Origin of the sequence: Campylobacter sp. BCW_6871, from assembly GCF_001762325.1 — a bacterium.
Taxonomy (GTDB): Bacteria; Campylobacterota; Campylobacteria; order Campylobacterales; family Campylobacteraceae; genus Campylobacter_D; species Campylobacter_D jejuni.
This window is the reverse complement of record NZ_MJWQ01000005.1, coordinates 1-57,671: the sequence shown is the minus strand read 5'-3', so window position 1 is coordinate 57,671 and position 57,671 is coordinate 1. Positions and strand designations below refer to the sequence as shown.

Annotated in this window: 47 protein-coding genes and 7 pseudogenes (1 of these 54 running past the window's edge); 22 read left to right on the top strand and 32 right to left on the bottom strand. The window is 30.2% G+C overall.

The window, feature by feature from the left end; genetic code table 11:
• From AJ930_RS00300 to nspC, 14 genes are all read right to left on the bottom strand, one after another.
• Nucleotides 1-720 carry the beginning of a type I restriction endonuclease subunit R gene (locus AJ930_RS00300; RefSeq protein ID WP_070274659.1) on the bottom strand. The gene continues 2,244 nt to the left of window position 1, outside the view, so the window shows 720 of its 2,964 coding nt (coding positions 1-720); its start codon is at nt 718-720; the stop codon falls past the left edge of the window.
• A 73-nt stretch (nt 721-793) separates the two neighbouring features.
• Nucleotides 794-2,263 (bottom strand): sodium/proline symporter PutP, encoded by a 1,470-nt coding sequence (putP, locus tag AJ930_RS00295; protein ID WP_070274658.1) that lies wholly within the window; start codon nt 2,261-2,263, stop codon nt 794-796.
• A 17-nt stretch (nt 2,264-2,280) separates the two neighbouring features.
• Nucleotides 2,281-5,769, bottom strand: coding sequence for a proline dehydrogenase family protein (locus AJ930_RS00290; protein ID WP_070274657.1), 3,489 nt, complete (start codon nt 5,767-5,769; stop codon nt 2,281-2,283).
• Between the two features lie 130 nt (nt 5,770-5,899).
• A complete protein-coding gene (gene selD / locus AJ930_RS00285; protein WP_083263141.1) occupies nt 5,900-6,922 on the bottom strand; it encodes a selenide, water dikinase SelD in 1,023 nt (340 codons plus the stop codon).
• A 10-nt stretch (nt 6,923-6,932) separates the two neighbouring features.
• On the bottom strand, nt 6,933-7,505 hold the full coding sequence (gene yedF / locus AJ930_RS00280) for a sulfurtransferase-like selenium metabolism protein YedF (RefSeq protein WP_002867054.1): 573 nt from the start codon (nt 7,503-7,505) through the stop codon (nt 6,933-6,935).
• A 111-nt stretch (nt 7,506-7,616) separates the two neighbouring features.
• Complete coding sequence (gene ccaA, locus AJ930_RS00275; protein ID WP_002862158.1) at nt 7,617-9,719, bottom strand: aspartate chemotaxis receptor CcaA; 2,103 nt, start codon at nt 9,717-9,719, stop codon at nt 7,617-7,619.
• Between the two features lie 112 nt (nt 9,720-9,831).
• A complete protein-coding gene (locus AJ930_RS00270) occupies nt 9,832-10,569 on the bottom strand; it encodes a winged helix-turn-helix domain-containing protein (RefSeq protein WP_002862159.1) in 738 nt (245 codons plus the stop codon).
• The gene (gene fdhD / locus AJ930_RS00265) at nt 10,562-11,344 is read right to left on the bottom strand and encodes a formate dehydrogenase accessory sulfurtransferase FdhD (RefSeq protein ID WP_070233864.1); all 783 of its coding nucleotides are present in this window, start codon (nt 11,342-11,344) and stop codon (nt 10,562-10,564) included. Before fdhD ends, AJ930_RS00270 begins: the two co-directional genes overlap by 8 nt.
• A 166-nt stretch (nt 11,345-11,510) precedes the next feature.
• Nucleotides 11,511-12,443, bottom strand: coding sequence for a formate dehydrogenase subunit gamma (locus AJ930_RS00260; protein ID WP_002867229.1), 933 nt, complete (start codon nt 12,441-12,443; stop codon nt 11,511-11,513).
• Nucleotides 12,440-13,081 (bottom strand): formate dehydrogenase FDH3 subunit beta, encoded by a 642-nt coding sequence (gene fdh3B, locus AJ930_RS00255; protein ID WP_002851264.1) that lies wholly within the window; start codon nt 13,079-13,081, stop codon nt 12,440-12,442. The genes AJ930_RS00260 and fdh3B overlap by 4 nt, the downstream gene beginning before the upstream one ends.
• Nucleotides 13,078-15,882: a formate dehydrogenase subunit alpha gene (locus AJ930_RS00250; RefSeq protein ID WP_261659454.1), complete on the bottom strand. Its 2,805-nt coding sequence runs from the start codon at nt 15,880-15,882 to the stop codon at nt 13,078-13,080. Before AJ930_RS00250 ends, fdh3B begins: the two co-directional genes overlap by 4 nt.
• The gene (locus tag AJ930_RS00240; RefSeq protein ID WP_002851537.1) at nt 15,882-16,073 is read right to left on the bottom strand and encodes a twin-arginine translocation signal domain-containing protein; all 192 of its coding nucleotides are present in this window, start codon (nt 16,071-16,073) and stop codon (nt 15,882-15,884) included. Before AJ930_RS00240 ends, AJ930_RS00250 begins: the two co-directional genes overlap by 1 nt.
• A complete protein-coding gene (locus AJ930_RS00235) occupies nt 16,048-16,761 on the bottom strand; it encodes a TorD/DmsD family molecular chaperone (protein WP_083263138.1) in 714 nt (237 codons plus the stop codon). The genes AJ930_RS00240 and AJ930_RS00235 overlap by 26 nt, the downstream gene beginning before the upstream one ends.
• Nucleotides 16,762-17,064: 303 nt before the next feature.
• A complete protein-coding gene (gene nspC, locus AJ930_RS00230) occupies nt 17,065-18,213 on the bottom strand; it encodes a carboxynorspermidine decarboxylase (RefSeq protein ID WP_070274654.1) in 1,149 nt (382 codons plus the stop codon).
• A 123-nt stretch (nt 18,214-18,336) separates the two neighbouring features.
• On the opposite strand from nspC, the gene cueO reads away from it, so the two are divergent.
• The 4 genes from cueO to AJ930_RS00210 are packed head-to-tail and all read left to right on the top strand — an operon-like array spanning nt 18,337 to nt 21,742.
• A complete protein-coding gene (gene cueO, locus AJ930_RS00225; protein WP_070274653.1) occupies nt 18,337-19,878 on the top strand; it encodes a multicopper oxidase CueO in 1,542 nt (513 codons plus the stop codon).
• Between the two features lies 1 nt (nt 19,879).
• The gene (locus AJ930_RS00220) at nt 19,880-20,101 is read left to right on the top strand and encodes a MoaD/ThiS family protein (protein ID WP_002932392.1); all 222 of its coding nucleotides are present in this window, start codon (nt 19,880-19,882) and stop codon (nt 20,099-20,101) included.
• Nucleotides 20,102-20,548, top strand: coding sequence for a molybdopterin synthase catalytic subunit (locus tag AJ930_RS00215; protein ID WP_002855371.1), 447 nt, complete (start codon nt 20,102-20,104; stop codon nt 20,546-20,548).
• 3 nt (nt 20,549-20,551) lie between these two features.
• On the top strand, nt 20,552-21,742 hold the full coding sequence (locus AJ930_RS00210) for a molybdopterin molybdotransferase MoeA (RefSeq protein WP_002819000.1): 1,191 nt from the start codon (nt 20,552-20,554) through the stop codon (nt 21,740-21,742).
• 296 nt (nt 21,743-22,038) lie between these two features.
• Here the strand turns inward: AJ930_RS00210 and AJ930_RS10150 are convergent, their stop codons facing one another.
• From AJ930_RS10150 to cas9, 3 genes and pseudogenes are all read right to left on the bottom strand, one after another.
• Complete coding sequence (locus tag AJ930_RS10150; RefSeq protein ID WP_173405586.1) at nt 22,039-22,185, bottom strand: hypothetical protein; 147 nt, start codon at nt 22,183-22,185, stop codon at nt 22,039-22,041.
• A gap of 23 nt (nt 22,186-22,208) precedes the next feature.
• Nucleotides 22,209-22,483: pseudogene (locus AJ930_RS09900) on the bottom strand (type II CRISPR-associated endonuclease Cas1); the annotation flags it as partial.
• Nucleotides 22,480-25,387: pseudogene (cas9, locus tag AJ930_RS00200) on the bottom strand (type II CRISPR RNA-guided endonuclease Cas9). The pseudogenes AJ930_RS09900 and cas9, both read right to left, overlap by 4 nt.
• Nucleotides 25,388-25,587: 200 nt before the next feature.
• Here cas9 and dcuC point away from each other — a divergent pair.
• Nucleotides 25,588-26,909: pseudogene (dcuC, locus tag AJ930_RS00185) on the top strand (C4-dicarboxylate transporter DcuC).
• A gap of 20 nt (nt 26,910-26,929) precedes the next feature.
• Here the strand turns inward: dcuC and purM are convergent.
• Nucleotides 26,930-27,919 carry a phosphoribosylformylglycinamidine cyclo-ligase gene (gene purM / locus AJ930_RS00180; RefSeq protein ID WP_070233880.1) on the bottom strand — a complete coding sequence of 330 codons (990 nt, stop codon included), beginning with the start codon at nt 27,917-27,919 and terminating at the stop codon, nt 26,930-26,932.
• 60 nt (nt 27,920-27,979) lie between these two features.
• Between purM and coaE the strand changes: the two genes are divergently transcribed.
• The 3 genes from coaE to AJ930_RS00165 are packed head-to-tail and all read left to right on the top strand — an operon-like array spanning nt 27,980 to nt 30,037.
• Nucleotides 27,980-28,585, top strand: a complete 606-nt coding sequence (coaE, locus tag AJ930_RS00175) for a dephospho-CoA kinase (protein ID WP_002826882.1) — start codon at nt 27,980-27,982, stop codon at nt 28,583-28,585.
• Entirely contained in the window at nt 28,582-29,331 is a 750-nt protein-coding gene (dapF, locus tag AJ930_RS00170; protein ID WP_070274652.1) for a diaminopimelate epimerase, read from the top strand. The genes coaE and dapF overlap by 4 nt, the downstream gene beginning before the upstream one ends.
• Nucleotides 29,306-30,037: a glucosaminidase domain-containing protein gene (locus AJ930_RS00165; protein WP_070240639.1), complete on the top strand. Its 732-nt coding sequence runs from the start codon at nt 29,306-29,308 to the stop codon at nt 30,035-30,037. Before dapF ends, AJ930_RS00165 begins: the two co-directional genes overlap by 26 nt.
• On the opposite strand, the gene AJ930_RS00160 is transcribed toward AJ930_RS00165, so the two are convergent.
• From AJ930_RS00160 to tupB, 7 genes are all read right to left on the bottom strand, one after another.
• Entirely contained in the window at nt 30,034-31,071 is a 1,038-nt protein-coding gene (locus tag AJ930_RS00160; RefSeq protein WP_070240640.1) for a DUF4143 domain-containing protein, read from the bottom strand. The genes AJ930_RS00165 and AJ930_RS00160 overlap by 4 nt on opposite strands.
• Before the next feature lie 65 nt (nt 31,072-31,136).
• Nucleotides 31,137-31,586 (bottom strand): Dps family protein, encoded by a 450-nt coding sequence (locus tag AJ930_RS00155; protein WP_002851546.1) that lies wholly within the window; start codon nt 31,584-31,586, stop codon nt 31,137-31,139.
• Between the two features lie 127 nt (nt 31,587-31,713).
• The gene (locus AJ930_RS00150) at nt 31,714-32,934 is read right to left on the bottom strand and encodes a glucose-6-phosphate isomerase (protein WP_070240641.1); all 1,221 of its coding nucleotides are present in this window, start codon (nt 32,932-32,934) and stop codon (nt 31,714-31,716) included.
• Nucleotides 32,928-33,752: a UTP--glucose-1-phosphate uridylyltransferase GalU gene (gene galU / locus AJ930_RS00145; RefSeq protein ID WP_070240642.1), complete on the bottom strand. Its 825-nt coding sequence runs from the start codon at nt 33,750-33,752 to the stop codon at nt 32,928-32,930. The genes AJ930_RS00150 and galU overlap by 7 nt, the downstream gene beginning before the upstream one ends.
• An 81-nt stretch (nt 33,753-33,833) precedes the next feature.
• Nucleotides 33,834-35,807 (bottom strand): acetate--CoA ligase, encoded by a 1,974-nt coding sequence (gene acs, locus AJ930_RS00140; protein WP_070274651.1) that lies wholly within the window; start codon nt 35,805-35,807, stop codon nt 33,834-33,836.
• 137 nt (nt 35,808-35,944) lie between these two features.
• A complete protein-coding gene (tupC, locus tag AJ930_RS00135) occupies nt 35,945-36,940 on the bottom strand; it encodes a tungstate ABC transporter ATP-binding protein TupC (protein WP_044780401.1) in 996 nt (331 codons plus the stop codon).
• Nucleotide 36,941: 1 nt separating this feature from the next.
• Complete coding sequence (gene tupB, locus AJ930_RS00130; RefSeq protein ID WP_070274650.1) at nt 36,942-37,628, bottom strand: tungstate ABC transporter permease TupB; 687 nt, start codon at nt 37,626-37,628, stop codon at nt 36,942-36,944.
• 78 nt (nt 37,629-37,706) lie between these two features.
• Between tupB and tupA the strand changes: the two genes are divergently transcribed.
• The 4 genes and pseudogenes from tupA to AJ930_RS00110 form a co-directional block, all read left to right on the top strand.
• On the top strand, nt 37,707-38,516 hold the full coding sequence (tupA, locus tag AJ930_RS00125) for a tungstate ABC transporter substrate-binding protein TupA (RefSeq protein ID WP_070274649.1): 810 nt from the start codon (nt 37,707-37,709) through the stop codon (nt 38,514-38,516).
• A gap of 139 nt (nt 38,517-38,655) precedes the next feature.
• Nucleotides 38,656-39,217 (top strand): annotated as a pseudogene (locus tag AJ930_RS00120) (LamB/YcsF family protein).
• Between the two features lie 9 nt (nt 39,218-39,226).
• Nucleotides 39,227-39,792, top strand: a pseudogene (locus tag AJ930_RS00115) (carboxyltransferase domain-containing protein).
• A pseudogene (locus AJ930_RS00110) lies at nt 39,773-40,594 on the top strand (biotin-dependent carboxyltransferase family protein); the annotation flags it as partial. The pseudogenes AJ930_RS00115 and AJ930_RS00110, both read left to right, overlap by 20 nt.
• Here the strand turns inward: AJ930_RS00110 and AJ930_RS00105 are convergent.
• Both AJ930_RS00105 and AJ930_RS00100 read right to left on the bottom strand, forming a co-directional pair.
• Nucleotides 40,589-41,443: a DMT family transporter gene (locus AJ930_RS00105; protein WP_070274675.1), complete on the bottom strand. Its 855-nt coding sequence runs from the start codon at nt 41,441-41,443 to the stop codon at nt 40,589-40,591. The pseudogene AJ930_RS00110 and the gene AJ930_RS00105 sit on opposite strands and share 6 nt — an antisense overlap.
• 47 nt (nt 41,444-41,490) lie before the next feature.
• Nucleotides 41,491-42,078, bottom strand: a complete 588-nt coding sequence (locus AJ930_RS00100) for an NAD(P)H-dependent oxidoreductase (protein ID WP_070274647.1) — start codon at nt 42,076-42,078, stop codon at nt 41,491-41,493.
• A gap of 99 nt (nt 42,079-42,177) precedes the next feature.
• Between AJ930_RS00100 and rrpA the strand changes: the two are divergent.
• Together rrpA and AJ930_RS00090 are read left to right on the top strand one after the other, a co-directional pair.
• Nucleotides 42,178-42,524: pseudogene (gene rrpA, locus AJ930_RS00095) on the top strand (MarR family transcription factor RrpA).
• The gene (locus AJ930_RS00090) at nt 42,512-42,961 is read left to right on the top strand and encodes a lipocalin family protein (RefSeq protein ID WP_052858443.1); all 450 of its coding nucleotides are present in this window, start codon (nt 42,512-42,514) and stop codon (nt 42,959-42,961) included. The pseudogene rrpA and the gene AJ930_RS00090 overlap by 13 nt, the downstream one beginning before the upstream one ends.
• A gap of 1 nt (nt 42,962) precedes the next feature.
• Here AJ930_RS00090 and AJ930_RS00085 read toward each other — a convergent pair whose 3' ends face one another.
• Nucleotides 42,963-44,039, bottom strand: a complete 1,077-nt coding sequence (locus AJ930_RS00085) for an NAD(P)-dependent alcohol dehydrogenase (RefSeq protein WP_070274646.1) — start codon at nt 44,037-44,039, stop codon at nt 42,963-42,965.
• 274 nt (nt 44,040-44,313) lie between these two features.
• Between AJ930_RS00085 and AJ930_RS00080 the strand changes: the two genes are divergently transcribed.
• The 7 genes from AJ930_RS00080 to AJ930_RS00050 all read left to right on the top strand — a co-directional run bounded on the left by AJ930_RS00080 (nt 44,314) and on the right by AJ930_RS00050 (nt 53,459).
• Complete coding sequence (locus tag AJ930_RS00080) at nt 44,314-45,192, top strand: aminoglycoside 6-adenylyltransferase (protein ID WP_044780632.1); 879 nt, start codon at nt 44,314-44,316, stop codon at nt 45,190-45,192.
• A gap of 61 nt (nt 45,193-45,253) precedes the next feature.
• Nucleotides 45,254-47,557, top strand: a complete 2,304-nt coding sequence (hsdR, locus tag AJ930_RS00075) for an EcoAI/FtnUII family type I restriction enzme subunit R (protein ID WP_070274645.1) — start codon at nt 45,254-45,256, stop codon at nt 47,555-47,557.
• Between the two features lie 78 nt (nt 47,558-47,635).
• The gene (locus AJ930_RS00070; RefSeq protein ID WP_070274644.1) at nt 47,636-48,925 is read left to right on the top strand and encodes an AAA family ATPase; all 1,290 of its coding nucleotides are present in this window, start codon (nt 47,636-47,638) and stop codon (nt 48,923-48,925) included.
• Nucleotides 48,915-49,571, top strand: coding sequence for an RloB family protein (locus AJ930_RS00065; RefSeq protein WP_070274643.1), 657 nt, complete (start codon nt 48,915-48,917; stop codon nt 49,569-49,571). Before AJ930_RS00070 ends, AJ930_RS00065 begins: the two co-directional genes overlap by 11 nt.
• Nucleotides 49,561-50,784, top strand: a complete 1,224-nt coding sequence (locus AJ930_RS00060) for a restriction endonuclease subunit S (RefSeq protein ID WP_251822601.1) — start codon at nt 49,561-49,563, stop codon at nt 50,782-50,784. The genes AJ930_RS00065 and AJ930_RS00060 overlap by 11 nt, the downstream gene beginning before the upstream one ends.
• A 120-nt stretch (nt 50,785-50,904) precedes the next feature.
• Complete coding sequence (locus AJ930_RS00055; protein ID WP_070274642.1) at nt 50,905-51,975, top strand: Fic family protein; 1,071 nt, start codon at nt 50,905-50,907, stop codon at nt 51,973-51,975.
• On the top strand, nt 51,975-53,459 hold the full coding sequence (locus AJ930_RS00050) for a type I restriction-modification system subunit M (protein WP_070274641.1): 1,485 nt from the start codon (nt 51,975-51,977) through the stop codon (nt 53,457-53,459). Before AJ930_RS00055 ends, AJ930_RS00050 begins: the two co-directional genes overlap by 1 nt.
• Before the next feature lie 77 nt (nt 53,460-53,536).
• Here AJ930_RS00050 and AJ930_RS00045 read toward each other — a convergent pair whose 3' ends face one another.
• From AJ930_RS00045 to AJ930_RS00030, 4 genes are all read right to left on the bottom strand, one after another.
• Complete coding sequence (locus AJ930_RS00045) at nt 53,537-54,292, bottom strand: carboxymuconolactone decarboxylase family protein (protein ID WP_044260267.1); 756 nt, start codon at nt 54,290-54,292, stop codon at nt 53,537-53,539.
• Nucleotides 54,293-54,399: 107 nt separating this feature from the next.
• Nucleotides 54,400-54,819, bottom strand: a complete 420-nt coding sequence (locus AJ930_RS00040) for a cupin domain-containing protein (RefSeq protein ID WP_070247970.1) — start codon at nt 54,817-54,819, stop codon at nt 54,400-54,402.
• 58 nt (nt 54,820-54,877) lie between these two features.
• Nucleotides 54,878-55,855 (bottom strand): aldo/keto reductase, encoded by a 978-nt coding sequence (locus tag AJ930_RS00035; protein ID WP_070274640.1) that lies wholly within the window; start codon nt 55,853-55,855, stop codon nt 54,878-54,880.
• A gap of 126 nt (nt 55,856-55,981) precedes the next feature.
• On the bottom strand, nt 55,982-56,407 hold the full coding sequence (locus AJ930_RS00030; protein ID WP_044794524.1) for a MerR family transcriptional regulator: 426 nt from the start codon (nt 56,405-56,407) through the stop codon (nt 55,982-55,984).
• 223 nt (nt 56,408-56,630) lie between these two features.
• Between AJ930_RS00030 and AJ930_RS00025 the strand changes: the two genes are divergently transcribed.
• On the top strand, nt 56,631-57,671 hold a 1,041-nt coding region (locus tag AJ930_RS00025), incomplete at its 3' end, for a cache domain-containing protein (protein WP_222545633.1).

Here is a 57,671-nt window from a genome sequence, read left to right as displayed (position 1 = left end):
AATATTGTTTTTAGCATCTGAAAAACTCATACAAAAAGCATAATTATCGTTTTGTGATTTTTTAGCTTTGTGCTGGTTTGTGTTGCTATAGTATTTAGTAAGTGTGCCATTTGAAATAATAAAAATTTGCACAAATTCATAAAGTGCATTGCCCTCTAAAAAGCTTTCTTTTTGATAACGCCTGATTTGATTGAAAGCTTCTTTTAGATTCACCCCACGCCTTTTTAGCTCAATATGCACTAAAGGCAGTCCATTTACTAAAATGCTAACATCATAGCGATTTTTAAATTCTCCATTTTCATTTTTTAACTGCGAGATAACTTGAAGGTGATTATTAATAGGATTAACTCTATCTATCAAAATAATATTTTTCTTGCTTCCATCTTCTTTTTCAAGTGTAAGTGTAAAACCATCACTTTGAAGCATTTTAGTTTTATCTTCAAAAGTTAGCTTAAGATTAGTGATATTTTGCTTATAAAAACTTTCCCATTCTGTCGGTGAAAAAGAGATATTATTAAGCCTTTGAAGTTGTAATTTAAAATTAGATTCAAGATCGTTTATATGGCTTAAATTTAATCGCTCATAGCCTTGAAGTGTAAGTTCTTTAATAAGAAATCTTTCTAAATCCTCTTCGCTTTGATAAGCTTTTGGCTCTTTTGGTGTGAATTTATATTCTGTAATAATAGTAGTGTTGTCATTTTGCGTCATTAAATCATTCATAAAAAAACCTAAAAATATAATTTAGGAAATTATACACAATTATCCCTACAAAAGTAGGGATTTTTAGAGATTTTCAAAGCTCTTTTAACATCCTTTCATAAGCAGCTTTAGTTCCTGAGCGGACATTAGTAAGTAAACTTGCAATAATAATCACCACCGAAGCTGCTAAAAATCCTGGAACTATTTCATAAAGACCCGAATTTGCAAAATTCTTCCAAAGTACCACAGTAGCAGCTCCTGTTATCATACCTAAAATCGCTCCTACTCTTGTCATCCTACTCCAAAATAAAGAAAAAAGCATTACAGAACCAAAAGAAGCTCCAAATCCAGCCCATGCATAAGAAACTATACTCAAAACACTTGAATTTTTATCAGTAGAAATCAAAAACGCTATTACAGCTACTAGTAAAACACCTAATTTACCTAAATTTAATACAACATGACTTGGCGCATCTTCTCTAAAAATCTTTTTATAAAAATCTTCTGCTATAGTAGAACTTGAAACCAGCAATTGTGAACTTGCCGTACTCATAATAGCCGCTAAAATAGCACTGAGTAAAATACCTGCTATCCAAGGATTAAATAAAAGTTGCGACATCACGATGAAAATCTTTTCAGGATCTTGCAAACTTAATTCAAATTTATACACATAAGCTATACCCAAAATACCTATCATACAAGCACTTAAAAGACAAACCGCCATCCAAGCAATACCTATAAAAGTGGCCATAGGAATATCTTTAGTAGAACGAATCGACATAAAACGCACTAAAATATGTGGTTGACCAAAATAACCCAAACCCCAAGCAAGTGCAGATATAATGCTTATAACTCCTACTCCTTCGCCCATAGATAAAGCTTGTGGCTTTATTTCTCTTACTATATTCATCGCTTCACCAAAGCCACCTAAATGATAAAGCATAACCAAAGGCACAATGATTAAAGCCATCATCATTAAAAGCCCTTGTATCATATCCGTCCAACAAACTGCCTTATATCCACCTAAAAAAGTATAAGCAACAATAATAATCGTTCCAGTAGTTAAAGCATAATCATATCTGATACCAAAAGTACTTTCAAAAAGTTTTGCTCCACTTACAAGCCCTGATGAAACATAAAAGGTAAAAAATATCAAAATTACCACCGCACATACGATGCGCAGTATATGTTTATCATCATCAAAACGAGTTTCAAAATAATCAGGAATAGTCAAAGAATTTGCAATCACGCTGGTATAAATTCTAAGTCTTTTTGCCACAAAAATCCAATTTAAACTAGCTCCTATAGTAAGTCCAATTGCAATATAAGAATCTATAAAACCACTTACATATAAAGCTCCTGGTAAACCCATTAAAAGCCAACCACTCATATCAGAAGCCCCTGCGCTAAGTGCAGATATCACAGGCCCCATAGTACGCCCACCTAAAAAATAATCTTCTGAATTTTTATTTTGTTTATAAAAATAAAAACCTATATAAAGCATCAATAAGGCATAAACTACAAACATCACTGCTATTGGGGTATTAATTTGAACTACTTCCATCAATCTCTCCTTAATTATTAAGATATTGCTCTAATGCCTAAATTTCCATAGCGATGAAAAGATATACTTAAAGCTTTTTCATTAAAATAATTTAAAAGTTCAAAACGACCATTTAACAATGGCTTTTCTCTTATGATGATTTTAGCAAGCTTTGCAGCCTCTTTATAAATCTCATCATTTACATCTGGCTTTGCCAAATAACGCACTCTTTCATATTCTTTAATACTCTTGATAAAATTTTCTTTATTTTCTTTTAAAAATAGTACTTTTGCTCCTATACTTTGAACAATTTGTTCCATCATACTAATATCTTGTTCATCATAACTAATACTTAGATCAATATTTGCAATATTTGCACCTAAAATCACCCCTAAAACATCTTTTAAGCTTTCATTTCCACAAAGTCTTAAAACCATATTCTTTATTTTAGTATAAGAAAAAAGATTATCTTCTCCACGAATATTGACATAATCTTTTGAAACACTAAACTCATTTTTATAATGATAAGCATAAGATTGAGACATTTTAATTAAATCGTTCATAAAATCTTGTGATTCTTTTAAATCTATTTGTGCTAATTTTTTTGAAAATTTATCTTCAATTAAATGATCATCAAAATCTTCTTGCTTAATCTCTAAAAATTGAGTGATATAATTATAAATTCCTACTTTTCTACCCAAACCTATAGCTGATTTTTTAATTCCACCAAAAGGTTGGCGAAGCACTATAGCCCCTGTGGTTGGTTTGTTGATATAAATATTTCCTGCTTCTATGTGAGTGTGAAAATACTCCCATTCTCTTTCATCTAAGCTTTCAAAACCTGCAGTTAAACCATAACCTGTGGAATTTACTATATCAATAGCTTCTTTTAAGTCTTTAGCCTTCATCACACTTAAAATCGGCACAAAAAGTTCATTCATATGGGTAAAATCACCCTTTTTAGTGCCGTATTTTATGCCTGGAGTCATTAAATAAGGATTATCCTTTAAAAACTTAGGTTTTAATGCCCATTCTTCATAAGGTTGTAATTCATCCAAAGCCTTTTGAACTTTAGAACTTGGCTTATCAGCTAAAGCACCTAATTTATTTTTAAATTCAAAAGGACTGCCCACTGCCATAGAACTTGCAGCATCCACTAAAGTCTTTTTAAATTCTTCATCATGATAAACCTCTTCTTCTAAGACTAGCAAAGAAGTAGCTGAACATTTTTGACCGCTATTGCTAAACGCAGAATGAATGATATTTTTAATCGCACTATCACGATCAGCAAATTTAGAAACTATAGTCGCATTCTTTCCTCCCGTTTCAGCACTTAAAAGCAAGGTTGGATTAGCTTTTAACATAGCATAAGCGGTATCCTCTCCTCCTGTAAGAATTGAAAATTTAATCGCTTCATCAACAAGTAAATATTTTGAAATATCGCTTCCTTTTGAAGGTAAGAAAATCAAAGCATCTTTTGGAATACCTGCATCCCAAAAACACTTACAAAGCATATAACCTGTTAGGGTTGAAAGTGAAGAAGGTTTATAAATCACCACATTACCTGCAGCTAGTGGTGCAGCTATAGTACCTACTGAAATCCCTATAGGAAAATTCCAAGGAGCTATGGTAACCCCTATGCCTTTAGGTGTGAATGTAACTTTTGGATTTTGCTTTTTAAGCTCTTCTAAAGAATGCGGATAAAACTCTATAAAATCAATAGCCTCACTCACTTCTGGATCGATCTCTAAAAAGGTTTTGCCCACTTCTAAAGCTGCCAAACCTATCAAATCCCCTCTTCTTTCTCTCATAAGTTTTGCACTTTTGGCTAAAATTTGATAAATTTCATCATGACTTTTTTGTATAAATTTGGAATTTTTAGCTACTTCTAAAGCTTGTTTGATTTCTTTTTCTCCGGCTAAATAAGCCTTTCCTATCACCCTATCTTCAATCTTATCTTTAACTTCTAAAACATTTAAATTTTCTGCTTTAAAATCAAGCTCACCTATGACAGGATAAACATCATAATCTTTTAAATTTTCATATTTAGCTTTAATTTCTTTAGCCCATACTCTATTTTGCGCTAAAATAAAATCCGTATCACTTTCGTTGCTAAATTTTTTACTTTCATAAGAACTTATGATATTTGATTCTTTATTTCTATCTTGCTTGCGATGTGTAATATTATCAAGAGTTTTTATGCCTTCTAAAGATTTTAAAAAAAGTTCTTTTTGAGCCTTCCAATTTTCATCTCCTACTTTAAGATTGAAAAAATAACGCATAAAATTATCTTCACTTGTATTTTCATCAAGGCGTCTTACAAGATAAGCAATGGCATTGTTAAAATGTGCTTCATCACAAACTGGGGCATAAAGGATTAAATCATGCATTTTAGATAATTCATAAGAACATTGCAAACTCATACCTTCAAGCATTTCAAAAGTAAAAGAATCTAAAGCACCCGCTTCACTTATGCGTGTATAAGCATAAGCAATCTCAAAGATATTATGACTTGCAATTCCTATGTTGATGTATTTATAATTATCTCCTTCAAGAATAAAATCAAGCATTTTATTATAATTGCTATCAGTATCTATTTTTTTGTAAAAAGTAGGAAGCTCCCAGCCTTTTTGAGATGCAATAGTTTCTTCACTTTCCATATTAGCACCCTTAACAAAACGGATCTTAATAGGCTTCATACCTTTTAAAACCCTCTCTTTTGAAAAAGCAAAAAGTTTTTTAAGATACTCATAAGAATCAGGAATATAAGCTTGCAAAACAATCCCCGCTTTAATATCAAATTTAGCCACACTTTCCATAAAAGCTGCGACAGTAAGTTCTAAATCTCTAAATTCTTCCATATCCAGATTGATAAATTTAGATACACCTTGTTTTTTCTCTTCTTCTAAGGCTAAAGCATAAAGATAATTTAGTCTTTTTACTACCTCTTCTTTGGAATAATCAAAATCTATAATATTAATTTGTGAAAAAATAGTAGTAATTTTTATGGAAATATAAGTGATATAACTTGATTTTAAAGCCTCTTCATATTTTTGCATACGATATTTACTCTCAGCTTCACCTAAAACCTCTTCGCCGATTAAATTCACATTTAAGGTAATTTTATCTTGCTCTTTTCTTTTCTTAATATGTGGTTCTAAAACACTAGGGTTTGCATCTAGAACCATAGCTTTAGTATCTTCTCTTAAATGTTTGACAAAAAAAGGTACACTTAAATTAGGAGCAAATTTGCCAAAATTTAAAAAGCTAAAAAGTAGGAATTTTTCAAAAGTGCTAAAAAAATCCGCTATGCCATATTTACTCAAAGTATATTCTATAAGCTCAAAACTTGCATTTTTATCTTTACATCTAAAAGAACGATCTAAAAGTTCTATAAGCATAACTTTATTTTTGGGATTATTAAGAAGTTTTTGCATTTTAGCATGAAATTCTTTTTCAGAATTTGAAATATTGGCTTCTATTTGTCCTTGCAATTCTTCAGCTAAGGTTAAAGCTTTTTGTATCATTTCGTATCTCCTAAGATAAAATAAATTTTAATAAATAATATATAAATAAGATAAAAAATAATATTTTGAATCATAGAAAATGTATAAAAAATGATAAAAAAAATTTTAATGGGTATATAAGTAACAAAAATTAAGAAATGATAATATCATTTTCTTGCTTATTTGCAACCTTAGCAATAATTTTAGCTTGAATATTTTCATCTTCTAGTTTTTTTAAACATTCTAAGGATTCTTTTTCACTTATAGAAATTAAAAGTCCTCCTGAAGTTTGCGGATCACAAAGTAATAATTTTTCTTCATTTAAATCAGGGATAAATTCTTTTATAAATTCTAAATTTTTATAAGCTCCAGCAGGAATTAAACCCATATTAAAATACTCTTTTACTCCATCTAAAAAAGGAAGTTCACTTTCAAAAATTTCAAAAGAAATATTTTTATTTAGCATTTCTTTTAAATGTCCTAAAAGCCCAAAACCTGTGACATCACTCATGGCACTTGGGTGAAATTTAAGAGCAATTTGACTGGCTTTATAATTTAACTCCATCATACTTTTAAGCATTATATCTAAATGTTTTTGATTTAGCATTTGTGCCTTTAAAGCTGTACTTAAAATTCCTATTCCTAAAGGCTTGGTTAAAATGATACAATCTCCAACTTTAGCCGTATTATTAGCAATAAATTTACTAGGATGTACTTTTCCTGTAACACTAAGTCCAAAAAAAATCTCAGTGCTTTCTATAGTATGGCCACCCACAACTAAAGCATTGCATTCTCGAACCTTATCATTTGCACCTTCTAAAAGCTCTTTTAAGATATTTAAATCATGATTACAAGTATCAAAACCTACTATATTTAAGGCATTAATCACCTCTGCACCCATAGCAAAAACATCGCTTAAAGCATTTGCTGCGGCAATAGCACCAAAATGATAAGCACTATCTACTATAGGAGTGATAAAATCAAGCGTTTGCACCAAAGCTAAATCGCGGCTGATTTGATATACGCTTGCATCTTCATTATTTCCGATATCACTAAGTAAGGCAGGAGTTTTTTGCATGAAATTTAAAATTGTTTTAAGACCACCCGGGCTTAATTTCGCTGCTCAACCTGCTGCTTTAACAAAATGGGTTAAATTTTGATTTTTATATTGCAGTGTTTTTCCTTTACAAAGTAATAATTTTTGCTTTACCAAAAAGCTCGTTTAAAATTTCATAAGCATTGCCTATATTTCCTATTTTAAGTTCTTTGCTTTTATTAAAAAATTCCAAACAAGCTCCGCAACTTATGATCTCAATACCTAAATTTTCAAGTTCTTTCATAGCTAAATGTGCTTTATGATTTTCATCAACATTGATTAAAACACTTTCATTTACGCAAAGAATTTTACTTGGAGCATGATCTAAATTTTTTAAGGTACTTAAAAATCCTACAAGTAAATTTTGTCCCAATTCGCCCTCACCCACTTTATCGGTTTTTAAAAATAAAACATTATAATCGTGAATATTTACTTCACTAGAATTAAAATTCTTTTTTTGCACTTTGATGCAAAACTCTTGTGCATTTTCATCTATAATAGGATTTAAATTTAAAGAGTTAAGAAATTTTACAACATTATTTTTTGAAATAATAGAATTTAAAACAATTTCTAAAATTTCATTTTCTTGAAGTTTTTCAAGAGCGTTTTTTGTTTCAACTATAGGCTGAGGACAAGAAAGATTGCGACAATCAATTTTCATTATTTTTCCTTGATATTAGCTTTGAAAAATAATATTATTTTATCACTTGTTTTGTGTTTAAAAATTTTAAATAATATAGAAAAAATTCAAAAGCTCAAAAATGAGCTTTTTTTAAAATCTTTTTTTATTCACATCTTCAAGAATTGCCGCAGCAATTTGATTGACTTCATTTGTTATATTATTGGTAACATTTGCAACTTCGACATTTTCCTTAGTTACAGTTTCAAGTTGTGCTATAGCATCGTTAATCTGTGTGATTCCTGCTGTTTGTTCTTTTACAGATTCTGCTACTTCATTTACGCTTTGAACAAGTATATTAATATTTGCCTCGATTTCAGATAAGGATTTTCCTGTTCTTTCCGCAAGCTGTCTTACCTCATCTGCAACAACTGCAAAACCACGCCCATGTTCTCCAGCACGTGCAGCTTCAATAGCTGCATTTAAAGCAAGAAGATTCGTTTGCTCAGCGATATCTTTAATCACATTGACAATATTTTTTATATCATCAGCTTGCGAAGCAACCTCAACTGTTTTTCCACTTACATTTTGCATAGAAGAATTAATCTCCTCTACAGCTGCAGCCGATTGTTCTAAAGAACTCGCTTGTGCATTAGAGCCATCAGCAAGTTTTTGCATAGAATTTTTTAACTCTTCTGACTGATTGGCTAAATCTTTAGCAAAATTTGAAGAAGCTACAAGCATCTTTTTAATTTCTTTACCTAAAATATTAGTTGTAATCTCAACTTCGCCTTTAGCATCAAGCACCTCTGTGCTAAAATCAAGCGCTTTATAACTATCAAAAACTCTATTAATTTCATTCATATTAGAACCAATTTTACTTTGCAAAACATCAAGCATTCTATTAAGAACATTTTTAAGTTCTACTAATTGAGGGTTTATAGGATTTTTAGTAATTCTTGCAGTTAAATTACCTTTTTCGATTTCTTTAGCAGTTTGCACCGATTCATCTACAGCATTTTGATCTTGCTCTAAAGATATTTGAATCTTTTCAATATTTTCATTTATGATTCTACCCATTGCCCCTAATTCATCATTGGCTCGAATTTTAATTAATTTAAGCTCAATTTTTTCATGATTTAAGAAACGGAAAAAAGATTCTAAAGAGTTAAGAATAATTGGTAATCTTGTTGCAACAATTTTTCTTACGCAATAATAAACCACTCCCAAAACAACAAAAATAAAAATAAAAGATGCGCTAATAATAATTAATTGTAATTTTTTCAAAGGTTCAAAAACTGAATATTTAGGGGCAGTTACCAAAACCGTCCAAGAGCTATCTTGCACTTTAAAACTATTAATCGCGGCATAAGAATCATCACCATCAAAAGCTATATAGTTAAAAACTCCATTTTTTCCTTCGCTCATAGCCTTATAAGTCTCTTGTGCGCCTTTGTTAGGATTGACATCTTTTAAATTTTTTAAAACCAAATTTTTATTAGGGTGAATTGCAACAAGACCATCTGAATTTAAAAGAACTCTTAATTCTCCATCATATTTTTGACTCTTGGGATCTAAAAGATAAGTAGCAATAGCCGAAAAATTCAAAGTCATACCGATAACACCTACAACTTGATTCTTTCGGTCAAATATAGGCATAGCAATATTTACAGCATCAAAATCTTGACCTTCTAAATTCATCCTAATAGGACGTCCTATATATACTTTATTTTCCCCATATTTTGCTTTTTTTAATATATCTTGCACAACTTGTAAATTAGCTATTTCATCACTAGCTTGTATTGCTTTTATCCCGCCTTTACTATCTTTTTCTTCATCAACATAAAGCATAACAAATTTTCCACTTTGAGTATTGAAAAATTTACTCTCCTCTTTAAAATATTCTGGCGGATCGATAAGATACAAATAAGTAAAATTAGAATAAGCACTATTATCAAAAGTATTGGTTATAATATTTGTTATACTGTCTATATCTAAATTTTCTTTTGAAGTTGATCTAAACATTTCTGTTAAAGTACCTGAAATACTTTTATTTAAAGCAATCATTTCCCCAAAAATTCCTTGAGTTTGGGTAGCATATTCTTTCGTGATAGAAGCTAGAATATCTTCTGTATTTTTGGTAATATTTTGACTTACTTGTTTTGTGATTAATGAAATTAGAATAATAAGCCCAATAACAACAACAGTTGCTACAGAAAAAATAAGTTTTAAACCTATATTTAAAGATTTAAACATCTTAATAACTCCTAAAATAAAATTTTGGATTTTATATTTTAACATATTTTTTAAAAAAATACTATTAATTAATTATAAAAATATTATGTATTAGTATTTTTTGATAGAAGATTTATTTTTTTCCTTTTAAGAACAATTCTTTAAAGCGTTTATTAGCGTATTCTTCTATGTCCTTTTGTAAAATAGAGTAATTTTCCATTAATTCCAAAGCTCTAGGAGTAAGTTTTGTTCCTGATTCTTTAGAGCGTCCTTGTCGTGTGCTAACTAAAATTTCTTGAGAATTTTTTTGTAAGGTTTGTAAATGCATCCAAGCTTTTTTATAATTAATCCCCATAAGTTTAGAAGCATGCAATAAACTACCTGTTTGTCCGATAAGCTCTAAAAGTTCTGTTTTTCCTCGTCCAAAAAGCAAATCTCCATCCGCATTTTCAATCCAAGTTTTTGTTCTTACTATAAATTGCTTACCTTTTTTTTCTTTAAAACAACCAAGTTGACAATACTTTACATCAACCTTATAAGCTTTTAAAGCTGAACGCATACTTTTAAGTCCACAACCTTCTTTAGCAATATCTCTTGCATCTTTACAAAAAATTCTACGCTTTTCATCTAAACTAGGTTCTATTTTTTTAAGCACTTCAATCTTTGCTTTTTCAAAATCTAAATGTCCAAATTGCCCCAACTCGCAATTATCAATTCTCATGTGATTTTCATCGGCTAATTGTCCGATTTTTTCTATATTTATATTAAATTTCTTTGCAATTTTAAAAGCCGTACCACAATCTAATTTTTCATTACTATTTAACAATTCTCTCATGTATGAGATGATTTCTTTTTCTTGATTTTTATCCATGAATTCTAAATTCTCCACTATAAATATTGATCTTATTTTCTCTAGCAAAACCACAAAGCGTTAAATCAAATTTTCTTGCTATCATAACCCCTAAACAAGTAGGAGCCGTGCGTGAAACAAGCACTGGAATTTTATGCATAACTGCTTTAGCTACCATTTCAGAACTTAGCCTTCCACTAACCATTAAAAAACATTGACTTAAATCAACCCCAGCTAAACGTACTTTTCCTAAAGCTTTATCTATGGTATTATGTTGAGCTATATCTTCACCTATAAAAAAAGTTTTCTCATCTACAAAAAGCTTAGCCGTATGCACACAGCCTGTTTTCTCATAAAGCTCACATTGAGTATAAAAAGTGCTCATTTGTTTTAAAATTTCATCTTTGCTAAATTTTACATCAGAACTAATTTTACTCGCTTCAATAGCTTCTAAATCGATATTTGCAGTATGTGCTCTACCACAACCACTTATAACTACGCCTTCAGCATTAAGCTTTACTAAATTTTCTTTATCAATCTTTGCTTTGATATGCACACTCATACCATCATCTTTTGTTTCTATGTTCTCAATATCGCTTACTTTTGCAATGATATTTTCGCTCATTAAATACCCTATTGCTAATGCCTGTTCATCTACAGGAGTTGCCATTAAAGCACCTACTTTTTCATCATTAATAAAAATTTCAAGCTTAATTTCACGTACTAAAGTATCATCGCATGTAAAAGATTCATCACCTTTATATTTTAAAATCTGAGTTGTAAATAATGGATCCATACCTTATCCTTTAAATATCTTTAAATAATATTATATCAAAAAAACATAAATAACAAATTTATATATGGAAAAATAGATTTTAGATTCAACTTATAAAATAAAATTCGTTCTATTTATTTCAAAAAAGCTTAAAACTACCGCTATGCAATAACATAGCGGTTAAAGATTAAATTTTTACATTAGGATCATAAGAAAAACTAGGTTCAATTTGCTTTTTATTGCTTAATTCTTTATACCAATAAGAATGTAAAATATAAACCTCTTCTTCTTCTTTATAACCACTAATCATAGAATGGATGCTACCTTTGATTGCAAATACTGCCATATAAATATGCACACCAAAAAATACTGCACACACTATACCCAAGAAATTATGCACTATAGCTGAAATTCTTAAAAGTTCAATTTGAGTTAAACCAAAAAGACCTTGAATTGCCGTGGAATTAAAATCAAGAAAATACATAAATCCACCTGTAATTATCATCAAAAATCCACCAAAAACAGCAATATAATACCAAGATTTTTGACCAAAATTAAACTTACCTGCAGGTACAGGACGTTTTACTTTGCTTAAATAACCACCTACTATCATCATCCATCTGATATCATAACTTGCAGGAAGCATTCTTTTAATCCACCATAAAAACATAGGGATTATAGAGATGATAAATAAAACCGTTGCAAAAGCATGTAAATTTTTACAAACCCTTACAAAAAGTCCGCCTCCAAAAGTCGCCCCAAACATCATCACAAAACCAGTTGGCACTAAAATCACCCAAGAAATTGCCGCGATAAAATGAAAAAGTCTTTCAAATAATGTAAAAGCATAAATTTTCTTTCCATCGTGTGAAAATTGCTTAGGTCCTATAACCATATAATGCAAAGCAAATGCAGACAACACTGCAATAACAGCAATTAAAGCTATAGTAGCTATATATTCACCTTGCAAAGTTGTCCAAAGTTTGCCAAAAGTATCATAATTTGGAATATTTGTAATACGATGAAAATCCCAAATTTGAGTATCTTGTCCCATTCTCTCGCTACCATAAGCAAATAAACTTACCACGCTTAACAAAAGCGTTACAAATACTTTTCTCATAAGCGTTCCTTTCCTGTGTAAGCAATCTTCCACTCCAAACTTTCTGAAGGATTTGGAATGCCATAATTTCTATTCATAAGTCTATTATGATAAATCTCTTCTATTTTAGAACTTTCACCTACTAAAAGTGCTTTTGTCGAACACATCGCAGCACATACAGGAACTTTTCCTTCTGCGATACGATTTTGACCATAAAGTTCTCTTTCTTTTTCTGAATTCGTTGCTTCAGGGCCACCTGCACACATAGTACATTTATCCATAATGCCTTTATTTCCAAAAACACTATCTTTTGGAAATTGTGGTGCACCAAAAGGACAAGCATAAAGACAATATCCACAACCTATGCAAATTTCTTTATCGTGCAAAACAATACCATCAGCACGGATGTAAAAACAATCCACAGGACAAACGATAGAACAAGGAGCATCATCACAATGCATACAAGAAATAGAAGTTGAAACTTCTTTTCCTTGAATTCCTTCATTTAAAGTAATCACACGGCGGCGGCGAATATGAATAGGAAGCTCATGTGCTTCATCACAAGCTACCGCACAACCATTACAATCAATACAACGCTCATTATCACAAAAGAATTTCAAGCGTTCTTTTTCTAAATTTGCAAAATTTACCTTACTCATTTTCCATCCTTACTGATTCTACAAAGCCCACCTTTAGTCTCTGGAATCTGACACATGATATCATAACCATAATTTGTTACCGTATTAGCACTTTCTCCGCTTGCATAAGGCTTAGTTCCTTCTGGGAAATTGTGCGTTAAATCCACGCCTTGCATAACTCCTGTAAAATGGAAAGGCAAGAAAATCATATCTTTTGCTACACCTGGATTAACCTTCACTCTTACATGAATTTTAGTACCTTCTGGAGAATGCACCCAAATCATATCTCCTGCTTTAATGTCTTGCTCTTTTGCTAATTCAGGATTGATCTCACAAAACATTTCAGGTGTTAAACGCGTTAGATACATAGATGCTCTATTTTCCATACCTGCACCATTTAAATTCACAAGTCTTGCGGTAACAAGATTAAGCGGGAATTCTTTAGAATAATCCTTAGCTTGTTGCACAGACACAAATTTAGTATCCACGCGGTAAAGTGCTTTTTGATCTTCAAAACTTGGATATTTTTGCACCAAATCGTTTCTTGGAGAATGTAAAGGCTCACGGTGGAGTGGAATTTTATCTTTAAAAGTCCAAACTACAGCTCTAGCTTTAGCATTTCCATAAGGAACTATGCCTTTTTCTATACATTTAGTTGCTATGATATTGCTATCATCATAAGACCAAGTTGATCCCATTTTTTCTTTTTCTTGGGCACTTAAAGTAATGCCTAAAACTTTTTCTATATTATCTTTAGTAATTTGTGGATAACCTGTATCAATAGGTGAATTTAAAGGTGCATTTTTAGCAAGTAAACTCTCTCCTTCATACTCGAGTCCAAAATTATTTCTAAAGCCCATACCACCTTTTGCTACTTCAATGTCGGTATTATAAAGTACAGGAGAACCTGGGTGCTTATCACTCCAACAAGGCCAAGGAAGCCCGTAATACTCGCCAGCAACTTCGTCTTTTCCTTCTAAAGTTACCTCATCAAATTTATCCCAGTATAAAGTATGCTTTTTAAGCCTTTCAGGACTCCAACCATTAAGTCCTATACTTCTAACTGCTTTTGCAATTTCTCTTGTTGCATTTTCAGGCCAAACAATCTCACCTTTTTCATCGCGTAAAGTCTTAGTAAAGTCTTCATAAAAGCCTAATTTTTTAGCAAGCTCAAATAAAATTTCTTGATCTTCCATGCTTTCATAAAGTGGATCTACAACTTTAAATCTCCATTGTCCGCTACGATTTGTAGCTGTTACACTTCCGCTTGTTTCAAACTGTGTTGCTGCAGGTAAAAGATAAATTCCATCTTTTCTTTCTGCGATAATCCCTGCTTCATTTACAAAAGGATCGGCTAAAACTAAAAGCTCTAAAGCTTCCAAACCTTCTTTAACCTTAGCTTGTTGTGCAGTCGAAGTGATACCATTTCCCATAACTACTAAAGCTTTTAAAGGCGTTCCTGCGTTATCGATAGCATCATTTCCATCTTTTCCATTTAAAGCCGCTGCCCACCATCTAGCAAGTGAAAGTCCGGTTTTATGCATCCAATCTTTACTTACAAAATTTCCTAAAAGCCACTCATAATCCACACCCCAAATTTTGGCATAGTATCTCCAAGTCGCTTCATTTAAAGGATAATAACCTGGTAAATTTTCGCTCAAACAAGCCATATCTGAAGCACCTTGAACATTATCGTGTCCGCGTAAGATATTAACTCCACCACCAAATTTACCTATATTTCCAAGTACCATTTGCACAATAGGTGCTAAACGTGTATTTGAAGTTCCTACAGTGTGTTGAGTTAAACCCATAGCCCAAATAAGCGTAGTTGGTTTGTTTTTAGCTACTTCGTGAGTGATTTGCACCAAAAGTTCTTTAGAGATCCCTGTAACATTTTCCACCTCTTCAGCTGTCCATTTTGCTGCTTCTTCACGAATTTTATCAATTCCAAAAACTCTTTCATCAAGATATTTTGTATCTTCTAAGCCTTCATCAAAGATGATTTTTAACATTCCATACATGAAAGCAATGTCAGTTCCTGGACGAATTCTTGCGTAAATATCCGCTTTTGCCGCACTTTTTGTAAATCTAGGATCTACAACGATAAGCTTTGCACCTTTTTCTTTTGATTTTAAGAAATGTCTAAAACCCACAGGATGATTTACCGCTGGATTTGCCCCAATGATAATGATACATTTACTTCTTTGAATGTCTCCAAGATGGTTTGTCATAGCGCCATAACCAAATGTATTCGCCACACCGGCGACTGTTGCGCTGTGTCAAATTCTAGCTTGATGATCTACATTGTTCGTTCCAAAAAACGCTGCAAATTTTCTTATATAATAAGCTTGTTCATTATTAAGTTTTGCAGAACCTAAAAACATAACACTTTCAGGATTTTCTTTACGATAAGCAGCTAGTTTTTCTCCGATCTCACTTAAAGCTTGCTCATAACTTATGCGTTTCCATTCTCCATTTTCTTTTTTCATAGGATATTTTAAACGCACATGTGAACGCACCATATCGATCATATCAGATCCCTTGCAGCAATGTCCACCTGAACTCACAGGATGATCTTGAGCGATTTCTTGACGCACCCAAACACCATTTTGCACTTCTGCAATAATCCCACAGCCTACAGAACAGGCTGTACAAACTGTTTTTACTTTTTTACTACCTTCATAAGCTTCTTTAAGCTCATCAGCACTCGCTTCTCTTAAAGTTTCACTTCTAGCAAGCAACGGTGTTGCTAGGCTTGAAAGTGCTGCCATTTTAAGAAAAGAACGACGCGTAAGCTTGATATTTTCACCTACACTTGACATTACTCAGCCTTTATATAATAATTTTCCCAATTAGCACTTCTTTGAAAAAGCACTTCTTTTTTCTTACTTTTACCTTTAACCAAATCTTTTCTTTCTTCATCTTTAGCTAGAGCTAAAGTTGTGCTACCAAGCACTCCAGCAGCCCCTAAGGCAAAAGCGGATTTTTTAAGAAATTCCCTGCGATTTTTCACGAGTCCTCCTTTGTTTATTTGCTTCTCTTCTTAAAAATTCTGAACGCGATAGATCGTTTTGCACTTTTTTAGAATTTATTTTTGCAGGTTTTTCCACTTCAAAGCAAAGTCTTTCAAATTCCATAAAAGCCATCGCAATACTTGCAATTTCCTTATATAAATTCGCATTTTTATTCATGAAAACATCGCCTAAAAACTCATCAATGCTTTTATTGATCACTTTTTCAAAAAGCTCTTTGGCTAAATCATCTCCATTCTGCCTTAAAAATTCACTCATCAACAATAAACAAAATCCAACACTATCTTCACTTTCTTTAAAGAAATTTTCATTGCGTCTTATTTTGCTTTTGACTAAAATTTGACGCACGCAAAGTAAAGGATTTGAATTTTCAAAACCTTCTTCTATGTAAGAAAAAGTCGTTGGAATGCTGTTTTTAAGACTTAAAAAAAGCAAATCGTATTCTTTAAAAAATGCTTGTATAGAATTTTCATCATCTAAATGCTTAAGCAAGATATCAAAATTTGATTTTAAATTTTCATCAAATAAACATTCTTGCATTGTCTTTAAATACTCTTGTAATTTTGACAATCTTTCTTCAGAAAATGAAAAAACAAAAAGCTCTCCTAGACATTGATAATAAAGACTTCTAGCTAATCTTAATTTTTCCAAATCCATTAAAGCCCCCATGCATTCAAAATTTTCAAAAATAGCTTTAAATTTTGCTTGAATGAATATTATGCAAAATATACCTAATATTCATTTTAAAGCCGATTTTTAAATCGATTTATCTTAATACTATTTGATTTAAAAATCACTGAATTTCAATAAAATTCCACAAGGATTTAAAATATTAAAAAATCATACCAAAGTATTGAAAATTAGATATTTGAGTTGATTTTATATTTGAAAAAATAAAATACTTTGCATAAAATTTACATCTTTGATTCTCTTCCAAATAAAATTAACATTTTATGCAAATTATAAATAATACTAATTTCTTAAAGAATAATCCTTATAAGAAAATTCTCTTATCATTTGAAGTTCATTTTTTGCATTTAAAAGCATGAGATTTGGAAGTCTTATACCATTAAAAGTTGTGTTTTTCACAATGGTGTAATGAATTTGATCTAAAAAAACAATTTTATCGCCGATTTTAAGCTTTTTATCAAAGGCGTATTCTCCCATTACATCACCCGCTAAACAAGTATTTCCAGTAAGCAAATAGGAAAATTCGCTTTCTTTTAAGTCTGAAATTTTTTCATTTTCTCTTGTGGCTAAAATTCTAGCATTTAAAACTTCACTTGTATAAGGCATGATGATAGTATCTGGCATATGTGCTTCGCTTGAAGTATCTAAAATAGCAATTTGTTTTTCATTTTCTATGATATCTACTACACTAGCCACCAAATTTCCTGTTTGCCAACCCACCGCTTCGCCTGGTTCAAGATAAACTTGCACGCCATATTTATCACTGAAATTTTTACACAAAGCAATAAGTTTTTCAACATCATAGCCTTTTTTAGTGATGTGATGTCCTCCTCCAAAATTCACCCATTTCATTTGCCCTATCCATTTGCCAAATTTCTCTTCAAAAACCTTTAAAACAGCTTCTAAAGCATCAGCACTTTCTTCGCAAAGTGCGTGAAAATGAAGTCCTTCTATGGTACTTAAATCCACATTTTCAAAATCTTTAGCACGAATTCCAAGTCTTGAGTATCTTCCACAAGGATTGTAAAGTTCTTTTGGAGCTAGAGAAAATTCAATATTACAACGAAGGCCTAAGGAATTTTTTTGTGTTTTGCTTTGAAATTTATGAAATTGAGCTAAAGAGTTAAACACTATATGATGAGATAAACTGGCTATTTCATCGATTTCATCTTCTTTAAAAGCAGGAGAATAAGTATGAATTTCTTTATCCATGTATTCTTTAGCAAATTTTGCTTCCCAAAGTCCGCTACAAGTACAACCTTTTAGGTATTCTCCAACAATTTTCATCGCTCCTGAAAAAGCAAAACCTTTTAAAGCTAAAAGCACTTTAGCACCACTTTTTTCGCCAACACTTGCTAAAAGCTCACAATTTTTTCTTAATTTATCTTCTTCTAAAATATAAGCTGGAGTTTGAATTTTTTCATAAAACATTATTTTTCCTTGATTAAATTGCTAAAATCATAACAAAATTAAACCAAATTTTCAAAATAAATATTTACTAAAGTTAAAAAAATAATGACTATAATACAAAAAATCAAGCAAAAGGAAAAACTAATGAATAGAAGAAATTTTTTAAAATTTAACGCACTTACTCTAGCAAGTATGAGTGTAGCCTATGCAAATCCTATGCACGATATGCACTCCATGCATAAAAATCATTCTACAAATCATGATTTAGATACTTCTTTTATAAATTTTGCTCCAAAAAATTTAAAACTTTTAGATCCAAAACAATTTCCCCAAGGAGAACTTTTAAAAGCCTTGCCTTTGCTCAAAAATGAAAGTAAAGAAAAAAATATTTTTCGTGCTACTCTAGAAATCAAAGAAAATCATATAGAGCTTATCAAAGGTAAAAAAACCTTATTTTATACTTATAATGGCCTCGTGCCTGCTCCAAAAATAGAAGTTTTTGAAGGAGATAAACTTGAAATTTTAGTCAAAAACAAACTCAAAGAAGCTACAACTATACATTGGCATGGCGTTCCTGTGCCACCTGATCAAGATGGAAACCCACATGATCCTATCTTAGCAGGAGAAGAAAGAACATATCATTTTGAAATTCCTCAAGATAGTGCAGGAACTTACTGGTATCATCCACATCCTCATTATACCGCTTCTAAACAAGTTTTTATGGGTTTAGCGGGGGCTTTTGTAATCAAAGCAAAAAAAGATGCTTTAAGTCATTTAAAAGAAAAAGATTTGATGATTAGCGATTTGCGTCTTGATGAAAACGCTCAAATTCCAAACAATAACCTAAATGATTGGCTAAATGGTAGAGAAGGAGAATTTGTACTCATCAATGGACAATTTAAACCTAAAATCAAACTCGCCACAAACGAACGCATACGCATTTATAATGCTACTGCAGCAAGATATTTAAATTTACGCATACAAGGAGCTAAGTTTATACTTGTTGGTACTGATGGTGGACTTATAGAAAAAGCTATTTATAAAGAAGAACTTTTCTTAAGTCCTGCTTCTCGCATAGAAGTTTTAATCGACGCTCCAAAAGATGGGAATTTTAAGCTAGAAAGTGCTTATTATGATAGGGATAAAATGATGGTAAAAGAAGAACCTAATACCCTATTTCTAGCCAATATTAACCTAAAAAAAGAAAATGTAGAACTTCCAAAAAATTTAAAAATTTTCAAACCTTCAGAAGAACCTAAGGAATTTAAAGAAATAATCATGAGTGAAGATCATATGCAAATGCATGGTATGATGGGAAAAAGTGAAAGCGAATTAAAAATCGCTCTTGCGTCTATGTTTTTAATCAATGGCAAAAGCTATGATTTAAAACGCATTGATTTAAGCTCCAAGCTTGGAGTAGTTGAAGACTGGATAGTGATAAACAAATCTCACATGGATCATCCTTTCCATATACATGGCACGCAATTTGAACTCATCTCATCAAAACTCAATGGAAAAGTTCAAAAAGCTGAATTTAGAGCCTTAAGAGATACTATAAATGTGCGTCCTAATGAAGAGTTAAGACTTAGAATGAAACAAGATTTTAAAGGACTTAGAATGTATCATTGCCATATTTTAGAACATGAAGATTTAGGAATGATGGGAAATTTAGAAGTAAAGGAATAAAATGGTAAAAGTGGAATTTTTAGGCCCCATAAATAAAGACAATTTAGAGTTTGAGGTAAAAAATTTAAAAGAATTAAAAGAAATTTTGCAAAAAGATGAGAGTTTAAAAGAATGGCTAGAACTTTGTGCCGTATCTTTAAACGATGAAATCATTTTTGATGAAAACACTAAGTTAAAAGATGGTGATAAAATAGCACTTTTACCGCCAGTTTGTGGGGGTTAAATGGAACATTTTACACTTTATCAAGGTTCTTTAGATATTCCTAAAATTTATAGCCAATGGTATGAATTTGCCAAGGATAAAAACTGCGGTGCTTTGCTGACTTTTTGTGGTATTGTGCGTGAAGAAGGAGGCATTGAGGCACTTAGTTTTGATATTTATGAACCGCTTTTAAAAAAATGGTTTGATGAGTGGCAAAAAAGAGTAGATTTTGATGGTATTAGCTTGCTTTTTGCTCACTCTATAGGCGATGTGGCGGTTCATGAAAGCTCTTATTTTGCAGGAATTTTAAGCAAACAAAGAAAATTAGGACTTAAACTCCTTAATGAATTTGTTGAAGATTTTAAAGCAAGCGCACCTATTTGGAAGTATGATGTGATAAACAAAGAAAGAATTTATGCTAAAGAAAGATCAACCAAACTTTGCGGTGCAGGACTTTTAAAAGGATAAAAAATGCTAATGTCTTATGAAGAAAGTTTAAAAATTTTACACTCTCATATTAAAACTTATGAAAAGATTGAAAAAATAGCTCTTACAGAGTGTTTAGGACGCATTTTAGCTCAAGACATAAAAGCCCTTAAAAATCAACCTGAATTTCCAACTTCGGCTATGGATGGTTATGCGATCAAATTTGAAGATCAAGATAAGCCTTTAAAAATTTTAGGCCTCACACCTGCGGGCACTATGCCACAATTTAGCGTGCAAAATGGCACTTGTGTAAAAACCTTTACAGGCTCACTCATGAGCGAAGGAAGCGATACTTTAGTCCCTGTTGAAAATGTACGCGTAGAAAATGATACTCTTTTTATAGAAAAAAAAGTTCCTCAAGCTTTTGCCGTGCGTGCGGTAGGAGAAAACTATAAAAAAGATGAAATTTTACTCAAAAAAGGCACAAGGTTAAATTATAGCGAGATAGCTCTTTTGGCTGAACTTGGATTTTTTCACATTAGTGTGTTTATAAAGCCTATTGTAGGGGTTTTAAGTAGTGGAAGTGAGATAAAAGATCTAGGAGAAGCCTTGGAAAATCCTGCTCAAATCCGCTCTTCAAATCATATCGCCATAGCTAATTTAGCTAAAAATTTAAATTGCGATACAAGGGTTTTTCCTCTTTTAAAAGATGATGAAAAAGCCACTTTTTCTACCCTTGAAAGTGCTTTGCAAAGTTGTGATATTTTAGTTACAACGGGCGGGGTTTCTATGGGGGATTTTGACTTTTTAAAAAAAGCCATCAAAGAATACGAAATCATCATCGATAAAGCCGACATAAAACCAGGTAGACATATCAAAATAGCCAAGGCTAATGAAAAATTCATTATCGCCTTACCAGGTTTTCCTTACTCGGCTATGGTAATGTTTAATCTTTACGCAAGAGAGATTTTAAACTCTTGGTTACTTCAGCCTAAAGACTATATTTGCAAAGCCTTCTTACAAGGAAGCTACAAGAAAAAAACACCTTATTTGGAATTTGTCGCTTGTAACATAAAGTTTGAAAATGGACGCATTTTAGCTAATCTTGAAGGTAAAAAAGAAGGCTCTAGTGCGATTATAAACAATCTTAACAATAAAGCTGCCCTTATGGTGGTGCCAAAAGAATGTGAAATGTTAGAAAATGAAAGTTTAGTGGATATTATCTTTATGCCTTAAAATTATTTAAATAATTTTATTTCGATTTTAATCAACCATAAATTTCAATAAATTTCAAATTTGCAACCTCCTTTTAGTGGAGTAATTAGCCCTAGCGGAGTTTCAATCCACTAGGGTTTTTTAGTCCCTTTTTAAATTTCTTTATGGTAAAATAGATATTTACCAGATAATGAAAATTTCAGGGTTTTTTAATAAAAATAGCAAAAATTATGCTATAATCTCATAAGAAATTTAAAAAGGGACTAAAATAAAGAGTTTGCGGGACTCTGCGGGGTTACAATCCTCTAAAACCGCTTTTAAAATTCAAATAAATTTTGCTGGTGATATTTTTCTTGTTTTTTGTTTAGTTGTATTTCTTCATTATTTGAATTTTTGTATTTAAATTCTCCATGACTATCTATATCAAAAAGCGTTAAATTAGTTTCGTTATTAACTTTTGCCACCAAGCAAAAATTCCATTTTATCAAATTGCTCTAATAATACAAGCCCTAATGATTGCATGGCCATAATTTAAAGCAGAATTTTCAAAACAAAGCTCATCTCTTGAAAAAGAAGCACCAAATAAAGTTTTAAAATACAACGCCGCCGTAACAGCTTCAATATTTTACTATCATTTAAGCTTGCTTTTTTAGCCAAATTTATAAGCTCATTCATTTGCTCTTTTGTGATTTTTGCACTTTGAAAATGCCCTAAAAAAGGAGTAAAAACACCATTTATACTATGAGTTTCATCGTAACTCATTTTTTAGAATCTTCTCTTTGTCTAAACTCAGCCTTTGTCACTTCTCCAAGCACTGAAACTATATATTTTTCAAATACTTTTAGATTTTAAATTCTTATACTTTTTGCAATGACTTCTTTTTCATTTGCATTTTTAAACAATATTTTTTCATTTTTGCTTAGCGTTTCAAATTTATTATCGTGTTTTGAAACAGTTAGGCTAGCATTTGAGTTATCTAGCCTTTCATAATAAACAAATTCTGGCTCTTGCATATCTTTAGTTTGAATTAAAATCAAACTATCTTTGTATAAAGAAAAGCAAAACTCATAATTTTCATCCATTAAAATCCAGTCTTTTATCTCACCTTTTTTACTTCGTGCTACAGCTTTATTTGGTAATACTTTTAAAGCAAAATCATAATATAAATTGGCACAGCATAAAATTTATTTGTCTTTTTGTGTTTAAAAATATCCACTCTAAACATATCGCCATTTTTAACTATTTTACCATTTACTTTGCGGATTTTACCAAGCTCTAGGGCTTTTAAAACTCCTTCTTTTCCGCCGTATGATTGATAGAATTCTTATTCTTTTCTAAATGTTTCTTCATGTAAAGCTCCACTTGGCTTTTTTCTCTCAGGTTTTGAGACAAAAATTTCATCAATTTTATCTAAAAGCTTTTGCCTAAAACCACTAAAAGGCTCAAAAAACTTCCTTTTGTTTTTATAATCTAATTCACTAATTTTTTTTGCATAAAGCTCTGCAGTGTTGCTTTCTTGCTCTTTTTTAAAATCTGAAAAATCCTTTACGATAGAATTATTTACATAAGCAATAATTGCTGCATCGATGGCGTGATGAAGATGATTGTTTCTATTCTTAGTGCTAAAGCCCCAAGTGTGCCTTAAAGCGGATGTTAGCATACCGCTTTTTGCTTCTACATATACTTTTGAGACTTTTTGTGTATCGTTTAATTTTGTATTTTCATCATCGCTTAAAGGTAAAAAATCTAAATAATCTTTAGTATAGTTTAAAACAAGCCTTGCGATGTAGCGAGTATCGTTTAGATTTATATCTTTAAAGTCTTTTTGCTCTTTGTCTTTGTAATTTTTATCTAAAATTCTTTTTTGCTTTTTAATAGATAGGTTTTTTGCTAAAACTTCAATTTTCTGCCATTTTGCACTATCATTGCCAAAGGCTTTAAAGGGGGTTTTATTAAGTTTTTCTTGATTTTGCTTGGTAAAAACTAAAACTTTATTCATGTAAGAATCATCAAAACTTCTAGAATAAGGGTAAATATGGTCAATTTTAAGCATTTTTTTATCTTGCAAATCACTAATTTTAATCTTTTCCCCACTATAAACACAAAATTCTTTTTGTTCTTTAAATAATCTTAATTTTAAAATATTTTTACTATTTTTTTAAGCCTAGTTTTTCACATTCAAGTTCAGCGTCTTTTTTGGCCTTGTAGTTTTCGTTTTGCTCTTTTTCTATTTTAGCTCTTTAGTTGTGATTTTTATCTACTTCTCTTGCTAATTCAATGTTTATTTTATGCACTTTACCATATTTTTTAAGCAAGGCATTTAAGACCTTTCTATATTCTTTAATCGCCCTTAAAACCACAGGATTAGTTACTTCATCTTTGTAATAAGTTTCATTAAATGCGGTCAAAAAGTCTTTTTTATCTTCATTAAATGCTATTTTTAAATTAAGCTCACTGCAAGCTTCATCGTATTTTTTAAAGGAGTGATAAGTTTTAAGGCTTTAAAACTTATATTTAAATGGTTTTTAAATTCCAATTTGCTTAAGCTATCAATTTGATTTTGATTTAAATCATATTTTGCTAAAGCCTTTTTAAGCTTAATCTCATCTTTTATAAGGGTAATATCTTTGCTATTTCATTTAAATCATCTTGGCTTAAACTATGTTCACCTAGGACTTTTATAAATTCTTTGTATTTTTTAAACTCAATAAAATAAGTTCCTTTTTCTCCTTTAAATTCATAATCATCGCTTAAAGCTAAAAGCTTTTTTTGTTTGTTTATAAGTTAGAGTGCCATTTTTTAAAACTTCATTTAAAAGCGTGTTTAAATCATCTTTTGTATATAAAATTCCTTCAGTATTTTTAAGATTATTTAAAAGATTGATAATTCTTGTAAGTACTACAAACATAAAGGCTAAGGGCGAATTTTTTGGCACTCATTTTTCACCAGTAAAAAACTACAATTTTCCACCAAATGAGAAAAATCCTTTAAAGCCCTTTTATAAAATACTACACTAAGCACCTCTTCTTCAAATTTTTTTGAAAAAGAAAGACCAAATTCTCTTTGCTTTTGAAAAATAAGCTTTAATTCATCTTTTAAAAAACTTTGCACTATACAGCGTTCATAACTTTCTTTTTTATTTCTAACATTTATAAATTCTTTGGAATTTTCTTTGAATTTTTGAAAATACTCTTTATAAAGATACTCGCCTACACTTTGATAACTTACTAATTTTTCTTCATTTTGCTTGATAGCTTTTAAAATCTCGCCTTTTTCTTCATCACCATTATTTTTAATATCATCATAGCCACGCCTTTTTGCAATATGTAAAATCACTCTTGCAAAATCTTACTTACTTAAAAGCTCGTTTAAAGCTCTAAATCTTAACTCATAAGGGCTAATTAAAGGCCTTTATAAGCCTTAGCTAAACTTTCATCAAAACTTTGATAATCTTCGTAATTTAACTTAAATTCATTTGCGATTAAATGTTTTAAGTGATTTAGCCTTGCTTTGCGTCTAGCAAGGAGTCTAAGGCTAAGGATTCCTGTTTTAGGATTTTTCAGCCTTTGCAAAAATCCTAACCCCACATTCTTTTGACTCATCATTTTCGCTAAATTCCCAGCCAATAGAGCTTATTCCTATATCAAATGCCAAAATTCTTGCCACACTAGATCCTTTTTGATATTTATGATTTGTTTATAATTATAATATAAAAATCATTTTTTATACAAACATAAACTTTTCAGTAACCAAACTATATATATTATTAATTTTATAATGCAAAAATAAGTAAAATTTTAAATGAAAAATATTTATTAGTTAAATTTTAGCTAAAATAAAAGTTAATAATAACTTTAGGAGAAATCATGACAATTTTTATGATATGCTCTACACTTTTAGCGGTAATTGTCGTTGCTTATTATATACTCAAAAAAATACAATCCCATTTTTGTATTTTTTCTTTCAGGTATTATCTTGCTTATTTTTGCTTTTTACATCACAGGAACACCTATACCAAAAAACCCCAAGCAGAGAACATACAAGCTTTTTGAATATTTTACTTGATAGCTATGCTTTTATCACAGCAACTTTTAAAAGCCAGTTTTCTGGAGTAGGACTTATTATCATGAGTGTGGCAGGTTTTGCTGCTTATATGAAACATATCAATGCTTCGGCAAAACTTGCTTTTTTAACAAATAAACCCTTAGGAAAATCAAAAATAAATACTTGATTTTAAGTGGAACTTTTGTTGTTGTAATGGCTTAAAAATCGTCATTTCTAGCTATGCTGGATTGCTTTTGCTTTTGTTAGCATCTATTTATCTTTTTTTAATCTCACTTAAAATCCGTCCTATTACAGCTGTATGTGTGCTTTCTTTAATTGTACTTGATTATGGTCCAAAAGATGGAAATTCAATCAATATGGAAAATATAGTAAGACAAAGTGATAATGTCATAGGGCTTTTTTAAATTACCAAAAATGCCCTACTTTTTACATGCTTCTTTCCTTGGTTACCTGTTGTATTTTTATTTACAGCGTATTTTTTTTACTATCAAGCTCAATGTTGTGACAGCAAATTTTGTAAGCATTTCTTTAGTTTTTCTTGTTGAATTTGCAAGACACAGAAATGCTAGAAAATTAGGCGAAGATATGATGGTGATTTTAAAAGCTATGGCTGAAATTTTTTCTCAGTCGTAAGCATAATCATCGCCGCTGAAGTATTTGCCGAAGACATTAAAGCACTTGGTGGAGTTAATATCCTTGCTAACGCGGTTTCAAATCTTGGAACAGGAAATTTTGCATAGTTTGGAATTCTTTTGAGTATAGCTATTTTAAGCTTTTTAGTTTATTTTGCCACAGTGATTATGGGAAGTGGAATTGCTGCTTTTAATGCTTTTAGAAAACCAGCTTCTAATATAGCTACGAAATTAGGCGTTGCACCTATTACTCTAGTTTTACCTATAGAAATTGCATCTTGTTTAGGTCGTGCAACTTCACCAATAGCAGGCGGAACATAGCTTTAGCTGGATTTGCAAAAGTAGCTCCAATGGATATTATAAAACGAACCACTCCTCTTTTACTTATCGCTATGCTTGCAAATGTACTTGTAGCCTTTTATCTAGCACAAACCGATCCTTTGTCAAAAGAACAAAACACTACAAAAATAGAACTTAAAATACAAAAATAAAGCATATTGACGCTTTATTTTCATTCTAAAACAATACCTTCATTAATGCAAATTTCGCCGATAATAAAGGCATCTGAATTTTCCAAAACCTTACTTACATTAGAAGGATCTACAACCATTACTAAACCTACTCCCATGTTAAAGCTTCTATACATTTCGCTTTCTTCTACAGCCTGTCCTATAGTATAAAAAATTCCAGGAGTTTTAAGATGATGTTTGCGTATAGTTGCACCCATACCACGAGGTAAAACGCGTGGTAAATTTTCTACTAAACCACCCCCTGTAATATGAGCTAGAGCACTAATATAAGGCTTTAGTGTAAGAAAATCACGCACATAAATCCTTGTAGGTTCTAATAAAATATCAATTAAATTTTTGCCCTCTATCTTGTCATCAAATTTTAATTTTAAACTTTCAAAAAGTACTTTTCTAGCTAAAGAATAACCATTTGAATGAAGTCCTGAACTAGGAAGTGCCAATAAAATATCACCATTTTTAACAAATTTACTTCTATCGATCTCATCTTCTTCAGCCATACCCACAGCAAAACCCGCAAGATCAAAATCATCTTTTGCATACATTCCAGGCATTTCAGCAGTTTCTCCGCCAATTAATGCACAATTTGCCATCTTACATCCCTTGGCAATGCCTGATACAACAGCCTTTGCTACTTCTACTTCAAGCTTGGCTGTAGCATAATAATCTAGGAAAAACAAAGGCGTAGCAAAATTACAAATCAAATCATTCACACACATTGCTACTAAATCTTGCCCTATAGTATCATATTTTTTAGCATCAATTGCCAAGCGAAGCTTGGTACCAACCCCATCTGTTGCACCTAAAATCACAGGCTTTTTAAAACCACTTGGCATTCTAAAAGCACCAGCAAAAGAACCAATTCCACCTACAACATTATCATTAAAAGTTTCTTTAACCAAAGGTTTTATAGCCTCTACAAAGGCATTTCCATTATCTATACTTACGCCCGCATCTTCATATGAAATTTTCATTTATTTTCCTTTAAGAACTAAAAAGGTATTTTAACGAAAAAAGTTTTAATAAGGCATAAGATGAAAAATGCTTTTTTTGTAACCGCTTCAATTGCTTGTGGTAAAAGCACTTTTATAGAAATAGCGAATTCTTTAGGCTTTAAAAGCATTAGCGCAGACAAAATCGCTCATAAAATTTTAGATGAAAATGCTTTAGAACTTGAAAAGATTTTTTCTCCCTTTAGCTTAAAAAATTTGCTCACAAAAGAAAAGAAAATCGATAGAAAAATCCTTGGAGAAATTGTTTTTAACAATAAAGAAGCTAAAAAAATCTTAGAAAATTTCACTCATCCTAAAATTCGAGCTAAAATTTTAGAACAAATGCAAATTCTAGATAAGGAAAATAAAGCTTTTTTTGTAGAAATTCCTCTTTTTTTTGAAAGCGGTGCTTATGAAAATTTAGGCAAAGTCATTGTAATTTACACACCTAAAGAATTAAGCCTTAAAAGAATTATGCAAAGAGATAAGCTCAGCTTAGAAGCTGCAAAAGCAAGACTTGATTCTCAAATAGATATTGAAGAAAAACTTAAAAAAGCAGATTTTATCATTAAAAATACTAATTCTTATGCCGATTTTAGGCAAGAATGTGTTAAAGTAATACAAGAAATTTCTAAAGGAAAAATGTGAAATTTTATAAATATTGTGCAAGTGGGAATGATTTTGTCATAACAAATGCTGATAGAAAAGAAGATAGAAGTGCTTTAGCTAAAGAACTTTGTAATCGTTATGAGGGTATAGGTGCGGATGGCTTTATCGTGATATTACCTCATGAAAAATACGACTTTGAATGGGAATTTTATAATAACGATGGCTCAAGGGCTGCTATGTGTGGCAATGGCTCAAGGGCTGCGGCACATTTTGCACATCATATTAACAAAATAAATCGTAACATGAGTTTTTTAACCGGTGCAGGAGTAATAAAAGCAAAGGTAAATCAAGATAAAGTTGAAGTATCTTTAGGCAAAATAAAAAGCGTGCAAAATACTTTTGAAGAATTAGGAAAAACTTGGCAACTTTGCGACACTGGAGTTCCACATCTAGTACATTTTTGTCAAAATTTAGATGAATTTGATACAATGCTTTGTCAAAAAATGAGACAAAAATATAATGCCAATGTTAATTTTGTAAAAATTTTAGATGAAAATCATTTAAAAGTTCGCACCTATGAACGCGGAGTTGAAGATGAAACCTTAGCTTGTGGCACAGGAATGGGGGCTTGTTTTTATCTGGCATTTTTAAATAAAAAAGTACAAAATAAAGTTAAAATAACTCCTAAAAGTGGTGAAGAGGTAGGGTTTGCATATAAAAATGAAGAATTGTTTTTTGAAGGAAAGGTAAAGTATTGTTTTGAAGCCAATTATAATTTTTCTTAGTCTTTTTCTAATCCCACTTTTTGCTGATGATCTAAAGAGTGGATTTGGAGAAGAATATTACAAACTTGATATAGATCAAAAAAGACAAATTTTTTTTATAAAAATGAATGAAATGTTTGATCAAAGCTTTAAAAAAATTGAACAAGAAAGATCCTTTATCGAAGCCTTTTTTAAAGATGCTTACAAAACAGGCTTTAGGACTTCAAACCAAATAAATCTTGAAAAACTTATCACGATAAAAAACAAATATCGCATTGAAAATCTTTATGATTTTGCAGAATATAAAAAACGTATTCAAAAAATTCCAAAATCCATGGGTATAGCCCAAGCTTTAGTTGAAAGTGCTACAGGTACCAGTCGCTTCGCAAGAGAAGCAAACAATCTTTTTGGAGAATGGACTTGGGGTGAGAAAGGTTTAATTCCTGATTTAAGACATCCAGATAAAAAACACAAAATTAAAATTTTTGATAGTCTGCAAGATAGTGTTGACTCTTATGTTTTAAATTTAAATCGTCATTTTGCTTATGAAAAGTTTCGCGATGTAAGAGCTAAATTTGAAAGCGAAGACAAAGAGATAACAGGACTAGAGGCTATTAAAACTTTAGATTCTTATTCTGAACGCAAGGGATATTATATCAATCTTATTACAAAAATCATCAAACGATACAACCTTGAAAAATACGATACAAAATCAAACAACGCCTAAAATCCAAGTGAAAATTTATCAAAAGATATGACTTCAAATTTAACCCCTTGCTCAAAAAAACTATCCTCGCTTGAAAGAGTGATAAAAATCACATGAAAAATTCCAAGTTCTAAAGCCTTTGGTAAAATTTTCTTAGCACGTAGCTTGATCAAATCAATATCTAAAGTTGGACTTGAAATATAAGCAATTTTAGATATTTGGCTATAAAAGTTAAAGTATTTGTTATAAAAAAATTCTTCTTTAAATTTAAACAACTCGCTTAAAACTAAATTTTCAAATAAATGTGAAAAATCCTTTGAAATACAAAGATTATTTCTTAGGCCAAAATCTTTAAAATAAATCTTTTGAAGTTTTTTTTCATCATGTTTTAAAATATAGATCACATAAGTATTTTCTAATTTTTTTATAGCTTGATAAACACTATCTTTTGAAGTTTTTAATCTTTTTTTGAGTTCTATAAATATCTTAGAAATACTGATTTGCTGACCCAAATTTAAAGCTAAATACTTTAAAATTTCTAATTCTAAAAGAGTAAAGCTTTGTCTTAAAAGTATGTTTTTTTCTCCAAATTTACTCCGTCCACTTTGCAAAAAAAGACCTACTAAATTATTTATAGGTAAATTTTTCTTACTTACACTAATAAATTCTTCAAAATCAAAATAATCAAGTTCAAGTTCTTCAAACCCATTTATATTTAAATCTTTTATATTTGTACTTAAGATGATGGGAATTTTAATTTTTTCTAAATTAGGGATAAAATCCAAATTATAAAGGCAAAGAATTTTAATTTGTAAATTTTCATTCAAAAAATCAGCAAGTCTTTCTAAACTTTGTTTTTCAAAACGTGTATCATATAAATCTAAAAACAAAATTTCACTTGCTTTAAATTGAGATAAAAAATTAAAAATAAGTGTTTTTTTACCACAAAATCGTGGGCCTTTTATGATAATATTTGGTTTTGAAATTTGATTTTTTCTTTCATAACTTACCTCAAATTTAGGGTGATTTTCATAAAAAAAATTAAGCACTTTCAATTTTATCCTTTAAAAAAGGATATTATAACCTAGTTTGTATAATTTGGGGCATAAAGCCCCTTAAATTACATTTTGCAAGCACCCTGTAAAGTAGCACCTATCATCCAAAGACTTTTTTCATATTTTGCGATATTTTCTTGTGCAAAAGCAGCTGTTGTGGTATCACTTTCTTTTTCTGCTGCTTCATTGAGTTTTTTAAATTCTGCTAAAAGATATTCATAATCTTGTTTGATCAGTTCTATGACTTCAAGCGGAGTAAAGCAATCTTTTGCAACTTTTGGACTTTTTGCATTTTCCATTAAAACTTTTTGGCAAGTGATAGCTTTTTCGCCAAGTTGTAAAACTCTTTCAGCACAACTATCAAAAAGTTCTGCCATTTCTTCATAAGCTTTTTCTGTGTACTCGTGTATAGAAAAAAATTGCAAACCTTTTACATTCCAATGATAATTATGAAATTTAACCCATAGATGATGAGCATCTGCTTGCATTTGTAATAATTGTTTTGTAACTGACATGATTGACTCCTTTTTTTGGTTTTTAAAATTATAGCATAAAATTCTTAAATAATAATTATTATTAATTAAAAATTTTTATTATAATTTTAACTTAAAATCATTATACTCTTTTTTTAATGAATTTTGATTAAGAATTTAATATATTTTTTAAGATCAACTTTCCAACTTCCACACCAGGTTGATCATAAGTGTTAATCCCTAGCATAACACCGCAAGTTGAAGTAAAAAGTTCATAATAATACATCAAATATCCCGCATGCCAAGCGTCAAGTTTTTCAAGTTCTATCACATCAACACTCAAATTTTCAGCGATTAAAGCATGCATAGTTGCATCACATTGAGCGTTTAAAAGTTCGTGAAGATTGACTTTATTACTTAAAGAATCTAAAAATTTAAAATGAATATCAGGGATAATAGGTGCTTTTTGAGCGTCTTTGATTTTTAAAAAAGTTACAGTTTTATTTTTAGGTCCATCCATGATGAGTTGTAAAAAACTATGCTGATCTCTTGCACCAATGAGTGCAATAGGAGTTAAACCTATGCGTTTATAGCCTTGCTTTTTACCTAAACTTTCAGCAATAAGCTGGATATACCATTCGTTAAAGCCTTTAAAAGCATCACTATATGAAAAAAGCACATTGATATTGGCATTTTTGTGTGTGCAATAATGATAAGCCTTTTGTAAAATTTCATCTTTTTTGCGAGTAAAAAAATCTTCAAAACAAGCTTTAGCTCCTTCTAAAAGAGCTTTGGCATTATAGCCACAAAAACAAAGTGGAACTATACCCGCGGCTGAAAGTATGCTAAAACGACCTCCTACATTTGCAGGGATAAAAAAGCATTTAATACCTAAATTTTCACCTTCTTTATGAAGTTTTGAATCCTTATCAGTAATAAAAACAAAGTATTTTTTTAATTCTTGCATATCAAGTTTAAAATGTTCAATAAGAAGTTTAAAAAGTGATACGACTTCTATAGTGCTACCTGTTTTACTGATGATTAAAAACAAACTTTCTTCAAGCTTGATTTTTTCTAAAGTCTTATTAAAAGAATGTGAGCTTGTGTTATCGAGTATAAAAAGCTCTTTTTGGTTGCTTTTTTCATTAAAAAGCATATCGCGCAAGGCTTTTACACCACAACTTGAACCTCCCATTCCCACTAAAACGATATTTTTTACATATTCTTTATCTTGAATAAATTTCAAGCTCTCATCGATTAAATTCAAACTTGTGTCAATAAGATGATAATACCCTACATCTCCACTTTTTACCTCATCATTAATACGATTTGCATAAGAACTTATAGTGTGAATTTCACTTTGCTTAAAAAAAAGTGTATTGTTTAACATTTACTTTTCTCGTAAAAATAATTTGTCGCCTCTACAAAGCCTTCTACGCTTCCACAATCAAAGCGCTTCCCTTGAAATTTATAAGCTAAAACCATACCATTGGTTGCTTGAGTTAAAAGCGCGTCGGTAAGTTGAATTTCGCCATTTTTTCCTACTTTAGTATTTTCTAAAATTCCAAAAATATCAGGAGTTAAAATATATCTTCCTATGATAGCAAGACTACTTGGAGCTTCATCAGGACTTGGTTTTTCTATCATAGAATTAACCATAATAAGATTTTCTTCTACAAAATTTCCAGAAATTACTCCATAGTTTGAAACTTGTTCTTTTGGTACTTCCATCACAGCTATGATGGTGCAGCGATATTTTTCATAAATTTTTACCATTTGAGCCATAACATTTAAGCCTTCTTCATTAACACACAAATCATCGGCTAAAATTACGCCAAAAGCTTCATCGCCAACTAAAGGTTTACCTTTTAAAACCGCATCACCTAAGCCTTTCATTTGATTTTGTCTTGTAAAAGTAAAGGTGCAACGATTGATCAAAGAGCGAATTTCATCAAGTAAGTATTCTTTTTTTGTACCTGAAATTTGATGCTCAAGTTCATAAGAAATATCAAAATAATCCTCCAAAGCTCTTTTTCCACGCCCTGTGACAAAGCCCATATTTTCCATTCCTGCTTCCAAAGCTTCATCAACCCCATAATGGATCAAAGGCTTAGTTAAGATAGGTAACATCTCTTTAGGTAAAGTTTTTGTTGCAGGTAAAAATCTTGTCCCATAACCTGCCGCAGGGAAAATACAAGTTTGAAGCATAAAAATTTCCTTTTATTTTTTTATCATTATAGCTTATTTTTATGAATTTTTATGCAACAAGGCAAAGTTCTTTTTGCCTTGTTATTCAAACTCTGCCTTAGCTAATTTAACAATGGTTTCTACTACTCCAGAATCTTCAAGTGTTGAAATATCCTGTTTAATTTCTTCACCTCTTGCTATAGTTCTTAAAATTCTTCTCATTATTTTACCACTTCTAGTTTTTGGCAAACCTGGAGTATAAAGAATTTTTTCTATTTTAGCTATAGGTCCTATTTCTACTCTTAAAATGTCATTAAGTTCTTTTAAAGTTTCTATAGCTCCGCCAAGATCACAACTGGATGTAGGACTTAAAACCACAAAAGCAAACAGTGACTCGCCCTTAATCGCATCCAAAATACTCACTACAGCTGATTCTGCTACACTTGGATGTTTAGCAATAGCGCTTTCAATTTCAGCCGTTCCTATACGATGTCCTGCAACATTAACCACATCATCTGTTCTTCCTGTGATGGTAATATAACCATTTTTATCATAAAAAGCACCATCGCCACTAAAATATACAGCTTTTCCATCTTTTCTAGCTTGAGAAAAATAACTTTCTATATAGCGTTCATCATTACCCCAAATTCCACGAATCATCGAAGGCCAAGGTTTGGTTATACAAAGCAATCCATCTTCACCTTCATCTTTTTTATTGCCTTCTTCATCAATAACTTCTGCAAAAATTCCTGGCAAAGGCAAGGTAGCACAACCTGGTTTTAAAGGAGTAGCGCCTGGTAAAGGCGTGATCATATGCCCACCTGTTTCTGTTTGCCACCAAGTATCGACTATAGGACTTTTAGCTCCCCCTATTTCATCATAAAACCACTTCCAAGCACTAGGATTGATAGGCTCTCCAACCGTTCCAAGCACTTCAAGCGTACTTAAATCATATTTTCTTGGCTCATCAGGTGCATCAGCATGAAGCATTCTTATAGCAGTTGGCGAAGTGTAGAATTTGCTTATTTGATACTCTTCTATCATTCTCCACCAACGCCCAGAATTTGGATAAGTAGGAGTTCCTTCATGCATTATAGTCGTTGCTCCACATGCTAAAGGCCCATAAACTACATAAGTATGTCCTGTAATCCAACCCACATCAGCACTACACCAATAATTATCATAATCTTTAATATCAAAAACCCATTCCATAGTCATTTGTGCCCAAAGTATATATCCTGCACTTGCATGCATAACTCCTTTTGGCTTGCCCGTTGATCCTGAAGTGTAAAGCAAAAACAACAAATCCTCGCTATCCATGATTTCGGGTTCACACTTATAAGATTCATTTTTCACAAGTTCGTTATAAACATAGTCCCTTCCTTTAATATATTCTATAGGCTCATTATTGCGTATAACTATAAGTACTTTTTCTACACTTTCACACCCTTCACTTAAAGCCTTATCTACTGCAGGTTTTAACATATAAGGTTTGCCACGACGAAAAGCACCATCAGCCGTTACCACAAGTTTAGCTCCTGCATCTATAATTCTATCTCTTAAGGCTTCAGGAGAAAACCCTCCAAATACCACACTATGAATAACCCCAATCCTTGCACAAGCTAACATTACTATAGCTGTTTCTGGAATCATAGGCATATAAATTACAACCCTATCGCCTTTTTTTACTCCGAATTTTTTAAGCAAATTGGCTGCCTTGCAAGTTTCATGCAATAATCTTCTATAAGTATAAACTTCATAATCCCCCATTTCACCTTCAAAAATCAAAGCAGCTTTATTGCGTCTTGTTTTCATATGACGATCAAGACATTGATAGCTTACATTTAAAGTTCCACCTTCAAACCATTTATAAAATGGAGCTTTATCCTCATTTAGCACTCTTGAAAAAGGCGAAAACCACTCGATCTTCTCAAGTGCTTGTCTTTTCCAAAAACCTTCAAAATCTTCTTTGGCTTCATCGCATAAATCATAGTATTCACATAAATTTTTTATACGAGCATTACGAGAAAATTCTTTACTTGGTTTAAAAAGCTCTTGATTATTTTGATTAAGCATAAAAACTCCTTTATGGTTATTTTTAAACATTATATAAGAGTTTATTTACATTAAATACAAATTTAAAAAATAATTAAGATAAATTTTATAAAAAATGGGAATATTTGTAATATTTTATTTAAATTTTATAATGTATGTTAATTTAAGAAACATATTGCATCTTCATAAAAATAAAGACTGAGTTCTTCGTATAATTTTAAATCGAATTTTAAAAATTCTTGTTTTTCTAAAGCAAATTCTAAAATTTTATCCATACAACTTACCCTTATAAAAACATCACTTTTCCTACTTCTAAGTGCTATAATATAACATTTTTCTAAAATAAACTCATAATTATTTTTTGGGATATTTTTAGAATTAAAAAAAGAAATTTTATAAGGATCAATCGCAATTTTACTTGGAGGTTTTTTAAAATCTTTATATTTTTTACAATTACTAAAATCTATAAAATTACAAAATTTCACACCTTGATTTTCTAGCTCAAAAACATTAGTATTTTCAAATTCTAAAATTTCTCCACTGTGTAAATAAAGTTTTTTTTGAGCCAAAGAATCTAAAAAATGTTTATCATGACTTGCGATTAAAAAACCTGTATTGAAATTTTCGTGCATTTTAAGAATAGCTTTTTTAAATAAAAGCGTAGTATTTTTATCCAAAAAAGCACTCGGTTCATCAAGTAAATAATACTTCGCTCTTACGCTTAAAGCTATAGCAAAAGCTATTTTTTGACTTTGTCCTGATGAAAGTTCATTAGGATATTTACTTAAAAGACTTTCATCTAAATTTAAAAACATCAAACTTTCTTTTATGCGTTCTTCGATATCTTCTTTAATCCCATAAGTTTTTAAAGTAAATAAAAAATTTGCCCTTACGCTACGATTTAACAAAATAGGCTCTGGAAAAAGCAAATAAATTTCACGCTTTTGTTTATTATTAAGTTTAAAATTTCCAAAATAAGAAATATTTTTTGAAAAATCTCCTTCTAAAAATTTTAATATTCTTAAAAATGTAGATTTTCCACTTCCATTCGTTCCCATTAAGATGCTAATTTTACTAGTATCAAGTTTTAAATTTTTAATTTTTAAAACTTCTTTGTTTTGATAGTTGAAAAAAAGATTAGAAATTTCTATCATTTTATGTTCTTTTGAGTTTATGTGTGATGAAATTTAAACAAAAGGCAATGAGAATTAAAACCAAAGCCAAAGCTATACCGCTAGCAAATTCGCCTTTGTTGGTTTCAAGAGAAATAGCTGTGGTTATGGTTCTAGTGTCGTATTTAATATTTCCACCCACTATCATCGCTACTCCTACTTCTGCTACAATGCGTCCATAAACTAGTGCAACGACGCTAATCAAAGCAAAGCGTAATTCATAAATCATCATTAAAACAAGTTTTAAAGGACTTAGGTGAAAAGATTTTATAAGTAAAAAATGTTTTTTATTCATATTTTCTATCAAATTTGAAAAAAGTGCGATCGCTATAGGAAGTGCTAAAATAAACTGCCCTAAAATTAAAGCCTTTATAGTAAAAAGTAGTCCAAATTCTCCCAAAGGTCCTCGACTTGAAATCAGTGCATAAAGTATAAGTCCTACCGCAACTGTTGGAAAAGAAAGGCTAGTATCTATGATAAGTTTTATAAAGCGTTTAAATTTAAAATCAAAAAAGCCCAAGATAAATCCCAAAGGAAAACCTATGAGCAAAGCTAAAACTATAGAAATACTTGAGCTTAAAAGTGTAGTTTTTATAGCTGAAATTACACTTTCATCAGCATTAAAAAGTAAAAATAAAGCTTGTTTAAAACCATCAAAAATATAATCCAAAAATATCCTTTTTAAAATAAGTAATTTTAGCATAATTATGCTAAAATATTTTTTTATGTAAATTTATAAGGAGAAAAAATGAAAAAAATCATTTCTTTAGCCCTTGCTTTAGCTTTAAGTGCAAGTGCAGCAGAACTTAAAATGGCAACCACAACAAGCACTGACAATACAGGACTTTTAGATGCTCTAAAGCCTCTTTATGAACAAGAAAGCGGCAATACCTTAAAATGGGTTGCAGTAGGAACAGGTGCGGCTTTAAAAATGGGTGAAGATTGCAATGCTGATGTACTTTTTGTGCACTCTCCAAAAGCAGAAAAAGAATTTATAAAAAAAGGTTTTGGCGTGGATAGAACCCCTGTGATGTATAATGATTTTATCATCATTGCAGATAAATCAATAGCTTCTAAATTTAAAGGCAAAAATTTAAAAGAAAGTTTAGAGCTTATCAAAAATGAAAAACTCACTTTCATCTCAAGAGGCGATAAATCAGGTACTGATAATAAAGAAAAAAGTCTTTGGAAAGATCTTGGTGGTGTGCCTGAAAAAGAAAACTGGTATCAACAAAGTGGACAAGGTATGCTAGCAAGCATTAAAATCGCTGAAGAAAAAAAAGGTGTGATTTTAACTGATCGTGGCACTTATATCAAATATGAAGCCAGTGAAAAAGGAAATCCAAGTTTAGTCATTATAAATGAAGGTGATGATAGCCTTAAAAATTTTTATTCTGTTATAGCAACAAATCCTAAGCATTGCAAAAATGTCAATTATACTGAAGCTAAAAAATTTATCGATTGGCTTACAAGTGACGATACTTTAAGTTTTATTAGCGGATTTAAATTGCTCTATAAACCTTTATTCGTAGTTGATGCAAAAACAAGGAAGGATTAAAATTAAGCAGGTTTTAGCCTGCTTAAAATATTATTTTTACTTATTGTAACTTTTTTATTTATTTTTCAATACTTTTAGCTTATTTAAATTTCTTCTTTAGATATAATAAAATCAATAATTAAATATACAAGGTCAAATAATGTTCAAAGTGGATTTAAATAGTGATTTAGGGGAAAGTTTTGGCGCCTATAAAATGGGAATGGATGAAGAAATTTTAAAATTTGTAAGTTCAGTAAATGTCGCCTGTGGCTTTCATGCGGGTGATCCTTGTGTAATGGATAAGACCTTAAATTTAGCCAAGCAAAATGGTGTTTGCATAGGAGCACACCCATCTTATCCTGATCTTTTGGGTTTTGGAAGACGCAATATGCAAATAAGCTTTGAAGAGGCTAAAAACTATGCCTTGTATCAACTAGGAGCTTTGACTTTACTAAGACAAAAGGTATGAAAATACAGCATTTTAAAGCTTATGGCGCACTTTATAATATAGCAGCTATTGATAAAAATTTAGCGATAAACGCGTTGTAAAAATGATAAAAGAAGGCAAAGTTACAAGCATAAATGGCAAAGAAATTGATTTAAAAGCGGATAGTATTTGCGTTCATAGGGATAATGTAAAAGCTTTAGAATTTGTTAAAAAAATCAAAGAAAATTTAGAAAAAGAACAAATTCAAATTTGTGCTTTGGAAAATTTTATATAGGTTTTAGCAATGTTTAGTGTGCATTTTAATGGAAGCAAGGCTTTGCTTTTGCTTTTTAAACAAGAAATTTCACCTCAAATCAATGCTTATGTTTTAAGCACGGAACAAAGGATACAAAAAGCCCTAAAAGAAGGTGAAATTTATAATATTGATGAGTTGATAAGTGCTTATGCAAGCTTGCTTATATACTTTAATCCTTGTATACTTTCTTTAAATTCTTTGCTTGATTTTTTGAAAAAAATTAAAAAGGATATTAAAACTTACGGAGCAAAACTCAAGTCTTTGTATAGAAGTTCCACTTTGTTATGATGAAGAATTTGGACTGGATTTAGAATTTCAATCAAATTTAAAAAGAAGAACTTATATCTCTTCACACTAAGCCTTACTATCTTGTTTTTATGCTAGGTTTGGCAGGTTTTCCTTATCTTGGAGGTTTAGATGAAAGACTTTCTTTTTTAAAAGCGGGTATGTTTTTAAAATTTAAAGCCATTTCAAAAGATGAATTTTTTGAGATCCAAGAGCAAGTTGCTAAAAAAATCTATCAAAAGGAAATTTATGAGTATAAAAATCATTGAAGCATTTATAAATTCGAGTTTGCAAGACTTTGGTAGAAAAAAATTTGCTAAATTTGGCATAGCAAGAAGTGGGGCTATGGATGAAGATGCCTTAAGAATGACAAATATCTTACTTGGAAACAAACAAGATGAAGCAAGAATTGAGCTTTGTTTAAAGGGTGGAAAATATAAATTTTTAGATGAGAATTATTTTGTTTTAAGTGGGGCTGAATTTGAGGCAAAGCCTAATAATCAAAAAATAAAAACTTGCAAGGTGTATAAAACAAACAAAGGTGATATTTTAGAACTTGGTTTAGCAAAAATAGGTTTTCGTGGACATTTATGCGTAGCAGGTAGCTTTGAAGTAAAAAGTTTTTTAAACTCTAAATCCAGCGATGCTAAAATGAGAGTTGGAATTTTTAAAGGAAGAGCTTTGCAAAAAGATGATATTTTAAATACTCATGATACTTTTATACCTTTTAATTTAGAAGCTAGAGAATGTGAAAATCCTATTTTTAAAAGCTCAAAAGATCCTATTATACGCGTTATTTTAGGAACAAATGAAGATGCTTTTACCCAAAAAGGCATAGATGCTTTTTTAAATACTAGTTATAAAGTGGGTTTAAAAAGTGATAGAATGGTGATTTATACAGAATCTAGCAAAAGTATAGAGCATAAAAACTCAACAGATATTATTTCAGATCCTGCAGTTTTTGGAAGCATACAGGTACCAAAAAGTGGTATTCCTATCATTTTAATGGCAGTAGAACAAAGCACAGGAGACTATACAAAAATAGCCACGGTTATAGAAAATGATCTAAGCTTTTTTACCATAAATATTGATAAAATATATAGCACCTATAGCCAAGGCACAACCTAACAAGGTAAGTGCATTTGACACCTCATCTAGTATAAAATAACTGCAAATTAAAGCACTAGCAGGAGTGATTAAAACAAAAGAATTTGCCTTAACACTCCCTAAAATGTGAATCCCATAATAATAAATACTAGTACCTATAATAGTTGATAAAAAAGCCACGACAAACATACTGATCCAAAATTTAAATTCAAAATGAAAAATTTCATAACTTTTTACATCAAACAATATCCAAGAAAACATTAAAACAGAAATGAGATTAATATAAAAGTTAATCGCCAAAGGGTGAGCTCCTTTGGCTTTATGATTAAACACTGCTATCAAAGCCCAAATAAAAGAACAAGTTAAAAATAAAATATTAAATTTACCAAATAAATCTTCTAAACTCCCTAAATTTAACAAACAAAATCCAGATAATAAACCTAAAAATAAGCCTAGAATTTCACTCTTTGTGATCTTGTGAGTTGATTTTTTATCTTTTTGAAATAATATCGCTGTCATAAATATAAAATAAGAAAAAATAGGAATCATAGTTGTAACCAAAACACCGCCTTTTCCAGCTAAACCATGCTTAATGGCAATAAAAAATACAAAAGTATAAAGCCCATTTAAAATTCCTGCTATCAGCACCCATTTTAAAGTAGATTTTTCAAGCCTTAAAGGAATTCTTAAAAAGCCTAATACTATCAAAGAACCTAGCAAAACAAAGAAAAAACGCCAAAAAGTAATCACAGAAGTATCAGCATAAGCCGATAAAATCTTAGAAGTAGGCCAAGATGAGCCCCATAAAAACATAGCTAAAACAAGCAAGATATACAAATACTTTCCTTGAAATTTTTAAGTCAAATTTTTTTAAAAATTTTTTTCAAGTGTAGTTCATACTCATTTAGATATTTTTCCACTTGAGGATTTTTTACCACATCATTACACATAAAAGTTGGTAAAGCTTTCATACCTATAAATTCATGAGCCTTATGCAAATGCCAATACACCATATCTACACCCTTTCCTTCAAAAAATTCATTTTTATCATTAAAGGCTTCAAGAGGTGCATTCCAAGTGAGAGAAAACATGTATTTTTTACCATGATCTAAACCACCTTTTCCGTAGTTTTTACTAGGATTTTCATGAGTTCTTCCATCATTTTTAAAAAGCACTCCAGCACCCAAACCAAACACTTCATCGATATATTTTTTAACTATCCAAGGCTCGCCCATCCACCAAGCTGGCATTTGATAGATCACAGCATCAGCTTTTATAAATTTTTGTATCTCTTCTTTAGGATCATATCCTTGATCTATGTGAGTTTGATCTACTTCGTATCCTAATGTTTTTAAAATTTCTAAAGCATGATTATGCAATGTTAAATTAAGCTGTCCTTTTGAACTTCCAAATTCTTTAGCACCATTAAGCAAGAGTATATTTTTCATTTTTATCCTTTTTTAAATTTTATGATACAATTATAACTTAGCATAATATCATTTTCAATACAGAAAATAAAGTAAGATACTATACTAAAGGAATGTTAAATGACTAAAGAGAATTCTCAGTGCAATTTCGAAGAATGTGGATTTAACTATACTCTAGCATTAATTAATGGAAAATATAAAATGAGTATTTTATACTGCTTATTTCGCTATGAAATCGTGCGTTATAATGAACTCAAACGCTTTTTAAGCTCCATATCTTTTAAAACTTTAACCAATACCTTAAGAGAACTAGAAAATGATGGTTTAATTATCAGAAAAGAATACGCTCAAATTCCACCCAAGGTAGAATATAGCTTATCCAAACGCGGACAAAGTTTAATTCCCATTTTACAAGCTATGTGCAAATGGGGCGAGAAAGACAAAAAGGAAAAAAATGCTTGAATTAATTGGCGAACTTTCTTTACAAAATTATATGGGAGAATGGCTTGAAATGGCTAGAAAACCCGCCTTTTTTCAAAAATCTTGCCTAAATTCAAAGGCAAAATACGAGCTTAAATATAAAAATGGTGTTCCTTATGTAGAGATTGAGAATTTTTGCAGTAAAGAAAATGAAATTTCAAGTATAAAAGGCAAGGCAAAAATCGTTTCAAATAGGCAATTAGCAGTGAGATTTAACATCTTTATGAACCTTTTTAATAAAGTAAATTATGAAATCATTTTTATTGATAGCGAGTATAAAGTTGCCATTGTGGGTAGCCCTGATAAAAAATACCTTTGGATTTTAGCAAGAAATATAATAGATGAAAAAAGCACAAAAGAGCTTTTAGACATCGCTAAGCAAAGAGGATTTGACATTAGCGATGTAGTTTTTGATAAGTATTAAATTATTCTTTTGTCATATCAATAACATAGCGAAATTTAGCCTTTCCTGAGGTTAGATTTTCATAAGCTTTATCGATTTCTTGTGGGGTAATAAGCTCGGTTTCTGGATAAATTCCATGTTTTAAAGAAAAATCAAGCATTTCTTGAGTTTCAGCAATACCGCCAATTAACGAACCATAAACCTTCTTACCTGCCTTATGCACAAGCTCGTTTATGCCTATATTTACCTTATCTTCCACAGGAGGTAAGCCAACTATAGCCATTTCGCCACCAAATTTAAGCAAATCTAAATAAATTGCAGGATTATAAGGCGTTGGAATGGTTGAGATGATTAAATCAAAGCGTTCTTTTACGGCGTTTTTATTAGTGCTTGTGTAAAATGAGCTTACACCCATAGCCAAAGCATCGGCTTTTTTGTTTTCATTTCTAGCAAAAACGCTAACCTTTGCACCCATTTTAACAGCGTATTTTACAGCCATCATACCAAGTCCGCCAAATCCTGCTATAGCAACGCTTGAACCTTCTTTTATCTTAGAAAATTTTAAAGGCGAGTAAGTGGTAATGCCCGCACAAAGCAAAGGTGCAACCTTATCCATCGGTGCATTTTTTGGCACACAAATGGCAAATTTTTCACTTACAACTATGTTGTTTGAGTAGCCCCCATAAGTGTTTTCATTGCCGTGAAATACATCACAACTATTGTAAGTAAAGATGGTTTTGCCATTTTCGCAAAACTGCTCTTGTGAGCGTTTGCAAGCATCGCACTCACCGCATGAATTTACCATACAACCAACCCCTGCGTAATCTCCTACTTTAAATTTACTCACATTTTTACCCACAGCGATAACTTCTCCTGCTATCTCATGCCCAGGCACGCAAGGATAAGTAGCTTCTCCCCACTCGCTTCTTGCGGTGTGAATATCGCTATGACAAATGCCTGCATATAGGATTTTAATCAAAATATCATTATCGCCAATAGCGTGGCGGCTAAATTCAAAGGGTGTAAATTTCGCATCTTTACTAAGCATTGCATAGCCTTTACTTGCGATGCGATTGTTTTCTAAAATTTTGTATTGCATCTTTGCTCCTTTTTTGATTTTTTATAATTATAAAACATTAGAGTAGCTATAAGTCAAGAGAGAAAATAATTTTTTAAAAATTAGAAAAATACTTGATGTGTTAAAATTTTTTGATTTTTTAACGTATTTTTTTTATAATGTTAAAAATCTTTAGAAATTTTAAAATATAAAAGAATTTATGAAAATTTAATATTTTTAAAATATATCAAAATGGATAAAAATCATTATTATATAAATATAAAACTTTTAAGATTTTTTAAAAAGGAATTTTTAGATGCAAAGCGAAAAAAGAATTTTAGAAAAAATTAAAAATATTGCTTTTATTTATAAACAAATTCGTCTTATAACACTTGAAGGTTCAAGAGTAAATAAGAAAGCTAAAAAGGATAAATATCAAGATTATGATATTTCATTTTTTCTAAAATCTAAAAATTTGAGAAAATTATTAAACCTAAACAAAAGCAAAGATATCAAAAAAGCAAAATTACCTAAATTTATTAAAAATTTTGGAAAAATTTTATTTTATCAAGCCCCTGAAAGCTTTGAATTCTATAAAGCTGATTTGCCTAAAAATTGGGTGAGTTTTTTGGTGATTTTTAAAAATGGAGTGAGAATAGACTTTAAATTTATCCCCTTAAAATCATTGAAACATTATTATAAATTTGAACCTTTAAGCAAAGCGCTTATAGATAAAGATCAAAGATTTAAGAAAACTCAAAATGAGAATGTTTTTTGCATTAAGAAACCAACAGAAAAAGATTTTGATGAAATATGCAATGAGTTTTATTTTACTTTTACAAAATTAGAAAAAGCTCTTTTAAGAAAACAATTTATAATGTCAAATTATTTGTTAAATTCTATGCGTGAAACACTTTTTGATATGCTTAGTTTTAAAGTCGGACTTAAATTTGGTTTTGAAATTTGGCTAGGTAAACAAAATACTGATATTCTAAACTTTTTAAAGCAAAAAGAAATAAAAATTATCTTAAATTCTTTTAATACTACTTCACTTGAACAAATTGAAAAAACAAGAAAAAAGCTTGAAAATTTATTTCACAAAAACACCAAATTTGTAGCAAAAAAGAATGACTTTAAGCTTTTTTCTTATCGAAAAAATGTAAAAAAATATTGCAAAATTTTAAGAAAATTGTAAAGTAACCGTTATTCAAATTAAAATATGTTATTATTATTTTAAAATTAATTTAGGGTTAAAAATGAATTTTTCAGAGCACGATACAAGGGTTAAAATTATAGATGAGAAATTAAAATTAGCTTTATGGAATGAAGAAAACATAATAAGAGAATACTATTTTAATGCAGGAAAAAAACTCATAGGCGGCAAAAGAGGGCAAAGAAAATTCGTTGATTATTTACTTAAATTTCAAAACAAACACCTAGCTATCATTGAAGCAAAGAAATTAAGCAAAGACCCGCTTGATGGACTTTCTCAAGCACAAGAATATGCAAAAAATTTAGATGTGCGTTTTGTGTATTGCACAAATGGAGAAAAGATTTATGAATACGATATGCAAAATGCAAGGGGCGAGTATGTGCAAAATTTTGCTAGTCCGCAAGTTTTATTTGAGCGTGTTTTTGGGAATTTAAAAGAATGGCAACACAAACTTCTTACACAAAAAGACTTATTTATCCCGCAAAAAGAATTAAGGTATTATCAAAAAATAGCCATAGACAAAGTCATAGAAGCTATTATAAACAATAAAGATAGAATTTTACTCACTCTTGCTACAGGCACAGGAAAAACAACCATAGCTTTTAATTTGTGCTATCGTTTGTTAGAGGCAAGATGGAATAAAGAAAACAAAGATCAAAAGCCTAAAATACTATTTTTATGCGATAGAGTGAGCTTAAGAGATCAAGCCTTAGGAGAATTTAATCCTATAGAAAGTGATTGCAAGGCAATTAGTGCTGAAGAAATAAAGAAAAATGATGGAAAAATCATAACAAATGCAAATGTTTTCTTTGGAATTTATCAAAGCTTAGCCGCAAATTCAAAAGAACAAGAAAACACCCAAGAAGAACAAGAGAGCAAATTTTATCTTCAATACCCAAAAGATTTTTTTGATCTTATCATCATAGATGAGTGCCACAGAGGTGGAGCAAACGAAGAAGGAAGCTGGAGAGCTGTGCTTGAATATTTTTCTTATGCGACTCAGCTTGGTTTAACCGCTACTCCAAAAAAAGAAGAAAACATAGACACTTATGAGTATTTTGGTGAGAGTGTTTATGATTATAGTCTTAAAAGTGGTATTGAAGATGGATTTTTAACCCCTTATAAAGTCAAACTCATAAAAACAACTTTGAGTGATGGTTATACCTATAATCCTGATGATTTGATACAAGGTGAGCTTGAAAAAGGCTTTTATAAACAAAGTGAGTTTGAAAGAAATATCTTTTTACCAAACTATAATGACTTTATCGCTAAGAAAATTTTAGAGCTTATAAATCCCATGGATAAAACTATAATTTTTTGTGCAAATCAAGCTCATGCAAACGAGGTAAAAAGAGCTATAGATAAATATAAAAGCGTTAAAAGAGATGATTATTGCGTAAGAGTTACGAGTGATGAAGGTAAAATAGGGCTTGATTATCTAAAATTGTTTCAAGATAATGACAAAAGCTATCCTGTCATACTTACTAGCTCTAAAATGCTCACAACTGGAGTGGATGCAAAAAATGTGCGAAATATAGTATTGCTAGCAAATATAGGTTCTATGGTGGAATTTAAGCAAATTATCGGGCGTGGCACTAGGGTTTATGAAGGCAAAGACTTTTTTACTATACTTGATTTTGTCGGTGCGACTAAGCTTTTTTATGATCCAAAATGGGATGGTGAAAAAATAGAAGAATTAAAAGAGCAAGATGAAAAAGAAAAAATCACTAAAGAGCATATAAAACAAACAAAAGAAGAAAGCAAAGAAAAAAAGAGCGTAACCATACACTTAAAAGGCACAAAACTTAAGGTTTTAGATATCACAACTACTTATGTAGGAGCACAAGGTAAGCCACTTAGCACTAAGGAGTTTTTGGAATTTTTGATAGGAAAGCTTGGTGAGTATTATGATGATGAAGCAAAATTGCGTGAAATTTGGAGTGATCAAAAAAATAGAGAAAGATTTTTAAAAGCCCTTGCAAATGATGGAGTTGATGAAGATGCTTTAAAAGATCTAAGAGAAATTTTTCAAAAAGATTGTGATATATACGATGTTTTAGCGCATTTAAGCTTTAATGCCGAGATAAAAACAAGGCAAGAGCGTGTTTTACAAGTAGAAAATGGTGAGTTTTTAAAACGCTTTCAAAAAGAAAAAGCCATAAAATTCATAGAATTTTTACTAAATAGATATCAAGAATATGGCATAAAAGACTTTGATGATGGCTTAAAACCGCTTATAGAGCTTAGCTCTTTAGGCAATGTAAGAGAATTGGCCGATGAATTTGGTGGCTTAGAAATTCTAAAACAAAGTTTTGATGATTTACAAAGAGAGATTTATGCTATATGATATTTTTAAGATTAAATTTGAGATTTTTTGTTAAAATAATTATCTAAAATAGAATTTTATATATTTTTAGGAAGAAAAATGTTAATAGAATTTAGAGTGGAAAATTTTTTATCTATACAAGATGAGCAAGTTTTAAGTATGGTTGCAAGTAGTGATAATACTTTTTTAACTTCTCATACCAATAACGATAAAAAGTTAAAATTATTAAAAAGCAGTGTACTTTATGGAGCAAATGCTTCTGGGAAATCAAATATCATTAAAGCTTTAGCAATTATGAAAAAGATTGTTATTTCAAGTGCAAATGGGCAAAGAGGAGATAAATTACCCATAATACCTTTTTTATTAGGCAATGAAGATAATAAGTCTACAAAATTTGAAATTATTTTTATACAAAATGACACAAAGTATCAATATGGCTTTATTTTAAATTCTGAAAAAATTTTAGAAGAATGGCTTTTAGTTTTTGGCGAAAGCAATAGAGCGCAAAAGTGGTTTGAAAGAATTTACAATGAAAAAGAAGAAAAATATAATTATTCTTTTGGAGCTAAATTTCTAGGTTCTAAACAACTATGGGAAAATAGCACCAGAGATAATGCCTTGTTTTTATCTGTGGCTATTCAATTAAATAATGAGCAATTAAAACCTGTATTTGATTTTTTTCTAAAATATATTAGAGTAACTTGTACGGATAGTTGGAATGATGGACAAGAAGTAACGATTGATATTTTACGACAAGATAAACAAAAAATTATATCTTATCTAAAACAAGCTGATTTAGATATTGAAGATATTGTTGTTGAAGAAACAGAATTAAATAAAACAAACTTAATGCAAGAAAATATTCCACAAGAAATTAAACAAATGATGCAAACTGATTTAGAAAAAGGTGCAAGATTAAAAAAAACAGATATAAAAACAATACATACAAATCAGCAAGGCAAACAAATATTATTTGATATGTTGGAGTTAGAATCGCAAGGAACGCAAAAATTTTTTAAATTGATTGGACCTTGGGTAGAAGCTTTAGAACAAGGATACACTATTGTAGTTGATGAGCTAAATACTCACCTACATCCTTTGATGACAAAATTTTTAGTAAATCTTTTTCATAATGAAGATTTAAACAAATCAAATGCTCAACTTATTTTTACCACTCACGATACTTCTATTTTAAATCAAGATGTATTTAGAAGAGATCAAATTTGGTTTTGTGAAAAGCAAAATAAAGCAACCAAACTTTATCCTTTAAGTGATTTTAAAGTGAGAAAAGATAAAACAAATTTAGAAAATGATTATCTTTTAGGGCGTTTTGGAGCTTTACCTTATTTTAAAGAAATATTATCATTTTGGAGTGATAATGGGAACTGATGATTTACGCAAAAAAAGAAAAACAAAAATAAGAGATAGAAAAACAAGAAAAAACGAATATGAAGCTATACTTATAGTATGCGAAGGTGAAAAAACAGAGATTAATTATCTAAAACAATTAAAAAATTTTTTTAGATTGAATAACATAACAATAGATATTATTCCAAGCGAGAACTCAAGTCCTTTACAAGTGGTTAAATTTGCCAAAAAGAAAAATGATCTATTTGATTATAATGAGGTGTATTGTGTATTTGACAAAGATACACACGCAAATTTCATAAAGGCACAAAAAGAATATGAAAAATATATAAAAGAATATATAAAAGAAGATAAGAATTTTAAATTTGAAGCAATTATCTCAAATCCTTGTTTTGAATTTTGGATACTTTTGCATTTTACATGCACCACAAAACCATTTGGTACAAATAGCCCTTGTAATGAATTAATTAATAAGGATTTAAAAAAATATATAAAAGATTATAAAAAGGATTATAATTTTACAAATATTATAAAGCAAAATCTTATTACAGCTATTACAAATGCTCGAAAGGCAAATAAAGAAGCAGAAAAAAATAATTATGAAAGCTCATATACCTTTATGGATAAACTAGCGATTAAATTTCAAGAATTGAACAATGCAAAATAACATAATGACAAATTTACCGCAGGGTTGGAAAATGGAAACACTTGGTGAAATATTATCAAGTGATAAATACTCTATAAAAAGAGGGCCATTTGGAAGTGCTTTAAAAAAAAGCTTTTTTATAGAAAAGGGTATTAGAATTTTTGAACAATATAATCCTATAAACAATGATCCACATTGGAAAAGATATTTTATTTCGCATGAAAAATTTCAAGAATTAGAAGCGTTTAAGGCAACAGAAGGCGACCTACTAATTAGCTGTTCTGGAACTTTGGGAAAAATAGTAGAATTACCCAAAGATACAGAAATGGGGATTATAAATCAAGCACTTTTAAAAATAAGGCTTAATAATATAAAAATCTTAAATAGCTATTTTATTTATTATTTTAATTCTCCAATAATGCAAGAGAAAATTTTAGAATCCACCTTAGGTTCAGCAATCAAAAATATAGCTAGTGTAAAAATTCTTAAACAAATCGAAATTCCGTTACCGCCGCTCAAAGAGCAAGAAAGGATAGTGGGAATTTTAGATGAGAGTTTTGCAAAGATAGATAAGAGTATTAAAATTTTAGAGCAAGATTTGCTAAATTTAGATGAGTTAATGCAAAGCGCCTTGCAAAAAGCTTTCAATCCATTAAAAGACAATGCTAAAGAAAACTATAAACTCCCACAATCTTGGGAATGGAAAAGCTTAGAAGAGATTAGCGAAAATATTTCTGCGGGTGGAGATAAGCCAAAAAACTGCACAGAAAGTAAAACTGCCAAAAATCAAATCCCTGTTTATGCAAATGGTGTAAATAATAATGGTTTAGTTGGATATACAGATAAAGCTACCATTATAAAACCTTCTTTAACTATATCTGCTAGAGGAACAATAGGTTTTGTTTGCATTAGAAAAGAACCTTATTTTCCTATTGTAAGGCTTATTTCTTTAATTCCTTGTGAAAATATATTATGCTTACATTATTTATATTTTTGTTTGAATTTTTTTATAGCAAAAGGTGAAGGTTCTAGTATTCCGCAACTTACTATACCAAAATTTAAATCCCTACAAATCCCCCTACCCCCACTCAAAGAGCAAGAGCAAATCGCAGAGCATTTAGATTTTATCTTTGAAAAGACAAAGGCTTTAAAAGAGCTTTACACTAAAGAACTAAAAGATTATGAAGAGCTTAAGCAATCCTTGCTTGATAAAGCTTTTAAGGGAGAATTATAATGTTAAAAAATTTGCCAAATTTTAACACATTGGCTTGATATGTTAAAAATTTTTGATTTTTTTAACATATTTTTTTATAATGTTAAAATTTTTAGAAAAAATTAACATAATTGGAAAATTATGAAAGAATTTATACCTCAAAAATTGCCTTTAAATATAGAATTAAATGCAAATATTTATAGTCTTATCATTAAAGCTTCTAGAAAATTAGCAGAGTTAAATGGACTTAGTAAAAGCATACCAAATCCAAGTATTTTAATCAATGCTTTGATTTTACAAGAAGCAAAAGATTCGAGTGAGATAGAAAATATCATCACAACACATGATGAACTTTTTTTATCACGAGTTGATGAAAACAAACTCACAAGAGCAGCAAAAGAAGTGAAAGATTATGAAAGTGCTTTGAAAAAAGGATATGAGTTATTAAAAAAAGAACAGTTATTAAGAAATGCACATATTTTAGAAATTCAAAAAAGATTAGAAAGAAATAATGCAGGTTTTAGAAAACAAAGTGGAACTATGCTTAAAAATCCTATTACAGGAGAAATCAAACACATACCACCCCAAAATCCTAATAATATACAAGAACTTATGGGAAATTTAGAACTATACATTAACGATGATAGTTTAGATGAATTTGATTTTTTGGTAAAGATGGCAATTATACATTATCAATTTGAAAGCATTCATCCTTTTTATGATGGCAATGGCAGAACGGGTAGGATTATAAATATACTTTATTTAGTATATAAAGGACTTTTGGATTTTCCTATTTTATATCTTAGTGCTTATATAGTAAAAAATAAAGATGAGTATTATAAGCTTTTGCAAAAAGTGCGTGATGAAGGGGATATTTTAGAATGGATAGAATACATACTTAAAGGCATAGAGCAAACCGCTGTAAAGACTATTGAAACTATTATTAAGATAGAAAAAATGATGCTAAATGTAAGCGAAATTTTACAAAATAAAACGAATTTTTATAGTAAAGATTTTGTGGAACTTTTGTTTTCTCATCCTTATACAAAGATAGAATTTTTAATAAAAACATTAAATATTTCTAGACAAAGTGCTTCAAAATATCTTAAAATTTGTGAAAATTTAGGGGTATTAGAGTGTATTAAAATGGGTAGAAATAATTATTATATTAATATAGAACTTTTAAAACTTTTCAAAAAAGGAATTTTTTAATGCAAAATAAAATAGATAAAATCACAGATATTTTAAGAAGAGATGATGGTATAAGCGGTGCTATGCACTATACAGAGCAAATTAGCTGGATACTTTTTTTAAAATTTTTAGATGATTATGAGACAAATTTAAAAGATTTAGCGTTTTTAGATGGCAAAGATTATAAAAGCATTTTGCAAGAAAAATTTAGCTGGAGTGTTTGGGCAGCGCCTAAAAAAGATGGCAAACTTGATGTAAAAAATGCTTTAAGTGGATCGGATTTGCTTGAATTTGTAAATAAAGAGCTTTTTCCTTATCTTAAAAATTTTAAAAATAATGATGATTTTAAAAGTATAGAGTATAAAATCGGTGGAATTTTTGAATTTATAGACAATCGCATAGCAAATGGACATACTTTAAGAGAAGTGATAAATATCATTGATGAGATTAGTTTTAATAAAGAAGATAAAGTATTTGCCTTAGGTGAAGTTTATGAAAAACTTCTAAAAGATATGGGTAGCGATGGTGGAAATAGTGGAGAATTTTACACCCCTCGTCCTTTGATAAAGGCTATGGTGGAAGTAATAGATCCTAAACCAAAAGAAAGAATTTATGATCCTTCTTGTGGTAGTTGTGGATTTTTAGTTGAGAGTTTTTTACATATTTTATATAAAGACAGAACCAAAGGCAAAAAAGCAAATTTAAGCGTAGAAGAGCTTGAATTTTTAAAAAATGATGCTCTTTTTGGTAAAGAAAAAACTCCGCTTAGCTATGCAATGGGCGTTATGAATATGATACTTCATGAAATTTCAAGTCCAAATATCATAAAAACAAATACTTTAAGTAAAAAAATAACAGATATAACAGAAAAAGATAAATACGAAGTAATACTTGCAAATCCACCTTTTGGAGGTAAAGAAAAAGAACAAATTCAAGAAAATTTTCCTATAAAATCAAACGCTACTGAACTTTTGTTTTTACAACACATTTTAAAATCTTTAAAAAACAACGGAAGATGTGCGATCATCGTGCCTGAAGGTGTGCTTTTTCAAAATTCAAATGCCTTTGTGAGTGTAAAAAAAGATTTACTAGATGATTTTAATTTAGAATGCGTTTTGAGTTTGCCAAGTGGGGTATTTTTGCCTTATAGTGCTGTTAAGACTAATGTGCTTTTTTTCTCTAAAGGTAAAAAATGTATTTGTGAAGGCGATGGAGTTTATTACTACGAACTTATACCGCCTTATAAACTTACTAAAAATAAGCCTTTAGAATACGCACATTTTAACGAATTTCTAAAATACTACAAAGAAAGAAAAATCACTGCTAATTCTTGGCTTGTTAGCAAAAAAGAGCTTGAAGAAAGAAACTATGATCTAAGTGCTAAAAATCCAAATGTAAAAGAAGAAAAAATCCTAAGAACTAGCGAAGAGATTTTAAATTCTTTAGAAGAAAATCTAAAAACACAACAAAAATATCTAAATGAGCTTAAAAGCATACTAAAATGATTGCAAGTTTTTTGATAAAAACTAATTTACAAATAACTTCTAAGCTCAATTTACAATAAATATTTATTGCTTGCATTCTACTTTTTAATATCATCAAGCAAATTTAGGGCATTTAAAGCCTTTGGATAACCGATATATGGAATAAGAGCTGCAATGATATTTAGCAAATCTTTTCTACTTTGCCCCATGTTAAGATTGCCTTGTATGTGAGCTTTTACTTGATTGTCTAGCCCACCAAGTGAGATAAGATATACAAGGGTTAAAAGCTCTCTAGTTTTTAGATCAAGTCCCATGCGTGTATAGTAGTCTCCAAAACAATTCGCACTCAAAAAATCATTTATAAAAGCTTTATCTTCTGGTGTAGTTTCTATCATTTTAGTGATATTGGCTTCACTAAAAATAGCATTTTGTATTTCCCTGCCTTTTATTTTGCGATTTTCTTGCGTAGTAGTACCTTGTGGAGTTAAAACTAAGGCGATATTTAGTTTTTTAAACACTTTATTACAAAGGCTTAAAAAATCACATACTCTAGCAAAACCCACATAAGGCGTAGCTTGATAAATCACTTCCTTAATGACAATAGGACTTATATCGTTCTTGATTGCACCTTGAAGTAAAGCTTTAAACTCTATTTTTCCACCTACTGCTAAAGTAGAAGCAAGGGTGATTAAAAAATATTTTTGTGTATCCAAATTTGCTTTTACAAAACTCTCGCCAAAAGTAAAATTAATGTGATTAGTAAAAAACTCCTTATCGCTTGTAAAAAGCAGTTTTTCTTCCACTTTTCCAAAAAATTTTTCAAAAATTTCTCTTGCTTTTTGTCTTAATTGCATGGTTTTATCCTTTGTGGTTTTTAAAATTTGCGAAAAAAGAGCATTTAAAATACTCCAAAAAACATAAAAGTTTTTATAAAATTTTTGCGTTTTATTTACAAATTTCTTTACTCTCTTGCTTCTTTTAAGGCATTTTCATATTCTTCATCACTTACAAGCTCAAGCCATTCTACATTTTTACCTTCTTTCTCGCCTGTAAGTGCTATGTGTGCTCCACTACTTGTATTAGTCGCACCATGAAAATGCTTTACTCCTATAGGACAGCTTATCACATCGCCTTTTTTGGCTATAAAGGCTTTTTGACCTGGAACTTTTGTGATGATTTCACCCTCTGTTACGATTAAGGTTTGTCCTTGAGGATGAGTATGCCATGCACTTCTAGCACTGGCTTCAAATTCAACCAAAGCTCCACTAAAATTTCTCCACTCGTTTGATTTAAACATCATAGAAACTTTTACATTTTTGCTAAAAAATTTACTATCGCCTTTAAAACTTCCATGAATTCCTTTACTTTCAAGTTCTTGCATTTACACTCCTTTAACAAAACTACATAAAACCATTACAATAAGAAATAAACCAAACTTTTTATTTCCCAACTCTAAGAGCTGCTTCACCGGCATACCGATCCCCTTTGATTATTATTTTTTCTAAAATACTCTTTAAATGATTTAATTCTTCTTGAGTAAAATCAATATTAACAGCATTAATATTTTCTTCTAATCTTCGTAAATTTGTTGTTCCAAAAATAGGTGCAATAAATGTTTTTTGTGCTAAAACCCAAGCAAGAGCAATTTGTGCTAAAGTAGCATTTTTAGCTTTTGCTATATCTTCTAATGCATAAACTAAATCCAAATTAGCTTTTAAATTCTCGCTTTTAAAACGTGGAACTTGTGATCTAAAGTCATTATTTTCAAAAGTAGAATTTGCATCAAATTTACCTGCTAAAAATCCTTTTCCTAAAGGAGAAAAAGGAACAAAACCTATATTTAATTCTTCCAAAACTTTTAAAAGTTCTTTTTCTGGTTCTCTCCACCATAAAGAATACTCACTTTGAACCGCACTAAGCGGAAATACTGCGTGAGCTTTTTTAATACTTTGCACCCCTGCTTCACTCATACCCCAAGCCTTAATTTTTCCTTCTTTGTAAAACTCGCTCATTAAATTAGCAACTTCTTCAACTGGAACATTTGTATCGACTCTATGTTGATAATAAAGATCTATACAATCTGTTTGCAAACGCTTCAAACTACCTTCTAAACTTTGTCTGATTTTACTAAGTGTACTATCGACAATTTGCTTAACACCCTCAATCCTGACACCAAATTTTGTTGCTAATACCACTTCATTTCTAAAAGGTTTTATTGCTTTACCTACTAATTCTTCATTAATAAAAGGACCATAAACTTCGGCTGTATCAAAAAAATCAATACCAAGATCCTTTGCCCTATGAATGAGTGTTATCATCTCTTTTTCATCTTTAGTTTCTCCATAACCAAAGCTCATTCCCATACAACCAAGTCCTAAGACACTTACTTCCAAATTTCTTAATTTTCTTCTTTGCATTTTTATCCTTTTTTTATTTTTTATTAAAAACTAATAGTTCTTAATTATTAAAACATTTTTCTATCATGTTAATCAAAAGTATAAAACCTAACATCTGGTGTAAGTCAAGAATAAAATTAAATATTTTTAAATTTTTACTCGTTTTTTCCGTTTAATATAATCTTTACTTAAAGGATTTAGCTCATCTTTATTTTCCATAACCATTTTTTCATAATAATCTATTTTAAAATCAAGTTTTTTTATAATATTCTCCAATTTTTTCATATCCTTTAGTGTTTTTTCTTTTAATTTTAAAATAATCTCTAATCTCTCTTTTGCAGTACTCTTTCCTTTAGCACATAAAAAAATATATCTTTTAAGATCCTCGATACTCATGCCAATTTGTCTATAACAATCCACCCAAATCACCCATTCTAAATCTTTTTCACTAAAATAACGCACTCCATTTTTATCTTTTTCCACAAAGGGAAATAAACCTTTATCTAGCCAAAACCTAAGTGTTCTACTAGAAACTCCTGTTTTTCTTTCTACCTCTATGATCGTATAAGCCATTCTAATCCTTTATAAATATAAATTTCATACAATTCAATTTTTAACTAAATATTTTATTATTTTATAATAATGCTACTTTTTAGAAAAATACATATAATTTTCAATTAATATAATTAAATTTTTAAATTTTCAAGATAAAAGTCAAGAAATATTTTATATTTTTTGATAAAATAATACTAGATTTAATTTTAAATTTAAAAATAAATACAAATAAAGGAAAAAAATGAATAGTATAAAATTTAAGCTTTCTCTCATTGCAAATTTAATTGCAATTTTTGCCTTAATTATTCTAGGTATTGTAAGTTTTTATTTTACAAAAACCTCACTACATGAAAGTACTCTTAAAAATCAAACTGACCTGCTTAAAGTTACGCAATCTACTGTTGAAAATTTTAGGTCAACAAATATATCTTTTACCGAGAATTTAGAAAAAGATATAATAAATTTACCTTATCAATCTTTAAATACCGAAGAAAATATTATTAACAATGTTGGTCCAATATTGAAATATTATCGCCATAGTACAGACGCATTAAATACTTATTTAGGTTTAGCAAATGGAAAAGTTTTACTCAGCGAACAAGCTAATGATAACAAAAAAATAATGCCTAATTTATATGATAATTTGGATATAAAAGCAAAAGAATGGTATCAAGGAGCGTTAAAAACGAATAATGTTTTTATTACACCAACATATTTAGATACTGCAACAAAACAATATGTGATAACATATTCTAAAGCTATTTATAAAGATGGTAAATTTATTGGGGTGTTAGGTATAGATATGCCATCTGAAGATTTACAAAATTTAGTTGCAAAAACTCCTGGAAATACTTTTTTATTTGATAAAGAAAATAAAATATTTGCTGCAACCAATAAAGAATTATTAAATCCGTCTATTGATCATTCTCCAGTTTTAAATGCATATAAGGCTAATGGAAATTATAATTTTTTTACCTATGGATTAAAAGGACAAGAAAGACTTGGAACTTGTACTAAAGTCTTTGCTTATACAGCTTGTATTACCGAAAGCGCTGATATTATAAATAAACCTATTCATAAAGCTGCATTTATTCAAGCCATTGTTGTCATTATTGTAGTAGTATTTAGCGTCATCCTCCTTTATTTCATCGTATCAAAATACCTCTCTCCACTTGCAGCTATCCAAACAGGTTTAACTTCATTCTTTGACTTCATCAACCATAAAACAAAAAATGTTTCCACTATAGAAGTAAAAAGCAATGATGAATTTGGACAAATCTCA

What these genes read in the sequence shown, in the direction of transcription:
- putP (WP_070274658.1), bottom strand. Translation starts at nt 2,263, where the DNA reads ATGGAAGTAGTTCAAATTAATACCCCAATAGCAGTGATGTTTGTAGTT.
- AJ930_RS00290 (WP_070274657.1), bottom strand. Translation starts at nt 5,769, where the DNA reads ATGATACAAAAAGCTTTAACCTTAGCTGAAGAATTGCAAGGACAAATA.
- yedF (WP_002867054.1), bottom strand. Translation starts at nt 7,505, where the DNA reads ATGAAAATTGATTGTCGCAATCTTTCTTGTCCTCAGCCTATAGTTGAA.
- ccaA (WP_002862158.1), bottom strand. Translation starts at nt 9,719, where the DNA reads ATGTTTAAATCTTTAAATATAGGTTTAAAACTTATTTTTTCTGTAGCA.
- AJ930_RS00270 (WP_002862159.1), bottom strand. Translation starts at nt 10,569, where the DNA reads ATGGATAAAAATCAAGAAAAAGAAATCATCTCATACATGAGAGAATTG.
- fdhD (WP_070233864.1), bottom strand. Translation starts at nt 11,344, where the DNA reads ATGGATCCATTATTTACAACTCAGATTTTAAAATATAAAGGTGATGAA.
- AJ930_RS00260 (WP_002867229.1), bottom strand. Translation starts at nt 12,443, where the DNA reads ATGAGAAAAGTATTTGTAACGCTTTTGTTAAGCGTGGTAAGTTTATTT.
- fdh3B (WP_002851264.1), bottom strand. Translation starts at nt 13,081, where the DNA reads ATGAGTAAGGTAAATTTTGCAAATTTAGAAAAAGAACGCTTGAAATTC.
- AJ930_RS00235 (WP_083263138.1), bottom strand. Translation starts at nt 16,761, where the DNA reads ATGGGGGCTTTAATGGATTTGGAAAAATTAAGATTAGCTAGAAGTCTT.
- nspC (WP_070274654.1), bottom strand. Translation starts at nt 18,213, where the DNA reads ATGTTTTATGAAAAAATTCAAACTCCAGCTTATATTTTAGAAGAAGAT.
- cueO (WP_070274653.1), top strand. Translation starts at nt 18,337, where the DNA reads ATGAATAGAAGAAATTTTTTAAAATTTAACGCACTTACTCTAGCAAGT.
- AJ930_RS00220 (WP_002932392.1), top strand. Translation starts at nt 19,880, where the DNA reads ATGGTAAAAGTGGAATTTTTAGGCCCCATAAATAAAGACAATTTAGAG.
- AJ930_RS00215 (WP_002855371.1), top strand. Translation starts at nt 20,102, where the DNA reads ATGGAACATTTTACACTTTATCAAGGTTCTTTAGATATTCCTAAAATT.
- AJ930_RS00210 (WP_002819000.1), top strand. Translation starts at nt 20,552, where the DNA reads ATGCTAATGTCTTATGAAGAAAGTTTAAAAATTTTACACTCTCATATT.
- purM (WP_070233880.1), bottom strand. Translation starts at nt 27,919, where the DNA reads ATGAAAATTTCATATGAAGATGCGGGCGTAAGTATAGATAATGGAAAT.
- coaE (WP_002826882.1), top strand. Translation starts at nt 27,980, where the DNA reads ATGAAAAATGCTTTTTTTGTAACCGCTTCAATTGCTTGTGGTAAAAGC.
- AJ930_RS00155 (WP_002851546.1), bottom strand. Translation starts at nt 31,586, where the DNA reads ATGTCAGTTACAAAACAATTATTACAAATGCAAGCAGATGCTCATCAT.
- AJ930_RS00150 (WP_070240641.1), bottom strand. Translation starts at nt 32,934, where the DNA reads ATGTTAAACAATACACTTTTTTTTAAGCAAAGTGAAATTCACACTATA.
- galU (WP_070240642.1), bottom strand. Translation starts at nt 33,752, where the DNA reads ATGCTTCAAACTTGTATTTTCCCTGCGGCAGGTTATGGGACAAGATTT.
- acs (WP_070274651.1), bottom strand. Translation starts at nt 35,807, where the DNA reads ATGCTTAATCAAAATAATCAAGAGCTTTTTAAACCAAGTAAAGAATTT.
- tupC (WP_044780401.1), bottom strand. Translation starts at nt 36,940, where the DNA reads ATGATAGAAATTTCTAATCTTTTTTTCAACTATCAAAACAAAGAAGTT.
- tupA (WP_070274649.1), top strand. Translation starts at nt 37,707, where the DNA reads ATGAAAAAAATCATTTCTTTAGCCCTTGCTTTAGCTTTAAGTGCAAGT.
- AJ930_RS00105 (WP_070274675.1), bottom strand. Translation starts at nt 41,443, where the DNA reads ATGTTTTTATGGGGCTCATCTTGGCCTACTTCTAAGATTTTATCGGCT.
- AJ930_RS00100 (WP_070274647.1), bottom strand. Translation starts at nt 42,078, where the DNA reads ATGAAAAATATACTCTTGCTTAATGGTGCTAAAGAATTTGGAAGTTCA.
- AJ930_RS00090 (WP_052858443.1), top strand. Translation starts at nt 42,512, where the DNA reads ATGCTTGAATTAATTGGCGAACTTTCTTTACAAAATTATATGGGAGAA.
- AJ930_RS00085 (WP_070274646.1), bottom strand. Translation starts at nt 44,039, where the DNA reads ATGCAATACAAAATTTTAGAAAACAATCGCATCGCAAGTAAAGGCTAT.
- AJ930_RS00080 (WP_044780632.1), top strand. Translation starts at nt 44,314, where the DNA reads ATGCAAAGCGAAAAAAGAATTTTAGAAAAAATTAAAAATATTGCTTTT.
- hsdR (WP_070274645.1), top strand. Translation starts at nt 45,254, where the DNA reads ATGAATTTTTCAGAGCACGATACAAGGGTTAAAATTATAGATGAGAAA.
- AJ930_RS00070 (WP_070274644.1), top strand. Translation starts at nt 47,636, where the DNA reads ATGTTAATAGAATTTAGAGTGGAAAATTTTTTATCTATACAAGATGAG.
- AJ930_RS00065 (WP_070274643.1), top strand. Translation starts at nt 48,915, where the DNA reads ATGGGAACTGATGATTTACGCAAAAAAAGAAAAACAAAAATAAGAGAT.
- AJ930_RS00060 (WP_251822601.1), top strand. Translation starts at nt 49,561, where the DNA reads ATGCAAAATAACATAATGACAAATTTACCGCAGGGTTGGAAAATGGAA.
- AJ930_RS00055 (WP_070274642.1), top strand. Translation starts at nt 50,905, where the DNA reads ATGAAAGAATTTATACCTCAAAAATTGCCTTTAAATATAGAATTAAAT.
- AJ930_RS00050 (WP_070274641.1), top strand. Translation starts at nt 51,975, where the DNA reads ATGCAAAATAAAATAGATAAAATCACAGATATTTTAAGAAGAGATGAT.
- AJ930_RS00045 (WP_044260267.1), bottom strand. Translation starts at nt 54,292, where the DNA reads ATGCAATTAAGACAAAAAGCAAGAGAAATTTTTGAAAAATTTTTTGGA.
- AJ930_RS00040 (WP_070247970.1), bottom strand. Translation starts at nt 54,819, where the DNA reads ATGCAAGAACTTGAAAGTAAAGGAATTCATGGAAGTTTTAAAGGCGAT.
- AJ930_RS00035 (WP_070274640.1), bottom strand. Translation starts at nt 55,855, where the DNA reads ATGCAAAGAAGAAAATTAAGAAATTTGGAAGTAAGTGTCTTAGGACTT.
- AJ930_RS00030 (WP_044794524.1), bottom strand. Translation starts at nt 56,407, where the DNA reads ATGGCTTATACGATCATAGAGGTAGAAAGAAAAACAGGAGTTTCTAGT.